Consider the following 56,487-nt stretch of genomic DNA (forward strand, 5'->3'; position numbering starts at 1 on the left):
AAAACCAAGGAGGGTACCGACCGTGACCGCTACCTTGAGGAAAAGGCGAAAGACGCCCTCATCAGCCACCTGGCCTGGCGCGGCCTGGGAACCGTGGAACGCTCAGAGTTTAGCGATTACAAGCTGAACATCTTCTGCCTCTGCCCCGACGTGAACAAGGCCGTCAGCGCTATCAAGGTCTGCAGCCGCGGCGAAGACCTCGATTTTACCAAGCTGAGCATCGGGGCAGCCACCTACGGCGAACCGGTCAACTTCAAACTCAAGCACTCCGCGAAGCCTGCCAACACCTTCAGCCTCTAGAGGAGAAAAACATGCCTGACTACCGACGCCTGGGAAACTCCGGGCTGACGGTCTCCGTGGTGGGACTGGGCTGCAACAACCTGGGCCGCGCCAACACGGTGACCGAATCGCAGGCCGGGACTGACGCCGTCGTCCACGCCGCACTGGATGCCGGCGTGACGCTTTTCGACGTCGCCGACAACTACGGGCGCGAGCCCGGACTCAGCGAGACGATGCTGGGCAAGGCCCTGGCCGGCAGGCGTGATGACGTGCTGGTAGCCACCAAGTTCGGCATGGACGTAAGGGGCGCCAACGGCAACGACTTTGGCGCCCGGGGGTCCCGGCGCTACATTGTCCGTGCCGTGGAGGCCTCGCTGCGGCGGCTGGGCACAGACTGGATCGACCTTTACCAGTTCCACACCCCCGACCCCCTGACTCCGATTGATGAGACGCTGAGTGCCCTCGATGACCTGGTCACCGGTGGCAAGGTCCGCTACATCGGACACTCCAACCGCGCCGGCTGGCAGATTGCAGAGGCAGAATTTGTGGCGCGTGCCGCCGGCGGCACGCGGTTCATCTCCACCCAGAACCACTACAATCTCCTGGACCGACGCGCCGAGCAGGAGGTCACGCCCGCGGCAGAAGCCTACGGCCTGGGCGTCCTGCCGTACTTCCCGCTGGCCAACGGACTGTTGACGGGCAAATACTCGCCGGGCACGGCTCCCGCCGGCTCGAGGTTGAGCCATACACGCACCAACATGGTGCACGATGCCGACTGGGACCAGCTCCAGCGCTTCAGTTCCTTCGCCGCAGAACGCGACCTGACCGAGATCCAGGTGGCCTTCTCCTGGCTCGCGGCCCAGCCTGCCGTCAGCAGCGTGATCGCCGGAGCCACCACGTCGGAGCAGATCCGCGAAAATGCGGCCGCTGTCGCCTGGGTGCCGTCACGGGCGGAGCTCGCGGAACTGGATGCGATCTTCCCGAAGGTCCCCCAAGTAGCTCTCTTTTAGGAAACCCCGCCGATGACCAGGCTGCTGCTGGACGTGGATACCGGGATCGACGACGCCCTGGCGCTGGCCTATCTGGCGTCCTTGCCGGACGTGGAATTCCTGGCTGTGACGGCGTCCCCGGGAAACGTGGATGCCCACCAGGTGGCAAGCAACACCATCGCGCTGCTGGAGCTGTGCGGCAGGCCCAACGTGGAGGTCGCCGTCGGCGCCCTGACCCCACTGGGCATCCCGCTGGTGACAACGCCGGAAACCCACGGCCCCCAGGGGTTGGGATACGCAGTCCTGCCCCCGCCGGCGGGCACGGTGTCTCCACGGCACGCCGCCGACGTCTGGGTGGAGGCCGCTCGTGCCCATCCTGGGGAGCTGACAGCCCTGATCACCGCGCCGCTGACCAATTTCGCCCTCGCCATCCGGCGCGAACCCCGGCTGCCCGAACTGCTGGGACGCGTGGTGATCATGGGAGGAAGCTTCTACCACCAGGGGAACACCACACCCACGGCAGAGTGGAACACGCACGTTGATCCGCATGCGGCCAAGGAAGTCTATGCCGCCTACCGGGGCTTGCCGGCCGACCGGCTGCCCATCGTCTGCTCCCTGGACACCACGGAGCGGATGGAGATGCGCCCGGAGCATGTGCGGCGGCTGGCCGCGGCGGCAGGCTGTGCTGTGGAGGAACTTGTGCTGCCGGAACAGGCCGAAGGGCTCAGAAGCACGTCCGGGAACTCGCTGGTGCGGCACCTGTCCGATGCGCTGCGCTTCTACTTCGAATTCCACCGTCACTATGACCAGGGCTACCTGGCGCACGTCCACGACTATTTCGCCGCCGGCGTGGCAGCCGGCACCTTGGAATACAGCACCCGGCCTGCCACGGTGGACGTGGAGGTTGAGTCGGCCATGCTGATGGGGACCACGGTGGCGGACTACCGGAACCTGTGGAACCGGCCGCACAATGCCCGGGTCGTCTCCGACAACAACCCAGCGCAGGCTTTCGACGAACTGGTGGGTTCCCTGGGGCGCCTTGCCCGCAGGGTCGGCTGAAGACCAGCCCTACAATGGCGCGTCTTCGGGCACCTCAACGTCCAAGGCAAGCAGGGCGTTCTCCACCACTTCCGTCAGGGCCGGGTGGATCCAGTACGGGCCCCGTGCGAGCTGGTGGACAGATACGTCAGTGGCCATCGCCTGGACCAGCGGCTGGATCAGGAGCGAGGCCTCGTGGCCCATGATGTGCGCGCCGAGCAGCCGGCCGGTGGAACGTTCCGCCACCAGCTTGACCACACCTTCTTCGTCCTCCATGGCCCAGCCGTACGCGGTGGAGCCGTAATCCTGGACTGCGGTGACAATGTCCGACCCTGCTGCGGCCTGCTCCCGGGCATCATCCTCAGTCAGGCCTACGGAGGCCACCTGCGGATTGCTGAACACGGCAAAGGGCACCGCGGTGTAGTCGATGGTCCGGAGCCGGTCCGGGTGTTCCAGGTTGTGCGCCACTACCCGGGCCTCCCGGTTGGCGACGTGCTTGAGCTGGTAGCTGTTGGCGATGTCGCCCAAAGCGTAAACACCGTCAACGGGCGTGCCGCCGGCGAGGACCCTAAGGCTCGCGTCCACGGACAGTGTATGGTCCTCGTCCACGTCAAAGCCGGCGGCGTCCACACCCAGCCGGTCCGTATTCGGCACCCGCCCGGTGGCGGGCAGGACGATGTCCGCTGCGACCCGCAGCCATTTGCCGTCGTTGTCCGCAAAAAATACGGTGACGCTGCCGTCGCCGTTGTCCTCCACCGCCTGGAGCGAGTAGCCAAGCTTGAGCTTCCAGCGGCCGGCCGCGGCCGCGGCGAAGCGCCCGGCGATTTCGGCGTCGTTCCCGCGCAGCAGCCGCTGCGAACGGTTCACCTGGGTCACTTTGGCCCCGAAACCGTGGAACACGGCAGCGAACTCGGCGGCGATGTACCCGCCGCCAACCACCACCACCCGTTCGGGCGGACCATCGATGCGCATCACGGTGTCCGAGGTGTGCACCTGTGGAAGGCCAATGCCGGGCACATCGGGGAGCACAGCCCGGGAGCCCGCGGCAACCACTACCCGGTCCGCGGTGAGCTCCACGCCGGAATCAGTGCTGAGCGTCCGGGGACCGGTGAACCGGACGTGCTCCTGGTACAGGTCCACATGGGCCAGTTCATCGGCCCGGTACCGCCGGCCGGACTCGGAAATCGCGTCGATCCGGCCAAAGATCCTGTCCCGCACCTCATTCCAGCGGACCTTGTCCAGGCTCAGATCTACCCCCAGCCGGGCGGCTTCTTTGGGAGCAGCGGCCAAGGACGCTGGGTAGACAAACATCTTCGTGGGGATGCAGCCGACGTTCAGGCACGTGCCGCCGAACACGCCGTCGTCGATCATGGCCACCTTCCTGTCGTCCCAGAACGGGGTGATCAGAGAATTGCCGGATCCGGATCCTATGATGGCCAGGTCGTAGTGGGGCATTTGTGCCTTTCGGAAGGACAGCAGGGCGGGCAGCGGCTTGCGCGCCTACTCCCCATCGTACGGCCGGTTTACGGCGCGGGTGGCTCCGTGCAGCTGGCCTTCGCCATAGTCCAATCCGGTGGGGCGATGCCCTCTGAGCGACAAACACGAAGAAGACCTGCGGGACGGGAGGGCCGCATCAGCACGCGCATGCAGCAGCGCCAACCACCCAGCTGATGCGAACTGTCGTGCTGCGGCTGCGGGCAGCGGAGGAGTAGCTGGAACACCACCTCAAGGAAGCACGCCACAAAGGTGAACACGACACCACCCGCCGGGAAGAGGCTACGGGAGACGGACGGTAGACTGATGCCGGACCCGGGCCGGCGCAGACGCCCCCGGTTGCCGCCGAGGTGACATAGGCGGCGTTCCGCACCGCCCGGGCATCCGGGCGCCACAGCCTGCACCCCCAGAAGGAACGCCATGTCATCGCTCACGCTGCCGCCGCAAACGCCGGCCACCGCCCGCAACCGCCGACTGCTGGAAGTCCTCGGAGCGGTAGCCATCGCCGGCACGTACATCTACCTGGTCCTGAACCAGCCCGCGGACATCACCGGCGGCCCGGGCAGCGCCTCGGCCCTGATCGCCCTGTCCGGCTTCCTCGTGGGCGCCGTGCTCCTGATCATCGGCGTGCTGCCCACGCTGCCGGTCTCCACGCTGGTGCTGATTCCGGTGGCCCTGGTGCTGAACATTGTCCTGGGACAATTCGTCGGCAGCACCCTGGTCCCGTTCTACCTTGATGCCATCGGCACCGTCCTGATCGCCGTTCTCGCCGGACCCGCCGCCGGGGCCGCTACGGGTGCCCTCAGCAGCATTATCTGGTCCTTTTTCAACCCGACCGTCCTGCCCTTCGCCGCCGGTGCGGCCTTGATCGGCTGCCTGGCCGGCCTCGCCGCGCGCTATGGCCTGTTCCGGCGCTTCTATCTGGCCCCGGTGGCGGGTTTTCTGACCGGTGTCATTGGCGGTGTGGTCTCAGCTCCCGTTGCCGCTTTCGTCTTCGGCGGCACCTCCGGCCTCGCCACCGGCGCCATTGTAAGCGCCTTCCGCTCCATGGGGGACAGCCTGCTCGCCGCCATCACCAAGCAGGCCCTGATCTCGGACCCCATGGACAAGGCCATCGTCTTTACCCTCGTCGCCGTCCTGGTCTACTCCCTCCCTCGCCGCACGCGACTCCAGTTCCCCTTTGTCCGGCAGTACCGCGTACTGGCCGGCACAGCCGCCAATCACCCCGGCGACCAGCCCACCGGCCAGGACGCCTGACGCACCCCTGATGCGACTTCACCCCCTGACATCGCTGGCGGCTGCCGGCAGCACGGCAGTGATAACGACGGCGGCTGCCAGCTGGCCGATGTCCCTCACCGTGATCGCGGCGGCCGTGGGTTTATCGGTCGCGCAGGGAGCGGCGCGCCGGATGCTGCCGGCGGCGGCGGTCATTCTGGTCCCGCTGGTGCTGTCGCTGCTGGCCCTGCACGGACTGTTCTTTCCTGAGGGCACCACCGTGCTGGCGCAGTGGGGACCGGCGCGTGTCACAGCACAAGGCCTGCAGTTTGCGCTTGAGCGGGCAGCGCAGCTTTCCGCGGCCGTGCTTGTGCTGCTGCTGGGTTCCTTCACCGTCAGCGTTCCGGACTTGGTGGCTGTCCTGTCCACCCGCGGTGTCAACGCCCGGTTCGCGTTTGTGCTCGCCTCCACGTTGACGCTGCTGCCGGCCATCAGTTCACGGCTGGAGCGGATCAGGCAGGCCCAGGAAGCGCGTGGCCTGGTGATCAGGCCTGGAATTCCCGGGCGGACTGCCGCGTTCCGGTGGCAGGCGGTTCCCCTGCTGCTGTCCCTCGTGGAGGAAGCAGGCACCCGCGCTGCGGCCCTGCAGGCCCGCGGTTTCGGTAGTGCCGGTCCAATCACCAGTTACCGTCAGGTGCTGGATCCTCCGGTCCAGCGGTGGGCGCGCTTGGTTCTGCTGCTCGCGGCGCTGGCGGCCATCGCCTTCCGCCTCTGGCAGCCGACGGCGGGTGCTTAGCAATGGTGCAGACCCCACCGCCGGCCTTGGCTGCCGGCATCGAGAAATTCGTCTTCCCCGGCGAAACGGAACCCGTCCTGGCGGGCATAAGCCTGACCTTGGCCCCAGGATCGCTGACAGCGGTCCTTGGCGGTTCCGGCAGCGGCAAATCAACATTGGGACGCGTCCTCGCCGGCTGGTTGCTGCCCGGCGACTGCGGGACACTCACGGGTTTTTTTGAGCTCGCCGGCACGTCCGCCAGGTTCACCGGAGCAGCTGCCGATCCGCAGATCGATCCCGGCCGCTGGGGCCGCCAGGTGGGCTTTGTGCCGCAGGATCCGGCCGGCGCTTTGTCCACGGTCCGGGTCACGGTGGCCGAAGAGCTGGCCTTCGGCCTGGAAAACGCGGGGGTTGACCGTGCGAGTATGGTCGGCGCCGTCCGGGACACAGCAGCCCTGACCGGCCTGGCCCACCTGCTGGACCGGGATCCCGCCACGCTTTCCGGCGGTCAGCTCCGCCGCCTGGCCATCGGCTGCGCGGTCATTCAGCGCCCCGCAGTTCTCGTGATGGACGAGCCCTTCGCCTCCCTCGACACGGACGGAGCCGAAGTTATCGCTGCCCTGGTGCGGAACCTGGCACAAGACGGCACCGCCGTCGTGATCATGAGCCAGCGTGCCGAGGCCTTCCTGCACACCGCCGATACGTGGCTGGTCCTCACCGGTGGTACCGTAGCGGCGACTGGCACGCCGGCAGAAATCGTGGCCGCCGGGGCGCTGGAACTGGCGGGCGTGGTTTGCCCCCGCCCGCATGCAGGTCCCCGGCCGCTGGCAGGAGCCGAGTATCAATCCGCCGTCGACGGTCCGCCGGCTTTGGAGCTGCGTGACGTCTCGTTCTCGTACGGGGGGACGCAGCGCCGAGGCTGGTTCAGTTCACAACCGGGCCCGCCGGCTGACGCGGTCCTGCACGGACTGAGCCTGACCGTCAGTGCGGGCGAGATCCTGGCGGTGACAGGTCCCAACGGCGCCGGAAAGTCCACGCTGCTGAGGCACCTCAACGGCTTGCTCCAACCAACGGCAGGCAGCGTGCTGGTCAAGGGGCGGGACATCGGCGGGCACCCGGCGGGACAGGTGTCCCGCGACGTTGGGCTCCTCTTCCAGCAGCCCCGGGACCAGCTGTTTGAGCGGACCGTGGAACGGGAAGTACGCTTCGGACTCGGACGCGACGGGCTCGCGGCAGACCAGGCGGTGCAGCGCGCCCTTGCCGCAGTCGGCCTGGATCACCTTGCCGGGCGGCACCCGGCGGAACTGCCGGCGTCCCAGCAGCGCCTGCTGGCCCTGGCGACGGTACTGGCCCGATGTCCCTCAGTGCTTGCACTCGATGAGCCAACCGTTTCCCTGGATGGCCCCGGGCTGGACCGGCTGGACCGGGTGGTGCGCAGCACGACGGCCGATGGCACCGCCGTCGTGCTGGTCACCCACGACCTGGACTACGCCCGGTCCATCGCGCACCGGCTGGTGTGCCTCGAGGCCGGCCGCCTGCGGGGTATTTGAGGGCCAGTGACAAACGCTGGAGTTTTTGGTCAGATAACGCGGATTTAAGGACCTTCAGGGGACGTTATCTGACCAAAAACTCTTCAGGCGCGGGTCAGGCTGGGACCGGGGACACCGACGCGGCGGACGCGACTCCGGGAGTCAGGAACCGCTTGCCATTGACCCGCTCTGAGGCGCCCACCCGGTCCAGGTACGGTGTGATGCCGCCCAGGAACATTGGCCAGCCCGCGCCGAGGATCATGCAGAGGTCGATGTCTTCAGGACCGGCCACCACGCCCTCATCCAGCATCAGCCCGATCTCCTCGGCCAGGGCATCCTGGACACGGCGCAGCACATCATCCCCGCTGGACGCTGACGTGCCGAAGGACATCAGCGACAGGGTGGACTCCGGGATCTCCTGGGAGCCGTCGGCCGCCGGGACCCAGAGAGATTTCACGCCGTTCTCGATCAGTTTCTGCAGGTTCGTGGACACGGCGAAGCGGTCTCCGAAGGCGGCGTTCAGGGACTCCTGGACATGCTGGGCCACCGGCAGGCCCACCATGGCACCGAGCGTAAACGGGGTCATCGGCAGGCCCATGGGGCGCAGCGAGGTGTCGGCAACGTCGGCAGGGGTTCCCTCGTCGAAGGCAGCCGTCACTTCGCCCATAAGCCGCAGCAGGATCCTGTTGACCACAAAGGCCGGCGCATCCTTGACCAGGACCGCGCTTTTCTTCAGGCCCTTGGCGAGCTCAAAAGCGGTGGCCAGCACGGCGTCGTCAGTCTTGGGCGCGCGTACGATTTCGAGCAGCGGCATCACGGCCACCGGGTTGAAGAAGTGGAAGCCCACCAGCCGTTCCGGGTGCGCGAGGTCTTCGGCCATGGCCGTGACGGACAGCGAGGACGTGTTGGTGGCGAGGATGCAGTCCGGCGAGACAATTGCCTCCACCTCGGCGAAGACCTGCTTCTTGACGTTCAGCTCTTCGAAGACAGCCTCGATAACAAAGTCGGCGTCCGCGAAGGCCTCCTTGGAGACCGATCCGGTGACCAGCGCCTTGGTGCGGTTGGCTGCGTCCTGGCTGATCCGGCTTTTGCCCAGGAGCTTGTCCACCTCGGCATGGACGTATCCCACGCCCTTGTCCACGCGGGCCTGGTCGATGTCCGTCATCACCACGGGGACCTTGAGTTGGCGGGCGAACAGAAGGGCGAGTTGGCTGGCCATGAGGCCCGCCCCCACAACGCCGACCTTGGTGACCGGCCGTGCCAGCTTCCGGTCCGGTGCGCCGGCGGGCCGCTTGGAACGCTTCTGGACCAAATCCAGGAACGCGTAAACCGTGGCGCGGAACTCGTCTGTCTGCATCAGGCCGGCAAGGGTTTCGCACTCAAGGGCGGCGGATTCTGCCTGGGACATGGTCCGGTTGGCTTCGAGGATGTCCAGAACCTTGGCCGGTGCAGGGGAGGCGTTGGAGGTCTTGGCCTCCACGAAGGTCCGGCCGGCGCCGACGGCTGCGGACCAGCGCCCGGCAACAGCGGGGTCAGCCGGGTCCACAGCATTGGCCCGCTCCGGGACCGTCTCGCCGGTGATCACCGTGGCCGCCCAGGCGAGCGACTGTTCCAGGAAGTCTGCCGGTTCGAACAGGGCGTCGGCGATGCCGAGCTGTAAGGCCTGCGGACCGTTGAGCGTCCGGTTGTTGCTGAGCGGGTTCTCGATCATCACCTTGACGGCGTTCTCGGGACCGATCAGCCGCGGCAGGATGTAGACCCCGCCCCAGCCGGGGACCAGGCCGATGAAGGCCTCGGGCAGCGCCAGTGCGCCGGCGCCGGTGGACACCGTGCGGTACGTGGACTGCAGGGCGATCTCCAGGCCGCCGCCCAGGGCAACGCCGTTGATGAAGGCGAAGCTGGGGACGCCGAGGTTGGCCAGCGTGGCATAAACGTCATGCCCGAGCTGCGCCATCCACAAGCCATGATCGCGGTTCTCCAGCGACTTCACCGCCGACAGGTCGGCGCCGGCCACGAGGAAGTAGGGCTTGCCGGTCACCCCTACACCCACGATCTCGCCGCGGGCCGCACGTTCCTTCAGGCCTTCGAGGACCGTGCCCAGTTTTACGAGGGTATTGGGTCCCAGCGTGGTGGGCTTGGAATGGTCCAGGCCGTTGTCCAGGGTGATCAGCGCGAACACCCCGGGGCTCTGCTGGCCGGCGGCCGCCGGCAGCCTGATGTCCTGGACGTACGAGTGGGTCACGGTTTCGTCGGGGAAGAGCTCGGCAAGCTTGGTGAAATCGGCGGCGCTCATGCGGCTCCTTCGGTGGTGGCTGCTGTGACTGCTTCGTGGCCGTCTGCTGCGACGGCACCGCTGTAATGGGGGTGGTGCGGGTTTTCCCAGATGACGGTGGCGCCCATGCCCAAGCCTATGCACATGGTGGTGATCCCGTACCGGACGGAGGGGTCATCTTCGAACTGCCGGGCAAGCTGGTTCATCAGCCTGACCCCGGAGGAGGCGAGAGGGTGGCCCACGGCGATGGCGCCGCCGTAGCGGTTGACCCGGGGGTCGTCGTCGGAAATTCCAAAGTGGTCCAGGAAACTCAAAACCTGCACGGCAAACGCTTCATTGATCTCGAAAAGTCCGATGTCCTCAATGCTGAGGCCGGCGTTCTTCAGAGCCTTTTCGGTGGCGGGTACGGGGCCGATGCCCATGACCTCCGGTTCGACGCCGGCGTAGGCGTAGCTGACCAGCCGCATCTTGACTGGCAGACCCAGTTCCGCGGCCGCTTCCGAGGAAGCGAGGACAGCGGCCGTGGCGCCGTCGTTCAGGCCGGCCGCGTTACCTGCCGTCACGCGGCCGTGGGCGCGGAAGGGAGTCCGCAGGGCCGCCAGGTCCTCGAGCGTGGTGCCCGGGCGGGGCGGCTCATCAATGCTGTTCACCGTCCAGCCCTGTCCCGGCTTCAGGGTAGCGACCGGAACGAGGTCGGGCTGGATCTGGCCCTGTGCGTAGGCGGCTGCCAGTTTGTCCTGCGAGGCAACGGCGTAGGCGTCCGAGCGTTCCTTCGTGATGGCGGGAAAACGGTCGTGCAGGTTTTCGGCCGTGTTGCCCATGTTCAGGTCGGCGGGGTCAACCAGCCGCTCGGACATAAAACGCGGGTTTGGATCGGCGCCGGAGCCCATCGGGTGGTTGCCCATGTGCTCTACACCGCCGGCGATGACGACGTCGTAGGCGCCGAAGCCGATGCCGCTCGCCGTTGTGGTCACTGCGGTCATGGCGCCGGCGCACATGCGGTCGATGGCGAAGCCGGGGACGGTGCGGGGGAGCCCTGCCAGAAGGGCGGCCGTGCGGCCGAGGGTCAGTCCCTGGTCGCCGGTCTGGGTGGTGGCGGCAACAGCGACTTCGTCGATCCGGGCCGGGGGCAGGGTGGGGTTGCGGCGCAGAAGTTCGCGGATGCACTTCACCATCAGGTCATCGGCGCGGGTTCCGGCGTAGATGCCTTTCTCGCCGGCCCGGCCGAAGGGTGTGCGGACGCCGTCAACAAAAACGACGTCGCGGACAGTTCGCGGGGATCCGCTGCTTCCGTGGTGGCTCACGTTTACTCCTCATCGAGACGTTGGCGCCGTCCGGAGGCCAACGGGCAGCGCTCGGCAGGACGGCAGTGCACACCATGTTACTCGTCAGTAATATGGTGTGCAAGGCTCCGTGAAGGGGCGTTTACTCCGGCGCCGCCGTTTCCCTGGCTTCCTTGAACGGTCGCGGTTGCGGGTTGAGGAACGCGTCAGTAAGAAGCGGTGCTACCACGCCGACCTGCCATTCGCGGGCACCGAGGGTGCGCAGGTCAGCGGAGACCGCTTCTTCGGTAATGTCCGACGGCGGACGCCACGCCACGCGGCGCAGGTAGTCCGGCGTCAGCAGGTTCTCCACCGGAAGGTTCAGTTCCTCCGCTTTCGCCTGCAGGAGGGGGCGGGCGGTGGACAGGCGTGCCGCGGCCTCGGGGTCGCGATCCGACCACACCCGCGGCGGGGGCGGTGCGTTCGTGGGCAGGTGCAGCGGCGGGAGGTCCTCAAGATCGCGGGCAGCGGCTATGCACCGGAGCCACCGGGGTGCCTCACGCTGAGCCGCACGGCCATGGAAGCCCTTGGTACCAAGCAGCTGAGGAACGGTGGACGGCATGGCTTTGGCGGCGGACACCAAGGCGGAATCAGGAATCAGCCGGCCCGGCGCCACATCGCGTTTCTGTGCCAGGGAATCGCGCTCCAGCCACATCTCGCGGACCGCGGCCAGCTGGCGCCGGTCGCGGATCTGGTGCAGGCCCGACGTCTTGCGCCAGGGGTCAACCCGGGGCGGGGCCACTCCGGCGGCAAGGATCGCGGCAAATTCCTGCTCCGCGTAGTCCAGCTTGCCGTCGTCCTGCAGCAGCTCGATGAGTTCTTCGCGCAGTTCGGTCAGGACTTCAACGTCCAGGGCGGCGTAGCGCAGCCATGGCTCGGGGAGGGGCCGGGTGGACCAGTCGGCGGCCGAATGTTCCTTCGCCAGGCCAAAGCCGAGCAGTTGTTCGATAACGGCGGCCAGGCCAACTCGGGGCAGTCCGGCCAGCCGGGCAGCGAGTTCCGTGTCAAAGAGCCTGTCCGGCCACATGCCCAGCTCGAGCAGGCAGGGCAGGTCCTGGCTGGCTGCGTGCAGGATCCATTCCACCCCCTGGAGCGCATCGTTGATGATGGACAGGTTCTCGAACGGTTCAGGATCGATCAGCCAGGTGCCGGAGCCTTCGCGCCGGATCTGCACCAGGAACGCGCGCTGGCCGTACCGGAATCCCGAGGCCCGTTCTGCGTCAACCCCTGCGGGACCTGTTCCGGCGGCGATGGCTGCCGCACACCGCTCCAGCCCGGACTGCGATTCAATAACCAGCGGCACGCCGTCGCGCGGTGCATCGAGGTCAATGACTACGGGGACCTGGCTATCGAAGCCTTCCACCGTGATGTGGGGAGTGGTATCAGCAGCCGGAGCGCCGGCCGTGGTGTTTTCGGGAATATGAGGGGTCATGATGCCTTCAGTTTACCGACAAGGGACATCCCTAGTTCCGGCGCCGGCGCGGAAGGGCCGCGACGCCGTCGGGCAGAGGGGGGAGGCCGGCGAACGTGCAGACCATGTCGGACCATGCCTCCAGATGGGCAGTGACGTCCGAAGACGCCGGAGTCCAGGAGGCGCGCAGCTCGATATCGATCGACCCGGGCCGGTCGGAAAGTGTTCCAAAGCTCTCCGACAGGACCCGCGTGGCGGTCCCGCCGGCCGCCCGGTAGGGGGCCTTGTGATTCTCCAGGGCCTCCACCAGCCAGGTCCAGGCGACCGTGCCCAGCATTTCGTCGTTGCCCATTTCGGGCTCGAGCTGGGCCCGGATGTAGGTGACAATCCGGAATTCGCCGTCCCAGACTGCTGAGCCGTCGGGGTCGTGCAGCAGGATGAATCGGCCCGTGGCCAGCTCGGTGTCGTCGTCGTCCGCGGTGCCGGACGCCGCGGCCAGGGCCATGGCGGCGGGCCCGTGGACGGGCGTGGTGCCGCTGCCCGGTCCGGACGCCATGACTTCGGCCCCGAGTGCCACTGCGAACGGTGCCAGGCGCGCCGGGGCGGGAATTTCCGCCAGGCGCAGCTCACTCCGGCATTGGGCCTTCCTGAGGGATCCCAAGGCGTGGACAAATTCCGGGGGAACCTGGGCTAGTGCGTTCACCTTCGCAGATTACGCAACAGCAGAGGGCTCCCAGTGCAGGCTCGCCGTCGGCCGGTCCATGCTATCCGGCTTCCGTGTCCGCGTGGTGGGCCGCAAGTTCCCGTCGGATCGCGGCCACAAAGGCGTCGACATCATCTTCGCTGGTGTCGAAGGAGCACATCCACCGGACCTCGCGGGCGGCTTCATCCCAGTCGTAGAACCGGAAGGACTCCCGCAGCCGGTCAGCTATGCCGGCAGGCAGGACGGCAAACACGCCGTTGGACTCCGTCTCCTGCGTGGGCTCCACGCCCTCGATTGTGTCCACCGCGGCGCGGAGGCGGGCGGCCATGGCGTTGGCGTGCGACGCCGAACGGAGCCACAGGTCGCCTTCCAGCAGGGCGATGAACTGGGCGGACAGGAAGCGCATTTTGGAGGCAAGCTGCATGTTCATCTTGCGCAGGAATATCAGGCCGTGGGCCGCTTCGGGGTTCAGAGCAACCACCACTTCGCCGTACAGCAGTCCGTTCTTGGTGCCACCGAAGGAGAGGATGTCCACCCCGGCGTCGCGCGTGAAAGCCCGCAGCGGCACGTTCAGGTGCGCGGCGGCGTTGGCCAGCCGGGCGCCGTCCATGTGGAGTTTCATGCCTTTGGCGTGTGCATGATCGGCGATGGCCCGGACTTCATCCGGGGTGTAGCACGTGCCGAGCTCGGTGGTCTGGGTGATGGACACGGCCAGCGGCTGCGCCCGGTGTTCATCCCCCCAGCCCCACGCCTCGCGGTCAATCAGCTCCGGTGTCAGCTTGCCGTCGGGGGTGGGGACATGCAGGAGTTTGATCCCGCCGATCCGTTCCGGAGCACCGTTTTCGTCCATGTTGATGTGCGCCGTCGAAGCGCACACCACAGCACCCCAGCGCGGGAGCAACGACTGCAGGGACAACACGTTGGCCCCTGTACCGTTGAACACAGGAAAACATTCGATGCCGGGGCCGAAATGCTCCTCCATGAGACCCTTCAGCCGCGCCGTGTAGTCGTCTTCGCCGTAGGAGACCTGGTGGCCCTCGTTGGCGGCCGCGAGAGCGGCCAGGACCTCGGGGTGCACACCGGAGTAGTTGTCCGATGCGAAACCGCGGACGGACGCGTCATGCAGCCGGGCTGAGGGATTTTCAAGCCGGGGGGCGGCATCTGCCGTTGTTGTCATTGGTTTGCTCACGTTCTCAGTTTAGGGAGGTCGGGTCCGGCCGGTCAGGGGGCAGTCCGTCAGAGGCGTTGCGGCTAGGGGATGTTGCGGTCACGGGGCAAGGAGCAGGCGCCGGCCGTTCAGTTCGCCTGCCGGGCGGCTGAACAGTCCGACGACGGCGGCGGCCAGGTCCTCGACGTCGGTGGCACCGGGGAACGTCCGTTCCGGGTGCGCCGTCCGGAGTTCCGCGTCCACCAGCGCTTTCACCACCAGGACGACGGCGGCGCCGCGCAAGGCGGTGCCGTTATCCGCGGCCTCGCGGGCCAGTCCCTCCGCCATCGCAAGCGTCCAGGTCTCGGCGGCGGCCTTCGCCGCCACGTAGCTGGCCGTCATTGCGGTGGGCTTGTCCACCGCCGTGGAGGACACCATGGCAAACCGTCCGGTTCCGGCGGCGGCCAGGTCGGCGTAGAAGGCCCGGGAGACGTTCCGGAGCGTGGTGATGGCACCGCGCTCCAGGAAGTCCCAGTCGGCGTCGCTCTGGTCCGTGATGCCCGAGGCACCACGCCAGCCGCCCACAAGGTGGATGACTCCGTCCATCGCTCCGGCGGTGCCCGCCAGGGCCGTCCGGAGAACCTGGACGTCAGCGGGATCCTCGAGATCGCACACCAGGGGAGTGACGCCGTCGCCCGCTTTTGTTGCGGCGGCATCGATGCGCGTCCTGTCCGAGCCGACCGTGAAGACCCGGAACCCCGCCTGGCGCAGGGCCCGGGCCACCGCGATCCCGGAGGGTCCGCTACCGCCGGTGACCAGGACATTCAGCCCTGGGGCACGGTCCGGAGCAGGGACAACGCGCGGGCCGCCGGATACGCTCACAGCGCGGACGCTCCGGTAATGCCGGCGGTGGAGTCGATGACGGCTCGCATTTTCTTCTCCAAGGCTTCATAGAACATGGACAGCGGAAATTCGTCATCCAGCACCTGGTCCGTCAGGCCGCGCGGCGGACCGGCAACCGGAAGTGCGTCGGGGCCCTTCGCCCAGGTTGATGCCGGGTTGGGCGTGACTGTGGCGGAGATCAGCTGGTACGCGGCAAGCCAGTGGGCCATCTTCGGCCGGTCAATGGAGCGCCAGTAGAGCTCGTCGATCGAGGCGCCGAGGGCGATCACCGCGTCCGGCACCTGGTCCCAGTCGATGCTGAGCCGGCTGTCGGTCCAGTGCAGGGCGTGGTGCTGGTGCAGCCAGGCGAAGAGCAGCTGCCCGCCGAGGCCGTCGTAGTTGCGCACCCGGTTGCCGGTGATCGCGAAGCGGAAGATCCGGTCGTAGATGATGGCGTACTGCACCAGTTTCGCGTGCCGGCGTGCTTCCGGCCCGGCGTCTTCGTCCTGTTCGATCCGGACAGATTCGCGGAAGGCTGTAAGGTCGCAGCGCAGTTCTTCGAGCGAATACAGGAAGTAGGGCATCCGCTGCTTGATCATGAACGGGTCAAAGGGCAGGTCGCCGCGCATGTGGGTCCGGTCATGGATCAGGTCCCACATCACAAACGTGGCCTCGGTCAGTTCCTGGTCGGCTAGGAGTTCCGCGGCACCGGCGGGCAGGTCCAGGGAGGTGATGTCTGCGGCTGCGCGCAGGACCCTCCGGAAGCGGGCAGCTTCGCGGTCTGCAAAAATGGCGCCCCAGGTGAAGGTGGGTGTTTCCCGGACGGCAACCGTTTCGGGGAACAGCACCGCCGAGTTGGTGTCATAGCCGCGGGTGAAGTCCAGGAACCTGATCGGCACAAACAGCTTGTTGGAATAGTCCCCTGCCTCAAGGCCGGCCACAAAATCGGGCCAGATGACCTCGATCAGCACGGCCTCCACCAGCCGGCTGGTGCTTCCGTTCTGGGTGTACATGGGGAAGATGACAACGTGCGGCAGGCCATCCTGGCGCTGCAGCTGGGGCTGGAACGCCAGCAGTGACGACAGGAAGTCCGGCTCACCGAAGCCCGCTTTGGCCCACGCCTGGAAATCAGCGACGACGGCGTCAAGGTAGGCCGCGTCGTGCGGGAACAGCGGTGCCAGCTCGGTGAGCGACTCTGTGAGCTCGGCAACTTCGGCCGCTGCGGCTGGGTGGTTGCCTGCGTCGGGTACGGAGCCGTCCTTGATCTGCAGCTCCTGCAGGGACTCGGCGGCGCTCCGGAGGCGGAGCCAGGAGGGATTTTCGGCGGTGATCCTTGGTGGGGCGCCGGTCACGGTGACGGTCATGGTTCGACTGCCTTTCTCATTGCTTGGGCATCTACCGTGAGCGTAGCAAGCAACCAGAGTCCCTAACTCAAATAGAGCCTAAGCATAAGAGAATCTCGGGCTCGAGGCGCCCCGTGGGTCCGCCGGACATAGGCGGAACCACGGCTGGCGGACTCAGGACTCCGCGGATTCTTCCCCGGCACCGCCGCGCGGCATCAGTTTCAGGGACACCGAATTAATGCAGAAACGCTGGTCTGTGGGCGTTCCGTAGCCCTCGCCTTCAAACACGTGGCCCAGGTGCGAGTCACAGTTGGCGCACCGGACCTCGACCCGCTTCATGCCGAGCGTCCGGTCGTGGATGTAGCGGACGGTGCCTGTGGCGAGCGGTGCCCAAAAGGACGGCCAGCCGCAATGCGAGTCAAATTTTTCGTTGCTCCTGAAGAGCTCGGTTCCACAGGCGCGGCATTGGTAGACACCCTCCGCATGGGTGTCCACATACTCTCCCGTGAAGGGGCGCTCCGTACCCGCCTGCCGCAGCACGTGATACTCCTCCGGCGTGAGTTCCTGCCGCCACTCGGCGTCGGATTTCCGGTATGCAGGTTCCGCAGCGACGGCGTCGGCGGCCGGATCCGGGACCGAATCCGTGGCCTTCTTGTCGAAAATGTTCTTACCAAAGATGCTCATAGTCAGCTCAACGCTCAGGAGTCGCCGATAAATCCCGAACCGGCGTACAGGTGGAGAACGGGGAGCCCCAGCTGGTCCTGGGCTTTGTTGGCCCAGTCGGTGTGGAACGTATCCGCCACTGCGTGCGGACGGGTGACCACCACTGCCTGGGCTGCGCCAAGCTCTTTGACTTTGGACACAAGGCCGTTGACGGCTCCACCGTCCACCACCTCGCCCGTGACTCCTGCGCCCAGCCCCGCCAGGGCAGTCAGCGAGACGGCCAGCGTCTCCGCGGCCTCGGCCCGTTCAGCGGAGGGGTCCGGGGCGTGGGCGGTCAGTTCGCGGAACGCTTTAGCGACGTCCAGCAGGGAGAGATTCTCGAGAAAATCCACCAGCAGGTGCCGTTCAGTGTTACCTGGAACCAGCACGACAAGGGGCGTGTCCTGCCCGTCCACCAGCCGTTCTATGTTGACGCGGTCGTCCGCGCCCAGGGGTTCTTCGGTCAGGATGACGATTGGATCGCTCATGGCATCAGCCTAGTCGTGCGTACCGGCGCCTGCATCCATTTGGGGCCGCATGGTGGTTGTGGCCTTAGACGCGCGGAGTCCTCGGAGCCGGCAGAATTCCGGCGCCACGGGCCGGACGGAATATGGTCAACCCGCCTGCGGCAGTAAGAATGGTTCCATGGCACCTTCCACGCGCACCCCCACGTTGACGGCGGCAGTTCCGATCCAGGCTGGCGGCCGCATGTCGCTGCGCGCCAAATGGGCGCTAGGCGGCGTCATTGGCGGCGGGGCGCTTGCCGGACTGCTGGCCACAGGGTCCTCCGCGCTGGCCCTCTATTTCGCCAGGCGTGTGATCACTCCCGTCCGGCAGCGGACGGCGGACCAGGAAGTCCTCGCTGTGCTCCGGGAAGGCGGCGGCCGGCAGGTCATCCTGACAGCAACTCCGGAGACCACAGTGGTGGGCGTCTATGGGTTGTTTTTCGACGGCGGCAAGGGGCACGCCCGGATCGGGCGGATTGTGTCCTATTCGCCGGCGGACGGCACGGTCCTGCGCGAAGTGGAAGCCGTCTATGCCGGCGATCTCGACACGGCGCGCCGCGGATGGTGGAGCGGTGCGATTTACCCGGATCCCGCCACCGCCGGCATTGCGGCCGAGGACGTGCTGATTGAGGTCGACGGCGGCACGGCACCGGCATGGCTGGTCCGGGCCGGCGGGACGTCCAGGACCTGGGCAATTATGGTTCATGGCCGGGGGGCCACCCGCCAGGAGGGCCTCCGGGCGGTAGGCCCCGCACTCGAATTGGGGCTCACCAGCCTGCTTGTCTCATACCGGAACGACGGGTTGGCGCCATCAGCCAAGGACGGCCGGTACGGGCTGGGATCCACGGAATGGCATGATGTGGAGGCCGCCATCGAGTTCGCCCTGGCCGGCGGCGCCGAGGAAATTGTCCTCTTTGGCTGGTCCATGGGCGGTGCCATCTGCCTGCAGACGGCCGATCTCTCGCCGCACCGTCACCTGATCCGGGCCATGGTCCTGGACGCGCCCGTCATCAACTGGGTCAATGTGCTGGCCCACCATGCGCAGATAAACCGCATTCCGTCCCTCGTTGGCCGCTACGGGCAGCTGATGCTGGGCCACCCCGTGGGCCGCAGGCTCACCGGCCTGGCCGCACCCGTGGACCTCAAGGCCATGGACTGGGTGGCGCGCGCCGTCGAAGTCCGGACGCCCACCCTGATCATCCACAGCGTTGATGACGAGTACGTTCCCTATGAACCCTCCGCCCTCCTGGCCGAGCGGAATCCGGACATGGTCACGTTCGAGACGTTCAATCACGCCAGGCACACGAAGGAATGGAACGTCGATCCCGGGCGCTGGGAGAACCTGATCAAGGCGTGGCTTCGGCCTCAGTTGGCTCCGCGGCTTAATCCCGGGCAGAACCGCTAAGGCGTGCGGGTGCCGATGGCGGCTGTCACAGCGGACGTCAGCCGGATGAGGTCCGCCGGCGCAAGCTCGACGTCCAGGCCACGCTTACCACCGGAAACCAGCATCGTCCCCAGATCAAGGGCGCTGCTATCCACCACTGTGGGCGATGACTGCCGCTGGCCAAGAGGCGAGATCCCGCCGAGGACGTAGCCGCTGCGGCGTTCCGCAACTGCGGGGTCTGCCATCGAAGCCTTCTTGGCACCCAGGGCGGCAGCGAATGCCTTGAGGTCAAGGTTTCCGCTGACCGGCACGACTCCGACAGCCAGCCGGCCCTCCACATCGACCATGAGGGTTTTGAAGACCTTTTCGGGTGCAATGCCCAGGGCCTCGGCGGCTTCCGTGCCGAAGCTGGCGGCGGAAGGATCGTGGGCATACGGATGCAGTACGCAGGAAACGCCGGCTGCAGCCAGTGCGGCGGTGGCCGGCGTTCCGTTTGAAGAACTCTTGCGTGCCAAAGCGTTCAGTTCCCTGTCAGGGGATCAGGATGTGGGCCGGGAATCAGCAGCGACCTTGCGCTTGATCCGTCCCAGCATGGCGGTCATGCCGCGCATCCGCAGGGGCGTGATGGCCCTTGTCAGGCCCAGCAGCTCCGGCATGTCGTCCGGCACACCCAGGATTTCGGCGGCGCTGAGTCCGTCGAGTCCCTCATGGAGCACACCCGCGAACCCCCGCGTGGTGGGGGCTTCCGGTGGCGCCTTGAAGTAGAGCCGAATGGCGCCGGCCGGGCCGGCGTCGTTCTTTTCCGTCTCAATGGCAAGGAACAGCGGCGACTGGCATTCCACCACCTTCTCCAGGAGTTCGGGGTGGTCCTTCAGCCGGTCCGGCAGCTCCGGCAGTTCGCGCGAGAACTCCAGCAGCAACTGAAGCCGGTCAGGTTCGCTCAGGGCCTGGAAGTCGTCAACGATTTCCGCCAAAGCGGCGGGCAGGTCATGTGTAGTCATTTGTTCCAGTTTACGCCGGGACCGTGCCGCGTTCGGTGCCCTTCGCGATCGGAACCCGTACGGCGTTGCCCCACTCGGTCCAGGAACCGTCGTAGTTCCGGACAGTTTCAAAACCCAGCAAGTACTTGAGCGCGAACCAGGTGTGGCTGGAACGTTCGCCGATGCGGCAGTACGCCACCACGTCGTCGCCGGCGGTCAGGCCGGCCTCGCCCAGGTATAGGGCTTCGAGCTCTTCCCGGCTGCGGTACGTTCCGTCCGGCGCGGCGGCGCGTGCCCAGGGAATGGATGCTGCCGTGGGAATGTGGCCGCCGCGGAGCGCGCCTTCTTCCGGATAGGCCGGCATGTGGGTCCGCTGGCCGGTGTATTCCTCGGGGGAGCGTACGTCGATCAGAGGCTTGCCGAAGTGTGCCAGTACATCGTCCTTGAACGCGCGGATGGGGGCGTCGTTGCGCTCCACCAGCGGGTAGTCGCCGGACGCCGGGACTGTCCGGTCCGTGGTCAGGTCGCGGCCCTCGGCGATCCACTTGTCCCGGCCGCCGTCGAGCAGTCGGACGTCCTCGTGCCCGAACAGGGTAAAGACCCAGAGGGCATAGGCCGCCCACCAGTTGGACTTGTCCCCGTAGATGACCACCGTGGTGTCGCGGGAGATGCCCTTGGCAGCGGCCAGGGCCGCGAAGGCCTCGCCGTTCACGTAATCGCGTGTCACTTCATCGTTAAGGTCCGTGTGCCAGTCGATTTTCACGGATCCGGGGATGTGGCCGGTCTCGTAAAGGAGGACGTCCTCGTCGGACTCGACCACCACAAGCTTTCCATCCACAAGGGCGCCAGACTCAAGTGCGGCGGCAAGCCACTCGGTGGATACCAGACGCTCCGGGTTGGCGTAGGCGGCGAACTTCTCGTTTTGTTCAACTGCGTAGGACATTGTGTTGGCCTTTCACTGAGACACAGGGCGGATCTGCTGAAGAAGGAAAACCTGCCTCCCACCCTAGCCACGGCTGGCCGCCCTGTCCGTCACCTTGTTAACAGTGGGAAATATGGCCTTCGTCACGCCATGGCCCCGTGCCAGCAGGATGGCGGGGGAGGCCCGGGCCGTTGCCGGTATTCTTTCTGGGGACAACCCACCAGCAGAACGGACCACCTTGGTACAGATCGAACAGCTTGCCGCCCGCACTCCGGCGGTTTCGGTGGATGAGCTCCTCAAAGGGTTTTATCCGTCCCCACGGTTTGGCCAGGTCTCCTTTGCCAGCTACCGGCCGGACCCGAACCAGCCGTCCCAGGCGGCGGCGGTCAAGGCCCTGGAGGCGTTCGCCGGGGGAGTTGGAGCCGGTGACGGCGACGGCCTGTTCAAGAAGCTCTTCACCAAGAAGGTCGCAACCCGGGCGGGGATCTACCTCGACGGCGGATTCGGCGTCGGGAAAACCCACCTCCTCGCTTCGCTGTGGCATGCCGCGCCGGGCCCCAAAGCCTTTGGCACCTTTGTTGAATACACCAACCTCGTGGGGGCACTGTCCTTCCGCAAGACTGTTGAAGCCCTGAGCCACTACAAGCTGGTGTGCATTGACGAATTTGAGCTGGATGATCCGGGCGACACAGTGCTGATGTCCCGTTTGATGCGTGAGCTGGCCGACGCCGGCGTCAAGCTTGCTGCTACGTCCAACACCCTGCCGGGTTCGCTGGGTGACGGCCGCTTTGCCGCCGTCGACTTTGCCCGTGAAATCCAGGTTCTTGCGGACCAGTTCGACGTCATCAGGATTGACGGTGAGGACTTCCGCCACCGTGGATTGCCCGCCGCTCCGGCACCGCTGAAGAACAGCCAGCTCGCTGCGCAGATGAAGGCCGAGTTCGACGGCAAGACCGTGGCGGAGGACGAATTCAGTTCTCTGATCGGCCACCTTGCCGGTGTCCACCCAAGCCGTTACCGGCAACTCATCGACGGCATCGACGGCGTCGTGTGGCGCAACGTGGAGACCATCACCGAGCAGGCCGTGGCGCTTCGGTTCGTAGTGTTGGCGGACCGGCTGTACGACAAGGATGTGCCCATCCTGGCCAGCGGCGTGCCCTTCGACAAGCTCTTCACAGACGAGATGATGCACGGAGGGTACACCAAGAAGTATTTCCGTGCGGTGTCCCGCCTGACCGCACTGGCCCGCGAGGGCCAGAACCACGAGCCGTCCTAGGCATCGGCCGGGGAAGCCGGGCCTTCAGTTAAATGCCAAAGGCGCGGGTGCCGCCTCCCGGCGGGACCCGCGCCCCCTTGACGTGCTAGGGCAGAGCCCAGGCCAAATCCTTGTTACGGAGCCTTGTCAACCGGCGGAACCGGGGTGACGGGCGGAGCCTGCTCGGTGGCAGGTGCATCGCCGGGCGTTCCGTCATTTGCGTCAACGAATTTGGAAGCGCCCTCCTGGACTTTGTCCACGTGACCGGCATACTTGCCGCCAGTCTTTGAGTCGACGAAATCGCCGGCTTTCGTGATGCCGTCCCTGATGGCCTGCTCGTTGCCGTGGATGAGACCCTGAGCCTTGCCCTTAAGATCGTCAATCAGTCCCACGAGCACCTCCCTTCAATCGCGGAGCCAGTTTGCTCCTCCGCAACCGATCCTAGACCTGTCTGCAGGGGGGTGCCAAGCGCTGTGACAAATGTTGTAAAGTCGAGGCTGGCCTTTTCGGGCAACAAAAAAGCAGCTCACGGGGAGCTGCTGTGTGTGGGCGATACTGGGATCGAACCAGTGACCTCTTCCGTGTCAGGGAAGCGCGCTACCGCTGCGCCAATCGCCCGGAACCGGGAATCCGCCCATTTCGGATTTATTACTGGGGTGGAGAGCGGACGACGAGATTCGAACTCGCGACATCCACCTTGGCAAGGTGGTGCTCTACCAGCTGAGCTACGTCCGCGTATGAAGTACAGCCCGGCGGATGGCCTGGCCTACTGCATGAAGCAAGTTTCCTTGCTTGGTGGGCGATACTGGGATCGAACCAGTGACCTCTTCCGTGTCAGGGAAGCGCGCTACCGCTGCGCCAATCGCCCATTTCGTCCGGCCTGAACCGGAATCCATGGTTTTCACCGAGGTGGGTACGGGATTCGAACCCGTGTGAACGGCTTTGCAGGCCGCTGCCTCGCCTCTCGGCCAACCCACCGTGTTGGCTCTGATTCCGAAGAACCTTTGCCGTGACAGTGTCCTGCGAGCGGACGACGAGATTCGAACTCGCGACATCCACCTTGGCAAGGTGGTGCTCTACCAGCTGAGCTACGTCCGCATTTGGGCCGCAGAATCCGTGCCGTTTCGGGCATTTCCTCGCGTTCCAACGAGTAAGAACTCTATAGGAGGTTCGAGGATTCTCCAAATCGAACGTGCCGCAACGGCGGCAATGCCCCTGGATCCCTGCAATCTAGGGGAACTTTCTAATTACAGGCGTGTAATTCAAGGCCGGTCCCGGCTCGATTTCCATAAACCCCGCCGGGTCGGCTAGCATTCAAGGGCATCGGGGCGATTGGCGCAGTGGTAGCGCGCTTCGTTCACACCGAAGAGGTCACTGGTTCGAACCCAGTATCGCCCACCGAGGAATCTGGTCCGTTTCCGCTCAGCCGAGCGGAAACGGACCTTTTTTGTGTGTCCGCCATTCTGTCAGCCCCCTGTGAAAGAGTCTTTGTATGACTGATCCACTCCTTGCCCACGCCACGGAATACGGCCGGATGTATGCGCGGTCCACCTCCGAGCAGTTTTCCGTTCCGTCCATCACCACCGTGATCGGCCAGCAGCCGCACGGACTGGACGGCTGGTTCGGTTTCATGGGGGCGAGCAGCCTAGCGAAGGATCCGCTGCTGGCCGATTGCCTGGGCAGTCCGGCGAAAATCCGGCAGGCCGTCAACCGGGCCTCCAAGGCCGCGGAAAAATACCGCGACGAGGCAGCCAAGCGCGGTGACCGCGTCCATAACTACTGCGAGCAGGTTGCGCTCCGTGCCCTGGGCCGTCCCCACGCCATGAGGGAGACGCGCGAGGCCCTGGCAGCCAACGGCGAGGAAGGCTTTGCCCTGCGGTTCGATGAATGGTGGGAGCTCTACGGGGTGGAGCCCATCGCCCCGGAGATCACCGTCTGGAACAAGTCAGTGGGCTACGCGGGGACGCTGGACCTCGTGGCCAAAATCAACGGCCGGATCTGCGTTATTGACTACAAGACCAAGGGCACCACGCGGGACGGCACCGTCAAGCCGCTGGACGACAAAGTGGTCATGCAACTGGTGGCGGGCATGAAGGCCGAAGAAAGCCTGGTGGATGCCGTGGCCGGGGAATGGGAGCCTTGGAAGTACGGCGAGAACCCGCTGCTGCTGGCTGTGGCCATCGGGGAGACGGAAGTCCGTCCGGTCCGCGCCAACCCCGACGTCCTCAAGCATCACTGGTGGAAGTTCTGCGCCCTGCGACGGGTCTGGGAACTGTCGGCCGATACGCTCGCCGCCGGTTCCGCGCTTCTTCCGGTTGCGCCGCCCGTCTCCGCGCAGGCCCGCAGCGCCTAGCAGGGCACGCGTGTCCCCAGTCCGCCTGTCCCCAGTCCCGCGGCTGGTGCCCCTGCACCTAAACTGGATAGGTTCGCCATTAACGCCCACCGTGAGGAAAGACAGCACATGGCCATTCTGAATATCCGCATCATAGGTGATCCTGTGCTCCGCACAGTGGCCGATCCCGTGACGGAATTCGGTCCTGAGCTCGCCAAACTGGTTGCGGACATGACGGAAACCATGGAGGACGTTGACGGCGCCGGCCTCGCTGCCCCGCAGATTGGCGTCAGCCAGCGGGTCTTCACCTACCGGATCGACGGCGTAGAGGGCCACATCATCAATCCGGTCCTGGAAAACAGCGAGGACTTCCAGGCGGACCAGGTTGAAGGTTGCCTGTCGATTCCTGGCCTGGCGTTCCCGGTCCGGCGTTTCCGCGCCACCCGCGCCACTGGCGTCGACCTCAACGGGAATCCTGTCGCTGTAGAGGGGGAGGGCATGCTGGCCCGTTGCTTCCAGCACGAGACGGACCACCTGGACGGCATCCTGTTCACCGACAGGCTGGAAGGCGTGGACCGGAAGACGGCGCTGCGCTCCATCCGCAATGCAAACTATGACGCCATCACGGAACGCACGACGACGAAGCGCGCCAAGACGGTCGGGTCCAGTTTCGGTGGCGCCAGCTTCGGCGGCGGCACCACCACATGAGGGTACTCTTTGCCGGCACCCCCGCCGTGGCGGTCCCCTCCCTCGATGCCCTGATTGCGGCCGGCTTTGAAATCGTTGCGGTCCTGACCCGTCCCGACGCACCGATAGGGCGCAAACGGGTGCTGACGCCGTCGCCCGTTGCAGCCCGCGCTGCCGAGCTGGGAATCGACATCATCCACGCCGCCCGCGTGGACGAGGCCGTGACGGCGAAGATCGCCACAGCCAAGCCGGACGTGGCTGCCATCGTGGCCTACGGCGGACTGATTCCGCGCGCCGCCCTGGATGTTCCCCCGCACGGTTGGATCAATCTGCACTTTTCCCTGCTTCCCGCCTGGCGTGGCGCTGCCCCCGTGCAGCGGGCCGTGATGGCCGGCGACGACGTCACCGGCGCAGTCACCTTCCTGCTGGAGGAAGGATTGGACACCGGCCCGGTCTTCGGAACGCTGACCGAAGGCGTTGGCCCTGAAGACACCGCCGGAGCACTGCTGGAGCGGCTGTCCTACAGCGGGGGTGTGCTCCTTGCCCAGACGCTGTCCGCCGTCGAGGCCGGGAGCGCAGCTGCGCAGCTGCAGGCCGGCGACGTTTCGCTGGCCCCCAAACTGACCATCGATGACGGCCGGCTTGACTGGAAGCAGCCCGCCCTGGCGATCGGCAGGCGCGCCCGCGGCGTAACCCCCGAGCCAGGTGCCTGGACCACCCTGGACGGACAGCGCGTCAAACTCGAACCCGTCCGGCTCCGGCCCGGTGACACTGACCTGCAGCCCGGCGCGGTATTCCTCGACGGGAAGAGCGTCCTGGTGGGTACCGGATCCCATGCTGTGGAGCTGACGAGGATCCAGCCTTCGGGCAAAAAGATGATGGCCGCCGCCGATTGGGCGCGTGGCATGGCAACACTGGAAAGCGTGGTCTTCGAATGAGCGAATCCGGCGGTAATGCAGGCGGCAGGGGCGGCAGCGGAAGCGGCGCCCCCGGTGGCGGACGGGGCAACAGCGGGCGGGGCAAGGGCGGGCCGCGGGACTCCAGCCAGCGCAACGCCCAGGGCCGCGAACGCAACCGCCCCTCCCAGCGGAGCTTCACCGAAAACGCCCCGGCGCAGCGGACCCGCCGGGCGGACCCGGCGAGGCTGGTGGCTTTTGAAGTCCTGCGCGCCGTAGCCGCCGAGGACGCCTATGCCAACCTGGTGCTCCCGTCCCGCATCCGCCATCACGGACTGGACAAGCGCGACGCCGGCTTCGCCACCGAGCTCAGCTACGGGGCCTTGCGTGGCCAAGGCACTTACGATGCCATCCTGGCCCGCTGCGTTGACCGGCCGCTGGACCAGCTTGACCCGGCCATTCTCGACGCCCTGCGGATCGGCACCCATCAGCTGCTGGCCATGCGCGTCCCGGCCCACGCCGCCCTGGATCAGACCGTTGGTCTGGCCCGCGCCGTCATCGGCGCCGGACCCTCCGCCCTGATCAATGCGGTGCTGCGGAAGGTCACGGCGCACACGCTGGAGGAATGGCTTGAGGTCCTCGTCGCCGGTGAAAGCGACGAAACCACCATCGCGTCCCTTCGCTACGCCCACCCCGAATGGATTGTCCGGGCGATGCGCCAGTCCTTGGTGGCCCACGGGCGGTCAGCCACCGAAATCAACGACCTGCTGGAAGCCGATAACGCAGCTCCGGTGGTCAACCTCGTTGCACTGCCAGGCCTGGGCAGCCTGGATGAAGCGCTGGAAGGAGGGGCCACACTGGGTGAACTTGTTGAAGGCTCGGCGCTCTCCAGCGGCGGCGACCTGGGCCGGCTCGCCTCCATTAGGGAGGGCAGCACGCGCGTCCAGGATGTCGGCTCCCAGCTGGTGGCCCGCGCAATGGCCGCCGTAGATCTTGGTACCGGCAGCGACGGGGCAGGCGAACGCTGGCTCGATCTCTGCGCCGGTCCCGGCGGCAAAGCCGCGCTGCTCGGCGCCCTCGCCCGACAGCAGGGCGCGACCCTGCTGGCTAACGAGCCTGCACCGCACCGCGCCAAGCTGGTCAGGCAGGCTTTGGCCGCAGTTCCGCACGAGATCTGGCATGTTCGCACCGGCGACGGCCGCGAGGTCGGCACGGAGATGGCGGAGAGCTTTGACCGTGTCCTCGTCGACGCGCCCTGCACCGGGCTCGGCGCCCTGCGCCGCCGCCCCGAGTCGCGCTGGCGGCGCACCCCCAAGGACCTGACGGACCTCGGACCGCTGCAGCGCCAACTGCTCAAGTCCGCACTTGCTGCCGTCAAACCCGGCGGCGTCGTGGCCTATGTGACGTGCTCACCGCACCCCGCCGAGACCACCGCCGTCGTCAGTGATGCGCTGCGCAAGCGCGAGGACCTAGAACTGATCGACGCCGGCGCTGTGCTGGACGGCGTCAGCCTGACCGGCCACCTGGACGCCGGGCACGAACACACCGCGCAGCTCTGGCCGCACATCCACAGCACCGATGCCATGTTCCTGGCCCTCATCCGGAAGAAAGCCTGACCCGTGAAAGGTTCCCCCATGCCGCAATGCTGCATCAACCCCAGCATCCTGTCCGCCGACTTCGTCAACCTCGAAGCCGAACTGCAGCGCATCAGCAACGCTGACGCCGTGCACGTGGATGTTATGGACAACCACTTTGTCCCCAACCTCACCTTGGGCCTGCCCGTGGTCCAACGGATCCAGGAGGTCAGCCCCGTCCCGCTGGACGCACACCTGATGATCTCCGACGCCGACCGCTGGGCGCCGGGGTTCGCCGACGCCGGGCTGGCCTCCGTGACCTTCCACGCTGAGGCCTCCATTGCACCGGTCAAACTGGCCCGCGAACTGAGGGCCCGCGGCGCTAAGGCCGGCATGGCACTGCGCCCTGCCACAGCCGTGGAACCCTACCTGGACATGCTCGAGGAACTGGACATGCTCCTGATCATGACCGTGGAGCCGGGGTTCGGCGGCCAGGCGTTCCTGGACTTCACCCTACCCAAGATCCGGAGGGCCCGGGCAGCTATTGACGGCTCCGGAATCAATGTCGCCATCCAGGTGGACGGCGGCATTACCGAGGAAACCATTCTGCGGGCGGCCGAAGCAGGCGCGAACGTCTTTGTCGCGGGTTCGGCTGTTTATGGCGCGGAAGAGCCGGCTGCAGCCATCGGACGGCTCCGCGAAGCCGGCAGCATAAAGTTACGTGCTGCGACCGCGGAATAGTCTGGGCCACCTTGTGGTTATGGCACAATAGCAACACACAATACGTGCTCCGGGGTCGGTGTAAGTCCGAACCGGCGGTGATAGTCCGCGACCCGCGAGTCGGCGCTTTCCCCTTCAGGGAAGGAACCGGCGGACGGTTGAACTGGTGAAATTCCGGTACCGACAGTTAAAGTCTGGATGAGAGAAGCACGTACAGCTGTATCTGCGGCGCCCTTTGGCGCTGCGGTCTTCTGCTGTCGTATACCCCCGGAGCCATCGCGGTTCTAGAGGGAAGGAACGACAACACACATGAACCCCTTGCGATGGCTCTTTGAAGCCAGGATTTCCCATTGTCCGGGAACCAAAGCCGCCGAACCGGTGGCTGCCCCGTGACCCGGATCGAAAACGTCATGGCGTTCAGCGCCGCCGAAACCGCCGCCATGGAGGCAGCGCTCGAAGCAGCCCTGCAGGGTCCGCGCGGAGCGAATCCGCTGGTGGGCGCCGTCGTCATCGATGCTGCCGGCCACCAGCTGGTGACCGGCTATCACCGCGGCGCTGGCACGCCCCACGCGGAAGCGGACGCCATCACCCAGGCAGAGGCCGCCGGGCTGGACCTGAGCGGCTGCACAATGGTGATCACGCTGGAACCCTGTGACCACAGCGGCCGCACGGGGCCCTGCACCCAGGCGATCATTCGTGCCGGAATCACGGACGTGGTCTACGCCGTCGACGATCCGCATGACCCTGCGGCGGGCGGCGCGGCCACCCTCCGGAATGCCGGGGTGCAGGTCCGCAGCGGGCTCGCTGCCGGCGAGTCGTTCGAGTTGAACCGTCAGTGGTTCCTGGGAGTGGCCGCACAACGCCCGTTTGTGACGCTGCATATCGCCCAGACGCTGGACGGCCGGATCGCCGCCGAGGACGGCACGAGCCAGTGGATCTCCTCGCCGGAGTCGCTCGCTGACAACCACGGGCTCCGGCGGCGAATTGACGCCATCCTCGTGGGGACCCAGACCGTTGTGGTGGACAACCCCCGGCTGTCAGCCCGGGACGAGTCCGGAGCGGCATCGGGCAAGCAGCCGCTGCGTGCCGTGATGGGCCTGCGCGACATTCCGGCCGACGCCGCCGTCCGCGGTGATGACGATAATGTGCTCCACCTCGCCACGCGGGATCCCCGGGAGGCGCTCTCGCTTCTTTACGCAGTGGGAGTCCGCCACGTCATGGTGGAAGGCGGCTCACGCATCCTCAGTTCATTCCTGGCTGCCGGACTTGTGGACGAACTCATTGTCTACGTTGCCCCCACCCTGCTGGGCTCCGGAACTCCCGCCCTCAACGGACTCGGAATCACCACCCTCGCGGATGCCCGGCACTGGGACTGGGACCCTTCCGACGGCGGCTCCGTCCTCACCCTGGGCCGGGACCTGAGACTGCACCTCCGACCAGAACCAACCGAAGCTTTTGAACCACAACTAGCCCGCACTGCCGCGGAACCAGCCATGGGAGGCTACTGATGTTTACCGGAATTATTGCCGAGCAGGGACAGATTCTGTCCGTGGAGCGGGACGGGGATGCCAGCGCAACGCTCCGCCTTCGCGCGCCCGGCAGCACCGAAGGTCTCGGGCTGGGTGGCTCCATCGCTGTCAACGGAGTCTGCCTGACGGCCACCGCAATCGACGGCAAAGAATTCAGTGTTGACGTGATGGGCGAAACCCTCGTCCGCAGTACCATCGGCGAACTTACCACCGGTGACTCGGTGAACCTTGAGCGTTGTGTCCCCGCCGGCGGCCGGCTGGACGGCCACGTCGTCCAGGGCCACGTCGACGGCGTCGGGCAGCTGCTGGAGCGCGAGCCGTTCGGCAACTGGGAGCGACTCCGCTTCGGTGTGCCAGCCAACCTCGCGCGCTATATCGCGGAGAAGGGCTCCATCGCGATAGACGGCGTCTCGCTCACCGTCACGGCAGTCAGCCCGGCCGTGGAGCCGCAGCCCTGGTTCGAAGTGGGGCTGATCCCCACCACGCTGGCGGAGACCGGCCTGGGGGCCAAGAACACCGGCAGCAGGGTCAACCTTGAAGTCGACGTGCTGGCCAAATACACCGAACGGTTACTGGCATTCAGCACCGTCGCAACCACCGGGGGCGAACGATGAACGCCACCGTCCGGCTGGAACCGGCCGCGGACGCCGGCCCGGTGCCGACGAGCGCAACCTTCGGACTTGATCCCGTGGAAGATGCCATCCGCGCCATGGCCGCCGGCCGGCCCGTGCTGGTGGTGGACAACGAGGACCGCGAAAACGAAGGCGACATCATCTTCGCCGCACAGCATGCGACCCCCGCCCTCATGGGATGGACCATCCGCTACAGCTCCGGCGTCATCTGCGTCCCCCTGCCCGGGGAGCGCGCCGACGCCCTGGCACTGCCGCCAATGGTGGCCGTGAACCAGGACGCGAAGGGTACCGCGTACACCGTTTCCTGCGACGCGGCGGTGGGTGTCAGCACCGGAATCTCCGCCACTGACCGGGCCCTCACGGCCCGCGTCCTCGCAGACCCCGGCGCCGGGCCGTCGGCCGTGACCCGGCCCGGGCATATTTTCCCGCTCCGGGCAGTTAACGGAGGAGTGCGGGAACGCCCTGGCCATACCGAAGCGGCCGTGGACCTCTGCCGGCTCGCCGGATTGGAGCCCGTGGGCGTGATCGCCGAGGTTGTGTACGACGACGGTGAAATGATGCGGCTCGACGGGCTGCGCGGATTTGCCGCTGAACATGGGTGCCCCCTGATCTCGATTGAGGATCTGGTGGCCTACCTTGAATCAGGGGCCGGGTCTTCCGCCGACAGTGACACCGGGCCGGACGCCCGGGCGGAGTAGAGGAGTAATGATGACGGCTTCCGGAGTTTCGGACGACAGCCACCAGAACGGCCACCATCAGGGGGCGGCCGGCAATGGCCGGACCCACCACCCCGTGAGCGGCGGTCCGATTGTGCAGCTGCCCACGGCCTTTGGCGATTTCATCACCCAAGCGTGGACAGACCTGGTCACGGGCGTCGAGCACCTGGCGGTGAGCTCGCCCAACCCGCCCAAGGATGGCGTTGCTCCGCTGGTCAGGCTGCATTCCGAGTGCCTGACCGGCGATGTCTTCGGCTCCTACCGTTGTGACTGCGGCGAACAGCTGGCCTATGCCCTGGAGCTGATCAACGAGTTCGGCGGCACGCTGCTGTACCTGCGCGGGCAGGAAGGCCGGGGGATAGGCCTGGCCAACAAAATCAAGGCCTACGCCCTCCAGGAAGCGGGCTTTGACACCGTGGAGGCCAACGAACAGCTGGGGCTGCCGGTGGACGCCCGCTGCTACAAGGCGGCCGCCCAGATCCTGGCCGAGATGGGCCTCCACGAGATCCGGCTCCTGAGCAACAACCCGGACAAAAAGAACAGGCTCGCCAAAGCCGGCGTGAAGGTGGTGGAAATGGTGCCCACAGAGGTGCCGTCCCGTGACCAGAACATCCGCTACCTGCAGACTAAAAAGGACCGCATGGAGCACCGGCTGACGCTGGACACACACATTGTCACGGTGCCAAGCGGCGCCGCCGACGATTTCGACCACGACCAAAACTGAACGGACCAGATTCACGCATGAGCGGACACGGCGCACCAGATATTGACCTCACCACCCTCAACCCTGCGGAAACGTCGCAGCTGCGGTTGGCCATTGTGGCAGCCAGCTGGCACACCCAGATCATGGACGGACTGCTGGACGGTGCCCTGCGCGCCGCCAAAGATGCAGGCATCAGCGAACCCACCGTACTGCGCGTTCCCGGTGCCTTCGAGCTTCCCGTCGCCGCCGCGCGGCTGGCACCGCACTTTGACGCAGTGGTGGCCCTCGGCGTCGTGATACGGGGCGGTACGCCGCACTTTGAATACGTCTGCCAGGCGGCGACGTCGGGACTGACCGATGTCAGTGTCTCCACCGGCGTGCCGGTGGGCTTCGGCGTGCTGACCTGCGATACGGAACAGCAGGGACTGGACCGTGCCGGCCTGCCGGGCTCCAGCGAGGACAAGGGCCACGAGGCAGTGACGGCGGCCCTGGCCACCGCAGTGCTCCTCAAGCAGTACAAGTAGCAGCCGGTTGTTGTCAGCATGCGGACGGATGCGGTGTGTGTTCGCTCACATCGCGCCCGTCATGCAGCGGCCCGAAAGGCGCCCCCGGGCCGGCAGCAAGTAGGCTGTAGGGCGTGAAGAATTTCGAGACGCTGTTCGCTGAACTGAGTGAGAAGGCAGCCACCCGCCCGGCAGGCTCCCGCACCGTCGCTGAATTGGAGTCCGGAGTCCACGGCATTGGCAAGAAAGTCGTGGAGGAAGCAGCCGAAGTCTGGATGGCCGCTGAGTACGAATCCGATGAGGCCGCGGCTGAGGAAATCTCCCAGCTGCTCTACCACCTGCAGGTTCTGATGCTCGCTAAAGGACTGACCCTGGAAGACGTCTACAAGCATCTGTAGCCACTGCGGCGCCCGGCGGCCGAGAGCTGCCTGCCGGTGCCCTGCGTGGCCCGTTTGCCCGATCCATAGACCTCCCAACCAAGAAAGACCCCATGCTGCGAGTAGCCGTACCCAATAAGGGCTCCCTGTCTGAAGCCGCCTCCGCCATGTTGTCCGAAGCAGGCTACCGCCAGCGCCGCGACACCCGCGAGCTGGTCATGATGGACCCTGACAACGACATTGAGTTCTTCTTCCTCCGCCCGCGCGACATCGCCGTGTACGTCGGACGCGGTACCCTCGACGTCGGCATCACCGGCCGCGACCTGCTGCTTGACGCCGAGGTGGAGGCCGAGGAACTGCTGCCCCTGGGCTTCGCTGCGTCCACATTCCGCTTCGCCGGACCCGTGGGCGATTTCGCCGCCGCTGAAGAGTTGGAAGGCAAGCGCCTCGCCACCAGCTACGACGGGCTGCTCCGCGGCTACCTCGCCGAGCGGGGCATCAACGCCAAGGTAGTCCGGCTTGACGGCGCCGTGGAGTCCTCCGTGCGCCTCGGCGTAGCGGACGCCATCGCCGACGTCGTGGAAACGGGCAACACCCTCAAGGCCGCCGGGATGGAAATCTTCGGCGAGCCGATCCTTAAGTCAGAAGCTGTCCTGATCCGCCGCACCGGCGATGGTGGCGCCGCGAACGGCACCGTCAAGGAGATTGAAGTCCTGATCCGCCGCCTGCAGGGCGTCCTCGTGGCGCGCCAGTACGTGCTGATGGACTACGATATCCGCAAGGAACTCGTGGAACAGGCCGCCGCACTGACTCCCGGCCTGGAATCGCCCACCGTCTCGCCACTGCGCGACTCCGACTGGGTGGCTGTTCGGTCCATGGTTCCGAAGAAGGAAACCAATCGGATCATGGATGAGCTCTATGACCTCGGCGCCCGCGCCATCCTGGTCAGCAGCATCCACGCCTGCCGTATCTGAGCGTGCTTCCCGGTTCACGCCGCGCCGCAGAATCCACCCGAGAATTCCAGGAGTCCCCATGGCTGTAGCTGTACGAGTCATTCCCTGCCTCGATGTCGACGCCGGGCGCGTTGTGAAGGGCATCAACTTCGAGGGGCTCCGCGACGCGGGCGACCCGGTGGGGCTGGCCCACCGCTACGACAATGCGGGCGCCGACGAACTGACGTTCCTGGACGTCACAGCATCCTCGGGGAACCGTGAAACCACCTTCGATGTGGTCCGCCGCACGGCCGAGGAAGTCTTCATCCCCCTGACCGTGGGCGGCGGTGTCCGCGGCGTCGCCGAGGTGGACAAGCTCCTGCGTTTCGGCGCGGACAAGGCCTCCATCAACACAGCCGCCGTTGCCCGGCCGGACGTCATCAACGAAATCAGCCGGCACTTCGGTTCGCAGGTGCTGGTCCTGTCAGTGGACGCCCGCCGGACCCGCCCGGGGTCCCGGCCCACGCCATCGGGGTTTGAAGTGACCACCCATGGTGGGCGTACGGGTACCGGGATCGACGCCATCGAGTGGGCCAGGGAGGCCGCCGACCGCGGCGTCGGCGAAATCCTGCTCAACTCCATCGATGCCGACGGCACCAAGGACGGCTTTGACCTGGAACTGATCCGTATGGTCCGGGCAGCGGTGAAAGTGCCGATCATTGCCTCAGGCGGCGCCGGGGAACCGGCGCACTTCCCGCCTGCCGTTGCCGCCGGAGCTGACGCCGTCCTGGCTGCGTCGATTTTCCACTGGGGACCGGACAACATGATGTCCCAGGTCAAGCAGGCCATCCGCGAGGCGGGCTTCGACGTCCGTTAGTTCGCACCTGCTCCCTGCGGACGTGGGCCCAACAAACGCGGGGTCACTTAGCGCCCGTAATCCCTTCCGGGATGGGCGCTAAGTGACCCCGCGTTGCTTTAGTTAGAGGCCGACTTCTGCTGACTGCAGCAGGGCGACGGCGTCTGGCTGGCCTTCGAAGGTGACCAAGGCGTGGCGGGTCCGTCCGTGGGCGTGCATCAGCAGTTCGCCCGGCTCACCAACGATCGCCACCGAAACGGGTGCCCGCTTGGCGACGTGCCGCGGCCCGGATGGGCGCACCAGCACAATTCCCAGGTCCACGCCGCGGTAAAGAATGGCTGCCCGTTTGATCAGCTCGTCCCAGAGGGCGTCCGAATAGGCCTCGTCGAGGGCGCGCGGCGCCCAGCGGTCCACGGCCCGGCGGATGTCCTCGGTGTGGACGAAATATTCGATCAGGTTGGAGCTCTCGTCCAATGCCTTGATGTTCATGGGAGAGAGCGCCGGCGGGCCGCCGCGGAAGGTGTTCACCAGGCCGGTGTAGTCGGCACCTGTTGTCAGCTTCGCCGCGAGCCTGGCTGTGGCTTTATCAGAAGCCTTGGACAGGCTTTTGATGATGAGGCCCAGGCCCACGGCCGCCTTGCGTTCGCGCAGGTAAAGGTGCGCGGCAAGGTCCCTGGTGCGCCAGCCTCGGCAGAGGGTGGGGGCATCAGGGCCGGCCGCCAGCAGGGTTTCGGCCAGGACTTCTCGGGACGGTTCGACGAAATGCATCACTTGTGAAACTAGCACGAGAGCAGCGAAGTTGGGCAGCGGAAACGTCAGCCGGGGGGTGCCCTTGTTCACACTCTGGTTGCATGCCCGCTTGTGCATATTCGGTGGCCGTTGATCAGGCACTAGACTTGGTCTGATGTCTGAGCAGCCCGCCTCCGCCCCCGTAATTGTCCCGGCCCCCGCCACAAGCCCGCTTCCACCCGCCATCGCGGACGCGCTTAAGCGTGACGGCGCCGGGCTCGTGGCCGCCGTCGTGCAGCAGTTCGATACGAACGAGGTGCTGATGCTGGGCTGGATGGACGACGAAGCACTGCACCGCACCATGACCAGCGGCCGGGTCACGTTCTATTCCCGCTCCCGCCAGGAGTATTGGCGCAAGGGCGACACCTCCGGCCACGTCCAGTGGGTCAAATCCGTTGCCGTGGACTGCGACGGCGATGCCCTCCTGATCCGCGTGGACCAGGTCGGCGCGGCATGCCACACCGGCACCCGGACCTGCTTCGACGGCAGGGACCTGGACGTCCAGACCGGCGAGGCGCTCTGATCCACGGCCCATGGGCAGATGACCGCCCCGTGGGCACACACTTATTGGCAGCAATGACTGGCGCGGTTCCCCCCCCCCCCCCCCCCCCCCCCCCCCCCCGGCGGCAGTCACCAGTCGACACACAAGAACAGGCGGCGAAGAATAGCCATGCAGGACCTTGGAATCATCAGCCCGGGCCTCGAGGAGTTCCGCGAACTCGCCGGCAACAGCCGGGTCATCCCCGTCACGCTTAAAGTGCTGGCGGACGCGGAAACGCCTATCGGCCTCTACCGGAAGCTGGCGCAAGGCCAGCCCGGCACGTTCCTGATGGAGTCCGCGGCGGTGGGTGGCACGTGGTCGCGGTATTCCTTCATCGGCGCGAAGTCCCGGGCAACCCTGACCACCAAGAGCGGCCAGGCGCACTGGCTGGGCCAGCCACCTGCGGGCGTGCCCCTGGACGGCAACCCCGTGGACGCCATCCGCGACACCATCGAAGCCCTGCGGACCAACAGGTTTGACGGGCTGCCGCCTTTCACTTCCGGACTCGTCGGCTTCCTGGGCTGGGAGACCGTCCGCCATTGGGAACGGCTGACCAGCCCGCCGGAGGATGACCTCCACCTGCCCGAGATGGCGCTGAACCTGGTCACCGACATGGCAGTGCACGACAACCATGACGGCACCGTGCTGTTGATCGCCAACGCCATCAACTTCGATGGCAGCTCCGACCGTGTGGACGAGGCCTGGGAAGATGCCGTAGCACGGGTCAAGGCCCTCCTCACCCGGATCAGCACGCCCGTGGCCCAGCCGGTCTCCGTACTGGAACCCGCCGCCCTGGATTTCGCTGCCAGCGTCGAAGAACGGTGGGACGAACCCTCGTACCTGGCCGCCCTTGACCGTGGCAAGGAAGCCATTGTGGACGGCGAAGTGTTCCAGGTGGTGATTTCACGCCGCTTCGAGATGGAATGCGGGGCCTCGCCGCTTGACGTGTACCGGGTCCTGCGGAACACCAACCCCAGCCCGTACATGTACATCTTCAGCCTCGAGGACGCCGACGGGCGGGAGTACTCGATCGTGGGGTCCTCGCCCGAGGCTCTGGTGACGGTGACCGGCGAGGAAGTCATCACCCACCCGATCGCCGGTTCACGGCCCCGCGGCAAAACCGTGGAGGCAGACAAAGCCCTCGCGGAGGAACTGCTGGCCGACCAGAAGGAACGCGCCGAACACCTGATGCTCGTGGACCTGTCCCGCAACGATCTGTCCAAGGTCTGCCTCGCGGGAACCGTGGACGTCACCCAGTTTATGGAGGTGGAGCGCTTCAGCCACATCATGCACCTGGTCTCCACCGTGGTGGGAAAGCTGTCCCCGGCCGCCAACGCCTACGACGTCCTGAAAGCGACCTTCCCCGCGGGCACCCTGTCCGGTGCCCCGAAGCCCCGGGCTCTGCGCCTGCTGGACGAGCTTGAACCGCACCGCCGCGGCATCTACGGCGGGGTGGTGGGCTACCTCGACTTCGCCGGCGACATGGATATGGCCATTGCCATCCGCTCGGCCCTTCTCCGCGAAGGACGCGCCTATGTCCAGGCCGGCGGCGGCATCGTGGCGGACTCGGTGAACCCCACAGAAGCGCTGGAGACCGTGAACAAGGCCGCCGCTCCGCTCCGGGCCGTGCACACCGCCGGATCGCTGCATAACATTGCGGCGGAATCGCTCCCCGGCACCTCTCAGACCAGCGACGCCGGCACCTCCGCCGGTGAAAGCCAGGGCGCCGTATGACGCCGGCCTGGGCCAGGAAATCCACGCTGGTACTGCTGATTGCCGTCCTTGCCCTGGCCGTGTTCGGAGCCACCACCCAGACCTGGATCACTGTCAGCCTGGACGCCAACCAGGTGGGCCAGGTCGCGGGGGACCAGAACACCCTTCCGGTCCAGGGCAGCAAAGCCGCTACCGCGGTGACGGCCCTGGCCGTCGTTGCCCTGGCAGGCGGACTGGCAGCCTCCATCGCCGGAAAGTTCGCTCGGTGGGTCATCATCGCCCTCATCGTGCTTGCCTCCGTAGGCATCATCGCCGCGGCCGCCACCGTGCTGGCTGACCCGCTGGGCGCCGCGCAGGGTTCGATCGCCGCTGCCACAGGGGTCACCGGCGGCCACGCGGAAGTGGCTGTTACCGCCTTCCCTGTCCTCGCCGTCGCCGCCGCCACCCTGCTGGCGCTGGCCGCCCTGCTGATCATCCCCGCTGGCCGGCACTGGAAATCGCGGACCAAATATGACGCGGCCACCTATGGGGCGCCCGCCGGCAGCGCGGCCGCCGCCACTGGTCCTGTGGACGAGATCGACGGCTGGGACCGGCTCTCGCGCGGCGACGACCCCACCTGAACCCCGCTCTCAGCCATAGCCATGCAGCCCGCTAAAACCTGAGCCCGGTCTGCCGATGGTCAGGTCGCGGCCAAAAAATGGCAGAATGTAAGCAGTATTCATCCCGAGGAGATTCACATGAGCAAAGCACCCGCTTCCGTATCGAAATCAGGCACCCGGACCGTTGCCCCCGGCGTCGTTGACCACAGCCAGGAACTTGGCCACGGCAACAGCCCCGCGGCCTGGACCTGCGTGATCGTTATGCTGGTCGGCGCCCTCATCGCGTCCATCGCCTTTGTCATTGCCAACACCCCCATCTTCATCGCGGGCGCGGCCGTGATGGTCCTCGGCCTCATCCTTGGCTACATCATGCGCAAGGCCGGCTACGGTGTCGAAGGCAGCAAGCTGAAGAGCTCCGGCCACTGATGGCGACTGTTCTCGATGACATCAATGCCGGTGTCAGGGAGGATATGGAGGCCAGGCAGCGTCTCGTTCCGCTCGCGGAACTGAAGGACATGGCTGCGGCCGCGGCACCCGCCCGCGACGCCTGGGCGGCCCTCGGTGGCACCTCCGTGCAGCGGGACCAGCTGAAGGTCATCGCGGAAATCAAGCGGCGCAGCCCGTCCAAGGGTGACCTCGCCACAATTGTGGATCCGGCATCGCTGGCAGAGCAGTACGCCGACGGCGGCGCAGCCGTGATCAGCGTCCTCACCGAACAGCGGCGCTTCAACGGTTCCCTTGCGGACCTGGACGCCGTGCGTGCCCGCGTCGACATTCCGCTGCTCCGCAAGGACTTCACGCTCGTCGAGTACCAGGTCTGGGAGGCCCGCGCCCACGGCGCGGACCTGATCCTGCTCATCGTGGCGTCGCTCTCCGACAGCGAGCTCCGGGACTTCAGCGCGCTCAGCCGCGAACTCGGCATGAATGTGCTCGTGGAAACGCACACGGAAGCGGAAATCGAACGGGCAGTGGCGGCTGAGGCGCGCATCATCGGCGTGAACGTGCGCAACCTGAAGACGCTCGACGTCGACCGTTCAGTTTTCGCCTCCCTCGCCGGACTGATTCCGGCTGAAGCGCTGGTCATCGCCGAATCCGGTGTGCGCGGCGTGGACGACGTGACGCACTACGCCGCCAAGGGTGCCAACGCCATCCTGGTGGGCGAGGCCCTGGTCAGCGACGCCACGCCGCGTGACCGGATCGCCGAATTCGCGGCAGCCGGCGCTGCCGCCATCGCAGCCCGGGCCTAGTCCGGGCAGCCGCTGGCCCTGGGGCCGGCGGCACAATACTTCCGAACGATCAACTGGAACAGGACGGTGAGACTGATGGTTGACGCACCCTCAGAAAACGCTGACAACAACACTGCGGACGCTTTCCTGCAGGGCGGCTCGCTGAAGCACGCCCCGGGGCCATACTTCGGCGGCTACGGCGGGCGCTGGATGCCGGAATCTCTCATCGCCGCCTTGGACGAGCTCGAAGACACCTTTGAAAAGGCCAAGGCAGATCCCGAATTCCTGGCCCAGCTCGCCGACCTGAACAAGAACTACTCCGGCCGCCCGTCGCTGCTTACCGAAGCCAAGCGATTTTCCGAGCACGCCGGCGGCGCACGGATCTTCCTCAAGCGGGAAGACCTCAACCACACCGGATCCCACAAGATCAACAACGTCCTGGGCCAGGCCCTGCTGGCCAAGCGCATGGGCAAGACCCGCGTCATCGCCGAGACCGGTGCCGGACAGCACGGTGTTGCCAGCGCCACCGCCGCCGCGCTCCTTGGCCTGGAATGCGTTGTGTACATGGGCGCCGAGGACTGCCGCCGGCAGGCGCTGAATGTCGCCCGGATGCAGCTGCTGGGCGCCACCGTGGTGCCCGTGGTGAACGGTTCGCAGACCCTTAAGGACGCCATCAACGATGCACTCCGGGACTGGGTCAGCAACGTGGACAACACCCACTACCTGCTGGGTACCGCCGCGGGGGCGCACCCGTTCCCGGCCATGGTCCGTTTTTTCCACGAGGTCATCGGCGAGGAAGCCCGCGCCCAGATCCTGGAGCAGACCGGCAAACTGCCGGACGCCGTCTGCGCCTGTATCGGCGGCGGTTCCAACGCAATCGGCATCTTCCACGGATTCCTGGATGATCCGTCCGTTAAGATCTACGGCTTTGAAGCCGGCGGCGACGGCGTGGATACCGGCCGGCATGCAGCCACCATCACCCTTGGCAAGCCCGGTGTCCTGCACGGCGCACGCTCCTACCTCATGCAGGACGACGACGGCCAAACCATCGAGTCGCACTCGATTTCGGCAGGCCTGGACTACCCGGGTGTTGGCCCGGAGCACGCCTACCTGGCCGATATTGGACGCGTCAGTTATGAGCCCATCACCGACAGCGAAGCAATGGATGCGTTCAAGCTGCTGTGCCGGACGGAGGGCATCATTCCCGCCATCGAGTCCTCACACGCCCTCTCGGGTGCCATCAAGGTTGGCAAGCGCCTCACCGAAGGCACTGCCAACCCGTCCGAAACGGTGATTATTGTGAACCTTTCCGGCCGTGGCGACAAGGACGTTGAGACCGCCGCGGAATGGTTTGACATGCTCGATGAGGAGGGCAAGGTCAAGGGCACCAACCTGTCTACCCGTAAGCCCAAGGGGCCTGCCGACCGGGCAGAGACTGAAGCCGTTCCCGCTACAGCTGCTCTTGCCAGCAGCGCCGCGGACAATAACGAGGACCAGAACTGATGACTGAACAGACGGCCAGCAAGTCCGCCGCCGCCATCGACCGAGCACGGGACGCCGGACGCTCAGCGCTCGTCTGCTACCTTCCTGCCGGGTACCCGGACGTCCAGGCCACCATCGACGCCGGCATTGCCATGGCGAAGAACGGTGCCGACCTGATCGAAATCGGTATTCCCTACTCGGATCCGGTCATGGACGGCCCTGTCATCCAGGCTGCCACCACCGAAGCGATAGCCAACGGATTCCGGGTCGAAAGCGTCTTTGACGTGGTAGCCGGCATTACGGCGGCCACAGACGTCGCCGTGCTGGTGATGACCTACTGGAACCCCGTGGTCCGGTTGGGTGTGGACGAGTTCTCCCGCCGGCTGGCCGAGGCCGGGGGAGCCGGGCTCATCACGCCCGACCTCATCCCGGACGAAGCATCGGAATGGTTCGCTGCGTCGGACAAGTACGGACTGGACCGCGTATTCCTCGTAGCGCCGTCCTCCACCCCCGAACGCTTGGCCATGACGGTCAAGGCAAGCAGGGGCTTCGTGTACGCCGTCTCCATCATGGGCGTGACGGGTACGCGCCAGGCTGTCAGCAGCAGCGCAGAGAGGCTCGTCGCCGACACGCACGCCGCCGGTGCCGAACGCGTGTGCGTGGGACTCGGTGTCTCCAACGCCAGCCACGTCCGCGAGATCGCAGCCTACGCGGACGGTGTCATCGTTGGCACAGCGCTCGTGGCCGCCATCCGTGACGGGGGAGTCGCCGCCGTCGCGGACCTCACCCGGGACCTGAGCGCGGGACTCGTTAGGGAAGAAGCCTAACCACAATGCAGATTCTCCTTCAGGCCGCAGCCCTGGTGCCGGCCAGCATCCCCAGCCCGGACTGGTCCGGCTTCGACATCCCGCTGCCGTGGGGGACTCTGCGGATCCACGCTTATGCCCTGTGCATCCTCGCCGGGATCATCGCGGGCCTGTGGCTTACGTCCGTCAGGTGGGCCCGCCGCGGTGCGCCCGAAGGCAGCGTCTGGGACATCGTCATCTGGGCGATTCCCTTTGGCATCATCGGCGGCCGCCTCTATCACGTGGTTTCCTCTCCGGACGCCTACTTCGGGCCCGGCTTCGACGGGACCGGGGATCTGTGGCTCATCCCGCAGATCCAGCGTGGCGGACTCGGAATCTGGGGCGCCGTGGTTCTGGGCGTCCTGGGCGCCTGGATCGGGTGCCGCCGGACAGGCGTGAAACTCACCGCCTTCCTGGACGCCGCTGCGCCCGGACTGCTGCTGGCCCAGGCCATTGGGAGATGGGGTAACTACTTTAACCAGGAACTTTTCGGCGGGCCCACCACCCTGCCGTGGGCCCTGCAGATTGATGCGGACAACGCCAACTTTCCGGCCGGCATGCCGGTTGGTACCCTCTTCCACCCCACGTTCCTGTATGAGTCGCTCTGGAACGTCGCCGGCGTGCTCATCCTGCTGGCACTGGACCGCCGATTCGACTTCCGCCGTGCCCGGCTCTTCTGGCTCTACGCCATGTACTACACCCTGGGCCGGGTCTGGATCGAAGCGATGCGGATCGACGACGCCGAACAGATCAACCTCTTCGGCATCACCACCAGGCTCAACGTCTGCACCAGCATCTTTGTCTTTGTGGCAGCACTCATCGTGTTTGTCCTCGTGGGACTGAAAGGCCGCCCGGAACCGGACACACCGTTCCTGGCCGGCCGCGCACCGGCAGCAGACGACGTCATTGACGCTGCGGGAGAAGAAAAGGATTCCGTCCGCGATGCGGACTTTCCTGTCTCAGATAGTGAATCGCGTGATAATCTCCCAGATAACCAAAATGGTGCCCGGATCCCTTCCGCCCCAACGGAGGAGGACCCGGCATCCGGGGACGGCGACCAGCCAACTCCGGAGTCGCCGGTATCCGGAAGTTCCGGCCACAAGGCAACGGAATCCGCGCCGGAGGCTGGCACAAGCAAGTAGGACGCCAGCACGGCAGGGTAGCAGAGTCAACACTCGGAGCGCCCACACACCACAGCGTCGTGGCAACAGGGCCCATCCGTTCAGCAGACAGCAGCTGGCCGGTCAAGCCCGGGCCGGGGGCCTGCGTAACTGTTCATTCAGCAGGCCGGTCTGGCCTACAATTTCCTGTAAATAACACTTTGTTGTGCCCATCACGGAGGCGCTGACGAGTGGGGCCAACGGTGTCCCTTCCATACGCACGATCAGGAGGAAGGACGTCTCCCATGAGTCAAACTCTTCACACTCCCAGCTGGTCCGAACCGGACCAGCCTGAGGCTGCCATGTCGCCGTTCAAGCGCTTCGCCGCGCTGCCCGAGGCCCGGGGTCTATACAACCCAGAGAACGAAAAAGACGCCTGTGGCCTGGCGATCATAGCCACGCTCCGCGGCGAGCCCGGCTACGACATTGTCGACGCCGCCCTGACCGCGCTCCGCAACCTGGAGCACCGTGGAGCTGTGGGTGCCGACGAGGGAACAGGTGACGGCGCCGGCCTGCTGATGCAGATCCCGGACGAGTTCTTCCGTGCCGTCACAGAATTCGAACTCCCCGCACCGGGACAGTTCGTGGCCGGTACCGCCTTCCTCCCTGCCGAGCAGCGCGAAGCTGACGCCGCCAAGGCCGGCATTGAGGGCCTTGCCTCCGATGAAGGCCTGACCGTGCTCGGCTGGCGCGAAGTGCCCATCGTCGCTGACCTCGTGGGCGCCATGGCCCGCGCCTGCATGCCCTACTTCTCACAGCCCTTCCTGGCCTCGGCAACCGGCGAGGACCTGGACCCCAACGAGCTGGACTCACGCGCCTGGCGGATCCGCAAGCGCGCCCAGAACAAGTTCGGCGTGTACTTCCCGTCGCTGTCCTCGCGGACCATCGTCTACAAGGGCATGCTCACTACGGCCCAGCTGGAGCCGTTCTACCCGGACCTTTCAGACAAACGTTTCAAGACCAAGCTGGCGATCGTCCACTCGCGTTTCTCCACCAATACGTTCCCGTCGTGGCCGCTGGCCCAGCCGTTCCGGACGATCGCCCACAACGGTGAAATCAACACCGTCAAGGGCAATCGGAACTGGATGCGCGCCCGCCAGTCGCAGCTCGCGAACCCGCTGCTCGGGGAGTCCCCGGAAGAGCTGTACCCCATCTGCACCCCTGGTGCGTCAGACTCCGCGTCCTTCGACGAAGTCGCCGAGCTGCTCTGGCTCTCCGGCCGCCCCATCACGCACTCAATCATGATGATGATCCCCGAGGCCTGGGAAAACCACGCCACCATGGATCCGGCGCGGCGGGCGTTTTACGAATACCACTCCCTGCTGATGGAGCCGTGGGACGGCCCCGCGGCCGTCTCCTTCACCGACGGCAACCTCGTCGGTGCCACCCTGGACCGCAACGGCCTGCGCCCCGGACGTTACTGGATCACCGAAGACGGGCTGATCATCTTCGCCTCCGAGGTGGGCGTGATCGACGTCGAACCTTCCAAGGTGGTCAAAAAGGGCAGGGTTTCCCCGGGCAAGATGTTCCTGGTGGACACCGAAGCCGGCCGCATCATCGATGACGAAGAGGTCAAGGCCGAGGTCGCTGCCGCTAACCCGTGGTCCGAGTGGGTCAAGGACAACCTGATTGACCTTAAGGACCTCCCCGAGCGCGAGCACGTGGTCCACACCGCAGCGTCCGTCAACATCCGCCAGCGGACCTTCGGGTACACCACCGAAGAGCTCAAGATCCTGCTCGGCCCGATGGCCCGCACCGGCGCCGAGCCGCTGGGTGCCATGGGTTCGGACACCCCGATTGCGGTGCTGTCCAAGCGTCCCCGGCTGCTGTTCGACTACTTTGTGCAGTCCTTCGCGCAGGTCACCAACCCACCGCTGGATGCCATCCGGGAAGAGCTGGTCACGTCGCTGACGTGCGCCATCGGCCCGAACGGCAACCTGCTGGACACCAAGCAGGTCCGCCAGCCGCAGGTCATGTTGCCGTTCCCCGTGATCAACAACGACCAGCTCGCTAAGATCGCCAACATCGAAACGCCCGACGGCGACCGGGTAGCCATGAAGGTCCGCGGCCTTTACCGCCCCGAAGGCGGCGAGAACGCGCTGCGTGCCCGGCTCACCGAGATCTGCGAGCAGGTGTCAGGCGCGATCAACCGCGGCGTGCAGTACGTTGTGCTGTCCGACCGTGACTCGAACGCGCAGTGGGCCCCGATTCCTTCGCTGCTGCTGGTCAGCGCCGTGCACCACCACCTGCTGCGCAGCGCCAACCGCACGAAGACCGCACTGGTGGTCGAGGCCGGCGACGTCCGCGAGACGCACCACGTAGCTGTCCTGATCGGCTACGGCGCCTCTGCCGTGAACCCGTACCTGGCAATGGAGTCAGTGGAGCAGCTCATCACCGCCGGTGACGTTGTTGGGGTCACGCCGCGGGACGGCGTCTACAACCTGATCAAGGGCCTCGGTAAGGGCGTCCTGAAGATCATGTCCAAAATGGGCATCTCCACGGTTGCGTCCTACACCGGCGCGCAGACGTTCGAGGCCTTGGGCCTCGGACAGGAACTGGTGGACGAGTTCTTCGCCGGCACGCATTCCCAGCTGGGCGGCGTGGGCCTGGATGTCATCGCCGCCGAGGTTTCAGCGCGTCACCAGATGGCCTACCCCGAAGGCGGCATCGAAATGCCGCACCGCCCGCTCCTGGGCGGCGGCGAATACCAGTGGCGCCGCGACGGCGAGCCGCACCTGTTCAACCCGGAGACCGTCTTCCGGCTCCAGCACGCCACGCGTGAGCGCCGCTATGACATTTTCAAGGCCTACACCAAGGGCGTGGATGACCAGTCCGAGAACCTGATGACCCTGCGCGGGCTGCTCAAGTTCAAGAACGACCGTCCTGCGGTTCCATTGGAGGAAGTGGAGCCCGTCTCCAGCGTTGTGAAGCGCTTCTCCACCGGCGCCATGAGCTACGGGTCCATCTCCAAGGAAGCCCACGAGACCCTCGCGATCGCCATGAACCAGTTGGGCGGCAAGTCCAACACCGGTGAAGGCGGCGAGGACGTGGATCGCTTGCTCGACCCGAAGCGCCGCTCTGCCGTCAAGCAGATCGCGTCGGGCCGGTTCGGCGTCACCAGCCTGTACCTGACCAACGCTGATGACATCCAGATCAAGATGGCCCAGGGTGCCAAGCCCGGCGAAGGCGGCCAGCTGATGGCGCAGAAGGTGTACCCCTGGGTTGCCCGGACACGCCACTCGACACCCGGCGTCGGACTGATTTCGCCGCCGCCACACCACGACATCTACTCGATCGAGGACCTCGCGCAGCTCATCTACGATGCGAAGCGCGCCAACCCCTCGGCCCGTGTGCACGTCAAGCTCGTCTCCGAAGTGGGGATCGGCACTGTGGCATCGGGTGTCACCAAAGCGAAGGCCGACGTCGTACTCGTCTCCGGCCACGACGGCGGAACCGGCGCGTCCCCACTGAACTCGCTCAAGCACGCGGGTGTGCCGTGGGAGCTCGGACTCGCAGAGACGCAGCAGACGCTGATGCTCAACGGGCTGCGCGACCGCGTGGTGGTCCAGGTGGACGGACAGCTCAAGACAGGCCGCGACGTTGTGATCGCCGCGCTGCTCGGCGGCGAGGAATTCGGTTTCGCCACCGCCCCGCTGGTGGTGGAAGGCTGCATCATGATGCGCGTCTGCCACCTGGACACCTGCCCGGTGGGCGTCGCAACACAGAACCCCGAGTTGCGGGCCCGCTTCACGGGCAAGCCCGAATTTGTGGTCAACTTCTTCGAATTCCTGGCCGAGGAAGTCCGTGAGATCCTCGCGGAACTCGGCTTCCGGAGCATCGAGGAGGCGATCGGCCACGCCGAGGTGCTGGACGCCCGCGAAGCGGTCAACCACTGGAAGGCCGACGGCCTGGACCTGGACCCGATCCTGCACGGGCTCGAGTTCGACGACGACGCTCCGCTGCGGAACATGACCTCTCAGAACCACGAGCTGGACAAGCACTTTGACCAGCGGCTGATCACCATGGCTACGGAGGCGCTGACCGACCGCAGCCCGGTGAAGATCGCGGTGGACGTGATCAACACGGACCGCTCGGTAGGCACCATGCTGGGCCACACCGTGACCAAGACGTTCAGCACGGACGTGCTGGCGACGGACACCATCGACATCACCCTGACCGGTACCGCGGGACAGTCGCTGGGTGCCTTCCTGCCCGCTGGCATCACGCTGCGTCTCTTCGGTGACTCGAACGACTACGTGGGCAAGGGCCTTTCCGGCGGACGGATCATCGTCCGGCCGGACCGCACCAACGTGTTCAAGGCCGAAAGCAACGTCATTGCCGGTAACGTGATCGGCTACGGCGCCACCAGCGGCGAGATGTTCCTGCGCGGCCAGGTGGGCGAACGTTTCCTGGTCCGCAACTCCGGAGCCACCGCGGTTGTTGAAGGCATCGGCGACCACGGCTGCGAGTACATGACAGGCGGGCAGACGCTGATCATCGGCCGCACCGGCCGCAACTTCGGCGCCGGCATGTCCGGCGGCACGGCCTATGTGCTGGACCTGCAGACCACTCAGGTCAACAAGGACGCGCTGCAGTCCGGCGAACTCCAGCTCGTTGAACTCGACGCCGAAGACCGGGACATTGTCCACGGCCTGCTGGTGAAGCATGTCGAGGAAACGGAATCGCTCCACGCGGCACGGTTGCTGGAGAACTTCGACGACACGGCTGCCCGCATTACCAAAGTGCTGCCGCGCGATTACGCGGCAGTCCAGCAAACCCGACTGGACGCCATCGAAGAGGGCCTTGACCCCGATGGCGAAGAAGTATGGGCTCGAATCCTGGAGGTAACCGGTGGCTGATCCACGCGGATTTCTTAAAGTACGCCAGCGTGAAACCCAGCCGCGTCGCCCCGTTCCGGTCCGCATCATGGACTGGAAGGAAGTCTACGAGGCGCAGGAAAAGGGTGTCCTGAAGGCCCAGGCCGGACGCTGCATGGACTGCGGCGTGCCGTTCTGCCACCAGGGCTGCCCGCTGGGCAACCTGATCCCCGAGTGGAACGACCTCACCTGGCGGGACAAGGGCGAGGAAGCGATTGAGCGGCTGCACGCCACCAACAACTTCCCCGAGTGGACCGGCCGGCTTTGCCCTGCACCGTGTGAGGCGTCCTGCGTGCTGGGGATCAACCAGCCTGCGGTGACCATCAAGCAGGTTGAAGTCTCCATCATCGACGAAGCGTTCGAAAACGGCTGGGTCAACCCGCTGCCTCCGACGCGCCTGACCGGAAAGACCGTTGCCGTCGTCGGCTCCGGCCCTGCCGGCCTGGCCGTGGCGCAGCAGTTGACCCGGGTGGGGCACACCGTTGCGGTGTACGAGCGTGACGACAAGATCGGCGGCCTCCTCCGCTACGGAATCCCCGACTTCAAGATGGAAAAGGAGCAGGTGGACCGCCGCGTTGAGCAGATGAAGGCCGAAGGGACGCGCTTCCGCACCGGCGTCGCTGTAGGCACCGACGTGACGTGGGAGCAGCTGCGACGCCGCTACGACGCCGTCGTGGTTGCCACTGGCGCTACCGTCCCGCGGGACCTGCCCATCCCCGGCCGTGACTATGAAGGCGTTCACTTCGCCATGGATTACCTGGTGCCGGCCAACCGTGTTGTCGCGGGGGAGACGGTGGAGAACCAGATCCACGCGAAGGGCAAGCACGTGGTGATCCTGGGCGGTGGCGATACCGGTGCTGACTGCCTCGGTACTGCGCACCGCCATGGAGCCGCATCAGTGACCACCTTGGCCATCGGCAAGCAGCCACCGGCGGATCGTGCCGGGCACCAGCCCTGGCCCACGTTCCCCACCCTGTTCGAAATGGCCAGCGCCCACGAGGAAGGCGGCGAACGAACGTACCTCGCCTCCACCGTGGAGTTTGTCGGAGAGAACGGCAAGCTCACCGGCGTCAAGGTTGCAGAAACGGAATTCGTTGACGGCAAGCGGCTCCCCAAAGGCGGCACCGAACGAATCATCCCGGCGGACCTGGTGTTCCTGTCGCTGGGCTTCACCGGAGCGGAGCCTGCGGGCATCACCGAACAGGTCAGCGCCGAGTTCGACGGGCGCGGCAACGTGACCCGCGACGGCTACTACATGACCAACACGGAGGGCATCTTCGTGGCCGGTGACGCCGGCCGCGGGCAGTCGCTCATTGTGTGGGCCATTGCCGAAGGCCGGGCCTGTGCCGCCGCCGTGGACAAGTTCCTCATGGGCAGCACCATCCTGCCAGCGCCGGTGGCTCCGGCGGACAGGGCCATCACGGTTCTCTGATACCAGTCAGTTCGCCGGGGATTCACCTCCACAACAACTTAACCAATGCAGGACACTACTAGGGTAGGTATATGAGACGCGCTAAGATTGTGGCCACTTTTGGCCCGGCAATTGCCAGCTTTGAGAACACGCTCGCGGTGTTGGAAGCCGGTGTGGATGTTGCCCGGATGAACATGAGTCACGGTGACTACGCCGTGCACGACAACACGTACGAGAATGTCCGGAAGGCAGCAGCCCAGCTGAGCAAGCCTGTGGCAATCATGGCTGACCTCCAGGGCCCGAAGATTCGTCTTGGGCGCTTTGTGGACGGCCCCCATGCCCTGGCCGAGGGTGACATCTTCACCATCACCACCGAAGACGTTCCTGGCACCAAGGACATCTGCTCCACCACGCTGAAGAGCCTCACCGAGGACGTCAACGTGGGGGATGCGCTGCTGATCGACGATGGCAAGGTGGCCCTGCGGGCGACCGAGGTCGACGCCGTCAAGGTTGTCACCGTCGTTACGGTCGGCGGAATGGTGTCCAACAACAAGGGCATTAACCTTCCCGGCGTTGCAGTCAACGTGCCGGCACTGAGCGAAAAGGACGAGGACGATCTCCGCTGGGCCATGCGCCGCGGTGTTGACCTGATTGCCTTGTCGTTCGTCCGTGACGCCTCGGACATCGTCCGCGTGCACGAGATCATGGACGAAGAAGGCCGGCGTGTGCCGGTCATCGCCAAGATCGAAAAGCCGCAGGCAGTGGAGCAGCTGCATGAGATCATCGACGCCTTTGACGCCATCATGGTGGCCCGTGGCGACCTCGGAGTGGAACTTCCGCTGGAGGAAGTGCCGATCGTGCAGAAGCGCGCCATCGAACTGGCTCGCCGCTGGGCGAAGCCGGTCATCGTGGCCACGCAGGTCCTCGAATCGATGATCGACAACCCGCGCCCCACCCGCGCAGAAGCTTCGGACTGCGCCAACGCCGTGCTCGACGGTGCAGATGCCGTCATGCTGTCTGGCGAGACCAGCGTGGGCAAGTACCCGATCGAAACCGTCAAGGTCATGGCCAGGATCATTGAATCCACCGAGGTGCACGGCCTGGAACGCGTTCCGCCGCTTGGCACCAAGCCAAAGACCCGTGGTGGTGCCATCACGCGGGCCGCCGTCGAAATCGCCGATCAGCTGGAAGCAAAGTACATCTGTACTTTTACCCAGTCCGGTGATTCCGCACGCCGCCTCTCACGCCTGCGTCCTATCCGGCCGGTGTTCGCTTTCACTCCGGTGGAGCACGTGTGGAACCAGCTGGCACTGACCTGGGGCATCCAGCCGGTGCTGGTCCCCATGGTGGGCCACACCGACGAGATGACCGCGCAGGTTGACCGCAGCCTGCTCGAAATGAAGCTCGTCGAGGACGGTGACCTGGTGATCATTGCCGCCGGGTCCCCTCCCGGAAAGGCTGGTTCCACCAACTCGCTGAAGGCGCACAGGGTGGGTGACTTGGCCGACTCTTCGCGTCTCGGCGGCGAGGCTGGCGCACCCAGGGAGAAGCTCGGGCCCTGGCCGACGGCATAGCAGCCTAAAAGGAAGGACCCCTGCCGGCTGGCAGGGGTCCTTCCTTTTGTGTGCTTAGTGGCTTAGTTCACCTGGTTGATGATGGTCTCGGCAACCTCGCGCATGCTGAGGCGGCGGTCCATGGAGGTCTTCTGGATCCAGCGGAATGCTTCCGGCTCCGTCAGGCCCATCTTGGTGGTCAGCAGGCTCTTGGCGCGCTCGACGAGCTTGCGAGTGGCGAACTGCTCCTGCAGGTCCGACACTTCGCTTTCGAGGGCCTTGATTTCCTCGTGGCGGGAGAGCGCGATTTCCAAAGCAGGGATGAGGTCTGCCGGGGTGAAGGGCTTGACCACGTAGGCCATGGCGCCAGCGTCGCGGGCGCGCTCCACGAGTTCCTTCTGGCTGAAAGCAGTCAACAGCACTACGGGGGCGATACGGGCCTTGACGATCTTCTCGGCCGCGGTGATGCCATCCATGATGGGCATCTTGACGTCCATCAGGACGAGGTCCGGCTTTAGTTCCTCGGCCAGTTGCACGGCCTTCTCGCCGTTGTCGGCTTCGCCCACCACGTCATAGCCTTCGCCGCGCAGGATCTCGATGATGTCGAGTCGAATGAGGGTCTCATCCTCGGCCACAATGACGCGGCGCGCCGGCTGGGACGTGGATTTTGACTCCGTTTGTTCAGTCACGGGATCTCCTTGGGAATATACGTCGAGGACATCACCATCTTAGGTGCGCCCTTGGCCGTACTTTGATCTGCATGGTCTATTGCGGCGTCAGCGGCGCGATTCTGGAATTCAGCCTATCTGCATGTAGAGTAATTCCGCGTACGTGAAGCGATCGCGTTGCTCACAATCAGCTGTGGGCGTACCGGTTTGCACAACGTATTCCGCGCCCGAGTGGCGGAATTGGCAGACGCGCCGCACTCAAAATGCGGTATCGAAAGGTGTGTGGGTTCGAGTCCCACCTCGGGCACAGCATGACCCCTCGTCAGAGGGGTTTTTGCTTTAATGTGTGGACATTGACCCTCCGCGGGTCCCTCTGACGTTGGCCGCGGTCTGTGGCTGGCGCCGCGGCGGCCTGTTCGGTTGTGTGGGTGGCGGGGTCAGGGTCCCTGCTCATGGGCCCTCCGCCTGCTGGAATCTGGGGTAAGTGCCGTCCTATCTGGCTGTTCCGGTGGCCAGTTGTTGGCCGTCACTCATTCATGGCCAGGAGTTGCGGTGAGGACATGACCAAGCCGAATTTTCTTTGAGGATCTTCCTCCGATAGCTGCTTTCTGCGGACCGGGCAGCGTGCGCTCATCGTGTTTTTGTCCGGCCAAAGGTGTGCACATTGTGCACACCTTTGTGCACGGGCGGCTTTTCGACGTGCATTTTGGTCCTTCCTCATGGTTCTGCCTTCACTACTTCATGAAGTTCTCTGTTTCAGGCGACATGACTTTGCGGCCTGGATCGTCGGTTTCATTGGACGTTCCGGGTTCAGCGGGAACGTCTCCGGGGGTATCTATGGCTGGCGTACGAGCGGTCGACAGAGTCCAGGTGTGTGGGATCCGGACTCTTCTTCCGGGGGCGCTCCTGGTTTGGTTGATCCGTCATGGCCGGTCCATGTCTGTAAGCGCGGTTGCCTGGGTGACTACCTGAGCTTGCTCTTTGCGGCCATGGGATTGGCCGCCGGCGCATCACGCGGCGGTCTTGGGCACACGGAGTTTGTCCCGCAAGCTGAGGGTTGGGAGACAGGTGATTGAGGCACTGTGGCTGGCCGCCCTACAGTTGCTGCAGGTGTCTCGCTGTTTTGACCTGTGCTGGAGGCATGGGGAAGGGTTACGTCGCAGCGTGACGTTCGCAGTGCCGAGTTCGGTCCGAGGCGAATTATCTCTCCCTCAAACAAAGTTAACGCAGGTGAGCGCCGAAGGACATTGCAAAGCACGTTGGCCGCGTCCGGATCGGGTGTGGACGAGTCACCGAAGCGGTCAGGCGGCCAGCCGCGGAGCCGTCGCCGCCCACCAACCCCAGCGGCTGAACCAGTGGGAGGATTCGGTGTCAGCGTCAACGGCCCGGTGGTGTCTAGGACTCGACGAGCGTCAGGATTGTTTCCGGGCGGACGCCGTCGAATTTCATCGCATCGGCTGCAGCTTCGGACTCCATCATTCGCTGGAACGTATCCATGTCGGGGACTTGGACGATTAGGCCTACACGGTGGGTCTCCGCCGGGTCGATGAACGTTCGAACCGTGATGCCCAGAGGCCCGAAGATTTCTTCCCGTTTTGGTGAGCTGAGCCAGTGCTCAACGTCGTCGACCTCGTGGAAGATCATTATTGTTGGCATCGTTGCCTCTGCTTTCTGAAGTTGCGTCAGGAGCCGGATTGGAGAGGGACCGCGTTAGGACATCGCGATCACGCTGAACGTACCATGGCCTCGATTGCAGCGATAGGGAAGAGTAACGAGGGTGCGGGCCCGCACAAGCCGCCGTGCCGGGACGGCCCGGTTCTGAAACCTGACCGTTTGAGCGCACGCCGGAACCGGCCGCGCCAGGTGCCGGGTCAGGTGCGGGGACCGTGTTCGGGTCAGCAACACCCCAGAACACTTCCGCGCCGGACACCGCCGGGCAGGGCGGGCGCGGAGGAACGGAGGCGCCGGCGGCAAGCACGTGATTGCCATCCTGTCGGCCAGGCCCGAAGGTTCCTTCCTGCGGGTAACTTTCAGGCCGCCGCATTCGATTGTTTCCTTGTCCCGTGTTTATCCCCGGCAGTGCCACTGGTGATTGTTGCAGGGAGACGACCGACGAGGGACCATTGAAGGCGAACTATTTATCTGCCCTGTTGTGGCGGGAGCTGGGCCTTGCTGGAACAACTGCTCCTGAAGCCGGAGACTGAAAGGTTTTTCCGTCGGGAGGGCGGCCAGCACGGCTGGCGCAATCGACGGGCGAACTCAGAGTCGTCCTCGGGCTTCTCCGTTTAGACTAACTAGCGCGCAGGGTCGAGAGCTGATAGCCCGTCCGTCCATGGAACCCTGAGCGGTACGATTTTGGCCCCGGCAAGGTCAGGAGGCCGCAGGCTCCGCGGCCGAGCTCGGTGGAGAGCCGATGCTTGTCAGGGATGTTTGGGGCAGACTGGTGGCGTGAGCGGAATCCGGTGGGTGCTGCACGTCGATCTCGACCAGTTCATTGCGGCGGTCGAAGTGCTCCGGCGGCCGGAGCTTGCGGGCAAGCCGATCATTGTGGGCGGTCGGGGCGACCCCTCGGAACGGGCGGTGGTGTCGACCGCATCCTACGAAGCCAGGGCGTTCGGCGTGGGTTCCGGAATGCCCCTACGCATTGCGGCCCGGAAAGTGCCCGACGCTGTGATCCTGCCCGTCGATCAGGAGGCTTACCTTGCGGCGTCTGAAACGGTGATGGCTACCTTGCGCACGCTGTCCGGCGCCACCGTGCAGGTGCTGGGTTGGGATGAAGCCTTTGTCGGCACTGAGACAGAGAATCCGGAATCCTACGCCCGGCAGGTGCAGGCCGCTGTCCTGGAGCGAACGCAGTTGCATTGCAGCGTGGGCATCGGAGACACCTTGGTCCGAGCCAAGGTCGCCACCGGTTTCGGCAAGCCGGCCGGCGTCTTCCGACTCACTGCCGGGAACTGGCTCGACGTCATGGGTAGCCGGCCCACCAAGGACCTGTGGGGCGTCGGGACCAAAGTGTCGGGCCGGCTGGCCAAACTCGGCATCAACACAGTCGCCGAGCTCGCCGCGTCCGACCCCCAAGACCTGGTCCCGGAGTTCGGCCCCAAGATGGGTCCTTGGTACGCGGAGCTCGGACGCGGGGACGGCGCCAGCGTTGTGGACGACACCCCGTGGGTTGCCCGCGGGCATAGCCGGGAGACTACCTTCCAGCGGGACCTGACCGAGCCCGCCCAGGTGGACGACGCCGTGAGGGAGCTGACAGCGCGTGTCCTTGAGGACGTTGTGGCCGAAGGACGGCCCGTCGTGGGGCTGACCCTGAAGGTACGGTACGCACCGTTCGTCACCAAGACCCATGCGAGGAGGATTCCCGAGACATTCGACCGGAACGAAATCCTCGGGCGGGCTTTGGACCTCGCAGCCGGAATCGAAGCGGGCCGTCCGATCCGACTCCTGGGCCTGCGGGCCGAGATGGCTATGCCCGACGATGCCCGAAAGGGACATACGCCTACGCGCGGCGGTTGGTGACGGCGTCGCTGCCTTCCTTACCAGCACGGATGGGTCGCTTCGCGGAAGTAACGGTCGTAGATGTCCAGGGCGCCGGTGGCAAGCCCCGGTGCCGCCGTCGTACATCGCTCCCGCCGCAGCGTTTGCCCTAGCCTGCGCCGCGGAACGGCACCGGGGATGACCGGGGTGAGGCCGTCCTGCGCGATCACCTACGCGAGGGCTGCTTGCGCAGTGGTGACGCCGTCGGGCCACTGGACGCTGAACTCCTGGGCAGCTTTGACGCCGGTGGCAAAGTCGACACCCGAGAAGGTTGCGCCGGCGTCGAACGCGGCCCCGTCGCGGTTGTAGTTCCGGTGATCGTCCTCGGGGAACTCGGTGTCCCGGGTGTGCTTTCCAGTGAGATTTATACGTGTGAATAACCGGATGTGCGGTTGTCGACATGGCTGCAGGAGCGGAGAGTGCTCGTCCACCTTGGTCGTCCTCGATTCCTGGGGCGCGGCATCAGCCGGCGGCATCAACGGCGATGGGCGGGCACGATTGGCCGGACGCGAGGGCGGTGGGGGCCGTCTTCGGTGAATGCGCGCAGGTCTGGCCGTCTCGGGTCCGTTAGCAGAGTAGGGACCGCCAAGCTCGAGGAATAGGACGAGGCCTCCGTGGGGGCCGCCCGGGAATCAGCGGGCGTTGCAGGGAATTCGGCGAAGTCTTAATGAGGATAACGCAAGAGGTCGATGGCGGGAACCTCCCGCCATCGACCTCTCGCGTTTCTCCTTGCATGTACGGTGGCGGTACTACGAACTTTGGAACTCCAATGCTGTCAGCACGCGGGCCGGTTGAGGACATCGCTGGATACGCGCTGCTTGAGCAGTGACCCGCCCGGGCCGGCCAGCAACTTCCGGTCTTCCACCATGACGGTCCCGCGCAGTACGGTCATGCTCGGCCAGGCCGCCACCTGGTAACCCTCCCATGGTGTGTAGTCCGCCTCGTGAAGATCCGATGCAGTGATCCGGCGGTCCACGGTGGTGTCCAGCACGGCCAGGTCCGCGTCGCTGCCAACCGCGATCACGCCCTTTTGTGGATACAGGCCCAGGATCTTCGCGGCATTGGCGGAGGTGATGTCCACGAAGCGCGTCAGATCCAGGCCCCGCTTCTTGACGCCTTCGGTATACGCCACCGCCATGCGCATCTCGACGCCGGCATGGCCACCGGTCGCGTCCAGGATGGTCTTGCCGCGCGTCTTCACGTCCAGGTCGGTGCACACGCCGTCGGTGGCCAGCGTGCTCAGCGAGCCGTCCAGCAGCGATTCCCACATCGAATCCCGGTCCGTCTCGGACTTCAAGGATGGGTACGTGTGGTAGATCGCGCCGTTCTCCTGCTTGTAGTCCTCGGCCGTGAAGTAGGCGTAGTGCGGAAGGATCTCGCCGTAAACCGCCTGGCCGCGGCCGCGTGCCTCGCGGATGGCGTCCACGCCTTCGCGGGCGCTGACGTGCATGAGGTAGATGGGAGCCCCCACATGGTGG

Annotated in this window: 52 protein-coding genes, 7 tRNA genes and 1 riboswitch (2 of these 60 only partly in view); of the genes, 35 read left to right on the forward strand and 24 right to left on the reverse strand. The window is 65.7% G+C overall.

The features are described 5' to 3' along the window. The 3 genes in view from ACQCSV_RS08970 to ACQCSV_RS08980 are tightly spaced (at most 12 nt apart) and all read left to right on the forward strand, a layout consistent with a single transcriptional unit that may run on beyond the window. On the forward strand, positions 1-300 hold the 3' portion of the coding sequence (locus ACQCSV_RS08970; RefSeq protein WP_354154298.1) for a hypothetical protein. The gene continues 261 nt to the left of window position 1, outside the view; 300 of the gene's 561 nt are visible here — the last part of the coding sequence; the start codon falls outside the window, past its left edge; its stop codon occupies positions 298-300. 11 nt (positions 301-311) lie between these two features. Continuing rightward, positions 312-1,289: an aldo/keto reductase gene (locus ACQCSV_RS08975; protein WP_354154297.1), complete on the forward strand. Its 978-nt coding sequence runs from the start codon at positions 312-314 to the stop codon at positions 1,287-1,289. A gap of 12 nt (positions 1,290-1,301) precedes the next feature. After that, positions 1,302-2,327, forward strand: a complete 1,026-nt coding sequence (locus tag ACQCSV_RS08980; protein ID WP_354154296.1) for a nucleoside hydrolase — start codon at positions 1,302-1,304, stop codon at positions 2,325-2,327. 9 nt (positions 2,328-2,336) lie between these two features. Here the strand turns inward: ACQCSV_RS08980 and ACQCSV_RS08985 are convergent, their stop codons facing one another. Then, on the reverse strand, positions 2,337-3,761 hold the full coding sequence (locus tag ACQCSV_RS08985; protein WP_354154295.1) for a mycothione reductase: 1,425 nt from the start codon (positions 3,759-3,761) through the stop codon (positions 2,337-2,339). Between the two features lie 459 nt (positions 3,762-4,220). Here ACQCSV_RS08985 and ACQCSV_RS08990 point away from each other — a divergent pair, with 459 nt between their 5' ends. Genes ACQCSV_RS08990 through ACQCSV_RS09000 form a run of 3 tightly spaced genes read left to right on the forward strand, consistent with a single transcriptional unit; the run spans position 4,221 to position 7,340 of the window. Further along, entirely contained in the window at positions 4,221-5,057 is an 837-nt protein-coding gene (locus ACQCSV_RS08990; RefSeq protein WP_354154294.1) for an ECF transporter S component, read from the forward strand. Between the two features lie 10 nt (positions 5,058-5,067). Then, positions 5,068-5,811, forward strand: a complete 744-nt coding sequence (locus ACQCSV_RS08995) for an energy-coupling factor transporter transmembrane component T (protein ID WP_354154293.1) — start codon at positions 5,068-5,070, stop codon at positions 5,809-5,811. Positions 5,812-5,813: 2 nt separating this feature from the next. Then, entirely contained in the window at positions 5,814-7,340 is a 1,527-nt protein-coding gene (locus ACQCSV_RS09000) for an ATP-binding cassette domain-containing protein (RefSeq protein ID WP_354154292.1), read from the forward strand. A gap of 94 nt (positions 7,341-7,434) precedes the next feature. Here ACQCSV_RS09000 and ACQCSV_RS09005 read toward each other — a convergent pair whose 3' ends face one another. The 9 genes from ACQCSV_RS09005 to ACQCSV_RS09045 form a co-directional block, all read right to left on the reverse strand. Further along, positions 7,435-9,612, reverse strand: coding sequence for a 3-hydroxyacyl-CoA dehydrogenase NAD-binding domain-containing protein (locus tag ACQCSV_RS09005; RefSeq protein WP_354154291.1), 2,178 nt, complete (start codon positions 9,610-9,612; stop codon positions 7,435-7,437). Continuing rightward, positions 9,609-10,895 (reverse strand): thiolase family protein, encoded by a 1,287-nt coding sequence (locus ACQCSV_RS09010; RefSeq protein WP_354154290.1) that lies wholly within the window; start codon positions 10,893-10,895, stop codon positions 9,609-9,611. The genes ACQCSV_RS09005 and ACQCSV_RS09010 overlap by 4 nt, the downstream gene beginning before the upstream one ends. Before the next feature lie 121 nt (positions 10,896-11,016). Beyond that, entirely contained in the window at positions 11,017-12,345 is a 1,329-nt protein-coding gene (locus ACQCSV_RS09015; protein WP_354154289.1) for an HRDC domain-containing protein, read from the reverse strand. A gap of 31 nt (positions 12,346-12,376) precedes the next feature. Next, entirely contained in the window at positions 12,377-13,027 is a 651-nt protein-coding gene (locus ACQCSV_RS09020; protein ID WP_354154288.1) for a DUF3000 domain-containing protein, read from the reverse strand. 61 nt (positions 13,028-13,088) lie between these two features. Continuing rightward, positions 13,089-14,204 carry a low specificity L-threonine aldolase gene (locus ACQCSV_RS09025; RefSeq protein ID WP_354154416.1) on the reverse strand — a complete coding sequence of 372 codons (1,116 nt, stop codon included), beginning with the start codon at positions 14,202-14,204 and terminating at the stop codon, positions 13,089-13,091. 90 nt (positions 14,205-14,294) lie between these two features. Continuing rightward, complete coding sequence (locus ACQCSV_RS09030; protein ID WP_354154287.1) at positions 14,295-15,056, reverse strand: SDR family oxidoreductase; 762 nt, start codon at positions 15,054-15,056, stop codon at positions 14,295-14,297. Continuing rightward, entirely contained in the window at positions 15,053-16,420 is a 1,368-nt protein-coding gene (locus ACQCSV_RS09035) for a DUF6421 family protein (RefSeq protein ID WP_354154286.1), read from the reverse strand. The genes ACQCSV_RS09030 and ACQCSV_RS09035 overlap by 4 nt, the downstream gene beginning before the upstream one ends. 153 nt (positions 16,421-16,573) lie before the next feature. Next, positions 16,574-17,083: a peptide-methionine (R)-S-oxide reductase MsrB gene (gene msrB, locus ACQCSV_RS09040; RefSeq protein WP_354154285.1), complete on the reverse strand. Its 510-nt coding sequence runs from the start codon at positions 17,081-17,083 to the stop codon at positions 16,574-16,576. A gap of 14 nt (positions 17,084-17,097) precedes the next feature. Further along, entirely contained in the window at positions 17,098-17,589 is a 492-nt protein-coding gene (locus tag ACQCSV_RS09045; RefSeq protein ID WP_354154284.1) for a hypothetical protein, read from the reverse strand. A 157-nt stretch (positions 17,590-17,746) separates the two neighbouring features. Here ACQCSV_RS09045 and ACQCSV_RS09050 point away from each other — a divergent pair, with 157 nt between their 5' ends. After that, complete coding sequence (locus ACQCSV_RS09050) at positions 17,747-19,012, forward strand: alpha/beta fold hydrolase (RefSeq protein WP_354154283.1); 1,266 nt, start codon at positions 17,747-17,749, stop codon at positions 19,010-19,012. Here ACQCSV_RS09050 and ybaK read toward each other — a convergent pair. From ybaK to ACQCSV_RS09065, 3 genes are read right to left on the reverse strand one after another with little or no spacing between them, the layout of a single operon-like run. Further along, a complete protein-coding gene (ybaK, locus tag ACQCSV_RS09055; RefSeq protein WP_426939486.1) occupies positions 19,009-19,506 on the reverse strand; it encodes a Cys-tRNA(Pro) deacylase in 498 nt (165 codons plus the stop codon). The genes ACQCSV_RS09050 and ybaK overlap by 4 nt on opposite strands. A gap of 24 nt (positions 19,507-19,530) precedes the next feature. Next, entirely contained in the window at positions 19,531-19,992 is a 462-nt protein-coding gene (locus tag ACQCSV_RS09060; RefSeq protein ID WP_426939487.1) for a SufE family protein, read from the reverse strand. 10 nt (positions 19,993-20,002) lie between these two features. Then, entirely contained in the window at positions 20,003-20,914 is a 912-nt protein-coding gene (locus tag ACQCSV_RS09065; RefSeq protein ID WP_426939488.1) for a sulfurtransferase, read from the reverse strand. 217 nt (positions 20,915-21,131) lie between these two features. Between ACQCSV_RS09065 and zapE the strand changes: the two genes are divergently transcribed. After that, on the forward strand, positions 21,132-22,169 hold the full coding sequence (gene zapE / locus ACQCSV_RS09070; RefSeq protein WP_354165935.1) for a cell division protein ZapE: 1,038 nt from the start codon (positions 21,132-21,134) through the stop codon (positions 22,167-22,169). 113 nt (positions 22,170-22,282) lie between these two features. On the opposite strand, the gene ACQCSV_RS09075 is transcribed toward zapE, so the two are convergent. The 6 genes from ACQCSV_RS09075 to ACQCSV_RS09100 form a co-directional block, all read right to left on the reverse strand. Continuing rightward, entirely contained in the window at positions 22,283-22,540 is a 258-nt protein-coding gene (locus ACQCSV_RS09075; RefSeq protein ID WP_354154278.1) for an antitoxin, read from the reverse strand. 154 nt (positions 22,541-22,694) lie between these two features. Continuing rightward, a tRNA-Val gene (locus ACQCSV_RS09080) sits at positions 22,695-22,766 on the reverse strand. A 44-nt stretch (positions 22,767-22,810) separates the two neighbouring features. Continuing rightward, a tRNA-Gly gene (locus ACQCSV_RS09085) sits at positions 22,811-22,883 on the reverse strand. Between the two features lie 58 nt (positions 22,884-22,941). Then, positions 22,942-23,016 (reverse strand) — tRNA-Val (locus ACQCSV_RS09090). 39 nt (positions 23,017-23,055) lie between these two features. Then, a tRNA-Cys gene (locus tag ACQCSV_RS09095) sits at positions 23,056-23,126 on the reverse strand. Positions 23,127-23,173: 47 nt separating this feature from the next. Next, a tRNA-Gly gene (locus ACQCSV_RS09100) sits at positions 23,174-23,246 on the reverse strand. A 228-nt stretch (positions 23,247-23,474) separates the two neighbouring features. Here ACQCSV_RS09100 and ACQCSV_RS09105 point away from each other — a divergent pair. The 14 genes from ACQCSV_RS09105 (at position 23,475) to hisF (ending at position 34,626) form a co-directional block, all read left to right on the forward strand. Continuing rightward, positions 23,475-23,546: transfer RNA gene (locus ACQCSV_RS09105), tRNA-Val, on the forward strand. A gap of 94 nt (positions 23,547-23,640) precedes the next feature. Next, positions 23,641-24,501 carry a cytochrome gene (locus ACQCSV_RS09110; RefSeq protein WP_354154277.1) on the forward strand — a complete coding sequence of 287 codons (861 nt, stop codon included), beginning with the start codon at positions 23,641-23,643 and terminating at the stop codon, positions 24,499-24,501. Positions 24,502-24,609: 108 nt separating this feature from the next. Continuing rightward, on the forward strand, positions 24,610-25,188 hold the full coding sequence (gene def / locus ACQCSV_RS09115) for a peptide deformylase (protein ID WP_426939489.1): 579 nt from the start codon (positions 24,610-24,612) through the stop codon (positions 25,186-25,188). Then, positions 25,185-26,105: a methionyl-tRNA formyltransferase gene (gene fmt, locus ACQCSV_RS09120; protein WP_426939490.1), complete on the forward strand. Its 921-nt coding sequence runs from the start codon at positions 25,185-25,187 to the stop codon at positions 26,103-26,105. Before def ends, fmt begins: the two co-directional genes overlap by 4 nt. Further along, the gene (locus tag ACQCSV_RS09125; protein WP_426939491.1) at positions 26,102-27,679 is read left to right on the forward strand and encodes an RsmB/NOP family class I SAM-dependent RNA methyltransferase; all 1,578 of its coding nucleotides are present in this window, start codon (positions 26,102-26,104) and stop codon (positions 27,677-27,679) included. The genes fmt and ACQCSV_RS09125 overlap by 4 nt, the downstream gene beginning before the upstream one ends. Positions 27,680-27,697: 18 nt before the next feature. Further along, positions 27,698-28,378 carry a ribulose-phosphate 3-epimerase gene (gene rpe, locus ACQCSV_RS09130; RefSeq protein ID WP_426939550.1) on the forward strand — a complete coding sequence of 227 codons (681 nt, stop codon included), beginning with the start codon at positions 27,698-27,700 and terminating at the stop codon, positions 28,376-28,378. Between the two features lie 40 nt (positions 28,379-28,418). Next, a riboswitch (FMN riboswitch) is annotated at positions 28,419-28,572 on the forward strand. 195 nt (positions 28,573-28,767) lie between these two features. Then, on the forward strand, positions 28,768-29,865 hold the full coding sequence (ribD, locus tag ACQCSV_RS09135) for a bifunctional diaminohydroxyphosphoribosylaminopyrimidine deaminase/5-amino-6-(5-phosphoribosylamino)uracil reductase RibD (protein WP_426939551.1): 1,098 nt from the start codon (positions 28,768-28,770) through the stop codon (positions 29,863-29,865). Next, the gene (locus ACQCSV_RS09140; protein ID WP_354154273.1) at positions 29,865-30,500 is read left to right on the forward strand and encodes a riboflavin synthase; all 636 of its coding nucleotides are present in this window, start codon (positions 29,865-29,867) and stop codon (positions 30,498-30,500) included. Before ribD ends, ACQCSV_RS09140 begins: the two co-directional genes overlap by 1 nt. Next, positions 30,497-31,216 (forward strand): 3,4-dihydroxy-2-butanone-4-phosphate synthase, encoded by a 720-nt coding sequence (gene ribB / locus ACQCSV_RS09145; protein WP_354154272.1) that lies wholly within the window; start codon positions 30,497-30,499, stop codon positions 31,214-31,216. Before ACQCSV_RS09140 ends, ribB begins: the two co-directional genes overlap by 4 nt. A gap of 10 nt (positions 31,217-31,226) precedes the next feature. Further along, complete coding sequence (gene ribA / locus ACQCSV_RS09150) at positions 31,227-31,958, forward strand: GTP cyclohydrolase II (RefSeq protein ID WP_354154271.1); 732 nt, start codon at positions 31,227-31,229, stop codon at positions 31,956-31,958. Positions 31,959-31,975: 17 nt separating this feature from the next. Next, positions 31,976-32,461 (forward strand): 6,7-dimethyl-8-ribityllumazine synthase, encoded by a 486-nt coding sequence (gene ribH, locus ACQCSV_RS09155; protein WP_160670188.1) that lies wholly within the window; start codon positions 31,976-31,978, stop codon positions 32,459-32,461. Positions 32,462-32,574: 113 nt separating this feature from the next. Next, the gene (locus ACQCSV_RS09160; RefSeq protein WP_028270786.1) at positions 32,575-32,838 is read left to right on the forward strand and encodes a phosphoribosyl-ATP diphosphatase; all 264 of its coding nucleotides are present in this window, start codon (positions 32,575-32,577) and stop codon (positions 32,836-32,838) included. Between the two features lie 92 nt (positions 32,839-32,930). Further along, a complete protein-coding gene (hisG, locus tag ACQCSV_RS09165) occupies positions 32,931-33,791 on the forward strand; it encodes an ATP phosphoribosyltransferase (RefSeq protein ID WP_104061999.1) in 861 nt (286 codons plus the stop codon). 58 nt (positions 33,792-33,849) lie between these two features. Beyond that, on the forward strand, positions 33,850-34,626 hold the full coding sequence (gene hisF, locus ACQCSV_RS09170) for an imidazole glycerol phosphate synthase subunit HisF (RefSeq protein WP_354154269.1): 777 nt from the start codon (positions 33,850-33,852) through the stop codon (positions 34,624-34,626). Positions 34,627-34,728: 102 nt separating this feature from the next. Here the strand turns inward: hisF and ACQCSV_RS09175 are convergent, their stop codons facing one another. Next, a complete protein-coding gene (locus ACQCSV_RS09175) occupies positions 34,729-35,373 on the reverse strand; it encodes a TIGR03085 family metal-binding protein (RefSeq protein ID WP_354154413.1) in 645 nt (214 codons plus the stop codon). A gap of 136 nt (positions 35,374-35,509) precedes the next feature. Here ACQCSV_RS09175 and hisI point away from each other — a divergent pair, with 136 nt between their 5' ends. The 11 genes from hisI to pyk all read left to right on the forward strand — a co-directional run bounded on the left by hisI (position 35,510) and on the right by pyk (position 50,822). Continuing rightward, positions 35,510-35,917 carry a phosphoribosyl-AMP cyclohydrolase gene (gene hisI / locus ACQCSV_RS09180; protein ID WP_354154268.1) on the forward strand — a complete coding sequence of 136 codons (408 nt, stop codon included), beginning with the start codon at positions 35,510-35,512 and terminating at the stop codon, positions 35,915-35,917. A gap of 147 nt (positions 35,918-36,064) precedes the next feature. Continuing rightward, positions 36,065-37,669, forward strand: coding sequence for an anthranilate synthase component I (locus ACQCSV_RS09185; protein WP_354154267.1), 1,605 nt, complete (start codon positions 36,065-36,067; stop codon positions 37,667-37,669). Further along, positions 37,666-38,268 (forward strand): Trp biosynthesis-associated membrane protein, encoded by a 603-nt coding sequence (locus ACQCSV_RS09190; RefSeq protein ID WP_354154266.1) that lies wholly within the window; start codon positions 37,666-37,668, stop codon positions 38,266-38,268. The genes ACQCSV_RS09185 and ACQCSV_RS09190 overlap by 4 nt, the downstream gene beginning before the upstream one ends. Before the next feature lie 117 nt (positions 38,269-38,385). Continuing rightward, complete coding sequence (locus ACQCSV_RS09195; RefSeq protein WP_056345635.1) at positions 38,386-38,673, forward strand: HGxxPAAW family protein; 288 nt, start codon at positions 38,386-38,388, stop codon at positions 38,671-38,673. Beyond that, complete coding sequence (gene trpC / locus ACQCSV_RS09200) at positions 38,673-39,494, forward strand: indole-3-glycerol phosphate synthase TrpC (protein WP_354154265.1); 822 nt, start codon at positions 38,673-38,675, stop codon at positions 39,492-39,494. Before ACQCSV_RS09195 ends, trpC begins: the two co-directional genes overlap by 1 nt. 75 nt (positions 39,495-39,569) lie before the next feature. Next, on the forward strand, positions 39,570-40,976 hold the full coding sequence (gene trpB, locus ACQCSV_RS09205; protein ID WP_354154264.1) for a tryptophan synthase subunit beta: 1,407 nt from the start codon (positions 39,570-39,572) through the stop codon (positions 40,974-40,976). Then, the gene (trpA, locus tag ACQCSV_RS09210; protein ID WP_354154263.1) at positions 40,976-41,782 is read left to right on the forward strand and encodes a tryptophan synthase subunit alpha; all 807 of its coding nucleotides are present in this window, start codon (positions 40,976-40,978) and stop codon (positions 41,780-41,782) included. Before trpB ends, trpA begins: the two co-directional genes overlap by 1 nt. Before the next feature lie 5 nt (positions 41,783-41,787). Beyond that, positions 41,788-42,942 carry a prolipoprotein diacylglyceryl transferase gene (lgt, locus tag ACQCSV_RS09215; RefSeq protein ID WP_354154262.1) on the forward strand — a complete coding sequence of 385 codons (1,155 nt, stop codon included), beginning with the start codon at positions 41,788-41,790 and terminating at the stop codon, positions 42,940-42,942. Positions 42,943-43,205: 263 nt separating this feature from the next. Then, positions 43,206-47,819, forward strand: coding sequence for a glutamate synthase large subunit (gltB, locus tag ACQCSV_RS09220; protein ID WP_354154261.1), 4,614 nt, complete (start codon positions 43,206-43,208; stop codon positions 47,817-47,819). Further along, positions 47,812-49,269, forward strand: coding sequence for a glutamate synthase subunit beta (locus tag ACQCSV_RS09225; RefSeq protein WP_354154260.1), 1,458 nt, complete (start codon positions 47,812-47,814; stop codon positions 49,267-49,269). The genes gltB and ACQCSV_RS09225 overlap by 8 nt, the downstream gene beginning before the upstream one ends. A gap of 71 nt (positions 49,270-49,340) precedes the next feature. Continuing rightward, positions 49,341-50,822 carry a pyruvate kinase gene (gene pyk, locus ACQCSV_RS09230; protein ID WP_354154259.1) on the forward strand — a complete coding sequence of 494 codons (1,482 nt, stop codon included), beginning with the start codon at positions 49,341-49,343 and terminating at the stop codon, positions 50,820-50,822. 62 nt (positions 50,823-50,884) lie between these two features. Here the strand turns inward: pyk and ACQCSV_RS09235 are convergent, their stop codons facing one another. Beyond that, complete coding sequence (locus ACQCSV_RS09235) at positions 50,885-51,490, reverse strand: response regulator (RefSeq protein WP_354154258.1); 606 nt, start codon at positions 51,488-51,490, stop codon at positions 50,885-50,887. A gap of 204 nt (positions 51,491-51,694) precedes the next feature. Here ACQCSV_RS09235 and ACQCSV_RS09240 point away from each other — a divergent pair. Then, positions 51,695-51,776 (forward strand) — tRNA-Leu (locus tag ACQCSV_RS09240). A gap of 1,088 nt (positions 51,777-52,864) precedes the next feature. Here ACQCSV_RS09240 and ACQCSV_RS09245 read toward each other — a convergent pair. Then, on the reverse strand, positions 52,865-53,125 hold the full coding sequence (locus ACQCSV_RS09245) for a hypothetical protein (protein ID WP_354165920.1): 261 nt from the start codon (positions 53,123-53,125) through the stop codon (positions 52,865-52,867). Between the two features lie 810 nt (positions 53,126-53,935). On the opposite strand from ACQCSV_RS09245, the gene ACQCSV_RS09250 reads away from it, so the two are divergent. After that, on the forward strand, positions 53,936-54,991 hold the full coding sequence (locus ACQCSV_RS09250; protein ID WP_354154412.1) for a DNA polymerase IV: 1,056 nt from the start codon (positions 53,936-53,938) through the stop codon (positions 54,989-54,991). Between the two features lie 188 nt (positions 54,992-55,179). Here ACQCSV_RS09250 and ACQCSV_RS09255 read toward each other — a convergent pair whose 3' ends face one another. Next, complete coding sequence (locus ACQCSV_RS09255; RefSeq protein WP_354154256.1) at positions 55,180-55,440, reverse strand: hypothetical protein; 261 nt, start codon at positions 55,438-55,440, stop codon at positions 55,180-55,182. 344 nt (positions 55,441-55,784) lie between these two features. After that, positions 55,785-56,487 carry the 3' end of an amidohydrolase family protein gene (locus ACQCSV_RS09260; RefSeq protein ID WP_354154255.1) on the reverse strand. It continues 722 nt past the right edge of the window, so only the last 703 of its 1,425 coding nucleotides appear in the window; its start codon lies beyond the right edge, outside the window; its stop codon occupies positions 55,785-55,787.

It is taken from the genome of Pseudarthrobacter sp. S3 (assembly GCF_050156905.1).
Lineage (GTDB): Bacteria > Actinomycetota > Actinomycetes > Actinomycetales > Micrococcaceae > Arthrobacter.

Bases quoted from the DNA above. Each gene is read 5' to 3' on its own strand.
- ACQCSV_RS08975 (WP_354154297.1), top strand. From the start codon at position 312: ATGCCTGACTACCGACGCCTGGGAAACTCCGGGCTGACGGTCTCCGTG.
- ACQCSV_RS08980 (WP_354154296.1), top strand. From the start codon at position 1,302: ATGACCAGGCTGCTGCTGGACGTGGATACCGGGATCGACGACGCCCTG.
- ACQCSV_RS08985 (WP_354154295.1), bottom strand. From the start codon at position 3,761: ATGCCCCACTACGACCTGGCCATCATAGGATCCGGATCCGGCAATTCT.
- ACQCSV_RS08990 (WP_354154294.1), top strand. From the start codon at position 4,221: ATGTCATCGCTCACGCTGCCGCCGCAAACGCCGGCCACCGCCCGCAAC.
- ACQCSV_RS08995 (WP_354154293.1), top strand. From the start codon at position 5,068: ATGCGACTTCACCCCCTGACATCGCTGGCGGCTGCCGGCAGCACGGCA.
- ACQCSV_RS09000 (WP_354154292.1), top strand. From the start codon at position 5,814: ATGGTGCAGACCCCACCGCCGGCCTTGGCTGCCGGCATCGAGAAATTC.
- ACQCSV_RS09005 (WP_354154291.1), bottom strand. From the start codon at position 9,612: ATGAGCGCCGCCGATTTCACCAAGCTTGCCGAGCTCTTCCCCGACGAA.
- ACQCSV_RS09015 (WP_354154289.1), bottom strand. From the start codon at position 12,345: ATGACCCCTCATATTCCCGAAAACACCACGGCCGGCGCTCCGGCTGCT.
- ACQCSV_RS09025 (WP_354154416.1), bottom strand. From the start codon at position 14,204: ATGACAACAACGGCAGATGCCGCCCCCCGGCTTGAAAATCCCTCAGCC.
- ACQCSV_RS09035 (WP_354154286.1), bottom strand. From the start codon at position 16,420: ATGACCGTCACCGTGACCGGCGCCCCACCAAGGATCACCGCCGAAAAT.
- msrB (WP_354154285.1), bottom strand. From the start codon at position 17,083: ATGAGCATCTTTGGTAAGAACATTTTCGACAAGAAGGCCACGGATTCG.
- ACQCSV_RS09045 (WP_354154284.1), bottom strand. From the start codon at position 17,589: ATGAGCGATCCAATCGTCATCCTGACCGAAGAACCCCTGGGCGCGGAC.
- ACQCSV_RS09050 (WP_354154283.1), top strand. From the start codon at position 17,747: ATGGCACCTTCCACGCGCACCCCCACGTTGACGGCGGCAGTTCCGATC.
- ACQCSV_RS09060 (WP_426939487.1), bottom strand. From the start codon at position 19,992: ATGACTACACATGACCTGCCCGCCGCTTTGGCGGAAATCGTTGACGAC.
- ACQCSV_RS09065 (WP_426939488.1), bottom strand. From the start codon at position 20,914: ATGTCCTACGCAGTTGAACAAAACGAGAAGTTCGCCGCCTACGCCAAC.
- ACQCSV_RS09110 (WP_354154277.1), top strand. From the start codon at position 23,641: ATGACTGATCCACTCCTTGCCCACGCCACGGAATACGGCCGGATGTAT.
- def (WP_426939489.1), top strand. From the start codon at position 24,610: ATGGCCATTCTGAATATCCGCATCATAGGTGATCCTGTGCTCCGCACA.
- fmt (WP_426939490.1), top strand. From the start codon at position 25,185: ATGAGGGTACTCTTTGCCGGCACCCCCGCCGTGGCGGTCCCCTCCCTC.
- ACQCSV_RS09125 (WP_426939491.1), top strand. From the start codon at position 26,102: ATGAGCGAATCCGGCGGTAATGCAGGCGGCAGGGGCGGCAGCGGAAGC.
- rpe (WP_426939550.1), top strand. From the start codon at position 27,698: ATGCCGCAATGCTGCATCAACCCCAGCATCCTGTCCGCCGACTTCGTC.
- ribD (WP_426939551.1), top strand. From the start codon at position 28,768: ATGGCGTTCAGCGCCGCCGAAACCGCCGCCATGGAGGCAGCGCTCGAA.
- ACQCSV_RS09140 (WP_354154273.1), top strand. From the start codon at position 29,865: ATGTTTACCGGAATTATTGCCGAGCAGGGACAGATTCTGTCCGTGGAG.
- ribB (WP_354154272.1), top strand. From the start codon at position 30,497: ATGAACGCCACCGTCCGGCTGGAACCGGCCGCGGACGCCGGCCCGGTG.
- ribA (WP_354154271.1), top strand. From the start codon at position 31,227: ATGACGGCTTCCGGAGTTTCGGACGACAGCCACCAGAACGGCCACCAT.
- ribH (WP_160670188.1), top strand. From the start codon at position 31,976: ATGAGCGGACACGGCGCACCAGATATTGACCTCACCACCCTCAACCCT.
- hisG (WP_104061999.1), top strand. From the start codon at position 32,931: ATGCTGCGAGTAGCCGTACCCAATAAGGGCTCCCTGTCTGAAGCCGCC.
- hisF (WP_354154269.1), top strand. From the start codon at position 33,850: ATGGCTGTAGCTGTACGAGTCATTCCCTGCCTCGATGTCGACGCCGGG.
- ACQCSV_RS09175 (WP_354154413.1), bottom strand. From the start codon at position 35,373: ATGCATTTCGTCGAACCGTCCCGAGAAGTCCTGGCCGAAACCCTGCTG.
- hisI (WP_354154268.1), top strand. From the start codon at position 35,510: ATGTCTGAGCAGCCCGCCTCCGCCCCCGTAATTGTCCCGGCCCCCGCC.
- ACQCSV_RS09185 (WP_354154267.1), top strand. From the start codon at position 36,065: ATGCAGGACCTTGGAATCATCAGCCCGGGCCTCGAGGAGTTCCGCGAA.
- ACQCSV_RS09190 (WP_354154266.1), top strand. From the start codon at position 37,666: ATGACGCCGGCCTGGGCCAGGAAATCCACGCTGGTACTGCTGATTGCC.
- ACQCSV_RS09195 (WP_056345635.1), top strand. From the start codon at position 38,386: ATGAGCAAAGCACCCGCTTCCGTATCGAAATCAGGCACCCGGACCGTT.
- trpC (WP_354154265.1), top strand. From the start codon at position 38,673: ATGGCGACTGTTCTCGATGACATCAATGCCGGTGTCAGGGAGGATATG.
- trpB (WP_354154264.1), top strand. From the start codon at position 39,570: ATGGTTGACGCACCCTCAGAAAACGCTGACAACAACACTGCGGACGCT.
- trpA (WP_354154263.1), top strand. From the start codon at position 40,976: ATGACTGAACAGACGGCCAGCAAGTCCGCCGCCGCCATCGACCGAGCA.
- lgt (WP_354154262.1), top strand. From the start codon at position 41,788: ATGCAGATTCTCCTTCAGGCCGCAGCCCTGGTGCCGGCCAGCATCCCC.
- gltB (WP_354154261.1), top strand. From the start codon at position 43,206: ATGAGTCAAACTCTTCACACTCCCAGCTGGTCCGAACCGGACCAGCCT.
- pyk (WP_354154259.1), top strand. From the start codon at position 49,341: ATGAGACGCGCTAAGATTGTGGCCACTTTTGGCCCGGCAATTGCCAGC.
- ACQCSV_RS09245 (WP_354165920.1), bottom strand. From the start codon at position 53,125: ATGCCAACAATAATGATCTTCCACGAGGTCGACGACGTTGAGCACTGG.